The following is a 57,671-nucleotide window of genomic DNA, read 5'->3' on the forward strand; positions in this document are numbered from 1 at the left end:
GCGGCGGCTGGCGCTGGCCGGGCACCCGCACGGACTGACGCTGGACACGTTCTACGGCTTCCGCTTCCTCTGCCTGTTCGCGGGCCTGCTCGTCGGCACGATGCTGTCGATGATCGGCTTCAGCTCCATCTTCGTCCTGCTGCTGTTCGCGCTCGGCCTCGCCTGGCCCTCGATCTGGCTGCGGTCGGCCGCTTCGGCGCGGCAGGAGCAGATCGGCGTCGACCTGCCGGACTTCATGGACGCGATGAGCGTGACGCTGCAGGCGGGCGTGCCGCTCGATCCGGCGATGAAGCAGATCGTGCGCACGATGGAAGGACCGCTGCGCGAGGAGCTGAGCCGCTTCCAGCAGGAGCTCGACATCGGCGTGCCGAGGGAGCAGGCCTATCTGCGGCTGATGAACCGCAACCAGTCCAAGCCGCTCGAGATGCTCATCCTGTCGCTCATCCAGGGCAGCCGGCTCGGCGTGCCGATCTCCAGCACGTTCAAGACGCTCGCCGAGGACATGCGCGACGTGCGCATCTCGGCTGTCAAGGAGCGGGCCGCCAAGGCCGGGCCGAAGGTGACGCTGATTACGACATTCGTCATCCTGCCGGGCGTCATCCTGTTCATCGTCGGCATGCTGGTGCTCAACTTCATCTACAACCCGGAAGGCGTCGGCATCAGCTGGGACGGGCTCGACGGCTTCTGAATTCCGCTCGAGGAAGCGTCAGCTTGAGTGAACCGAACTGCGCCGGCATTCCATTCGATCTGCGAAAGGAGGTGACCCCTATGATGCGAAGCATTGGAATCCAGGTCTATGCCAACGTCCAGCGTGCCCGCTCTTTCCTGAGCAACCAGAAAGGCGCGCAGGCCATCGAGTACATCGGCATCGCGGCCGTGGCCGTCGTATTGATCATCGCGTTAATTTCCATGTTTGGAGATGGTGGGATTGCTACGAAGCTCAAGGAGAAGATTGAAGACTTCATCGACAAGATCAAGATCTAAGGGCGGCTCGGGCGGACGAAAAGCGTTCCGCCCGCTTTTCCGTCCGCTGCGGGACGAGCGCGGCGCGCAAGCCATCGAGTTCGTCGGCATCATCCCTCTATTCCTGCTCATGGTGCTCGTCGTCGTGCAGTTCGCGCTCGTCGGCATCACGGCCGTCGTGGCCAAGCAAGCCGCGATGGAAGGCGCGCGCGCCGCGATGGTCGCGGACGGCGCCGGTCCGTACTATGAAGAGGCGGTCCGCAATACGGCGGGCAGCTACAGCATCCGCGAAATCTCCCGCTCCGAGAGCGGTGAATACGTGACCGTGCGTGTCGTGCTGGAGTCGCCGATGGTGACCGGCTCGCTGTTCGGCTCCGGCTGGGCGGTGCCCATAAGTACGCAGGTCACCGTCATGAAGGAAAAAGCGAACGAATAGGTTCATGGAGGTGAGACGCATTCGAATCCGCAGCTGGACGCGCGCGTTGATCCTGCTGACGCTGCTGCTCGGCGGCGCGGCGCATGCCGCAGCGCCTGTCATGGCGGAAGCGGACAGCGGCATCGGCACCGGCCTGGACTCGTATGAAATTCCGGACAAAGGCGGGGAGAAGCCGCCATCCTCGATCGAGGTCGCCGTGCCGGACGGCTCGACCGGATCGCCGGACTACAGCTCCGGCGACACCGCTAGTCCAGGACCGCCCGATCCGGGACGTACCGGGGATGGCGATGTCGATCCGGGAGATACGAACCCCGGCGGGACGAATCCAGGAGGAGCGAATCCCGGGGACACGAATCCCGGAGGAGCGAATCCCGGAGGAGCGAATCCCGGAGGAGCGAATCCAGGAGGAGCGAATCCCGGAGGAGCGAATCCAGGTGGAGCGAATCCCGGGGGTACGAATCCAGATGGAACGAACCCAGATGGAACGAACCCAGATGGCACGAATCCGGATGGAACGAACCCGGACGGAACGGATCCGGGCGGCAGCAACCCCGGCGGCACGAACCCGGGCGGCACCGACCCGCCCGGATCGACAGGTCCGGGCGGGCCGCAGGATCCCGGCTCCGTCGACCCGGACGGTACGGATGACGGCGACACGAATCCCGGCGACACCGATCCTGGAGGGACCGATCCTGGAGGGACCGATCCCGGCAAGACCGATCCCGGGAGCACCGATCCCGGCGGCACGGACGCAGGCGGCGGCAAGCCGTGGTACCAGAGTTTATGGGACAATACCGTGCAGTTCGCCAAAGGCGCAGGCGGCGGCCTGCTCGGCGCGGCGATCGTCGTCGGCGTCGTCGTCGGCGTGGCGGCGATCATCGGCATCACGTTCGCGGCGCCGGTCATCATCGCCGCGCTCGTCGTCGGGGCGATCGCGGGCGGCATCTACGCGCTCGTGGCCGGAGACAGCTTCAGCTTCATCAAGTCGATCGGCATCGGCGGGATGGCGGCAGGCTTCGTCCTGACGCTCGGCCATGCCGGCGTCTTCGGCGCGGTGCGCGGCGGCATCCAGCTCATCCGCTCGGCCGGCCTCAAGTCCGCGCTGCGGACGGCTGGCTCCAGGATCGCAAGCTTCTCCAGATCGGCTCTGAGCAATCTCAAGAGCGGCTTCCTGAATCTGGTGAAGCATCCCGTGGCGGCGGTGAAGAGCACGCTGACGTCCAAGACGTTCCAGTTCAGCGCGGCTGTCAACATGGTGATGAATATGGGCATTAAGATGACGTTCGAGGGGAAGCTGCCGACCGTAGGAGAGGTCGGCATCATGGCAGTCGAAAGCTTCGCGGGCGCGCTCATCTTCGACCGAGTAGGCGATGCCCTTGGCGCGGCGGCGCGTAGTCCGCTCGGAAAAAGGGTAGCAGCGACCGTTTCCCAGACGTTCGAGAACGTCATGGTCGCGCTGGCGAAGCCGAAGGAGAAGCTGGATCCTGAGACAGCGGCGGCATCCGGCTTTTTCAAAGGCTTCGTGCTGCAGAGCCTTTTCGGCGGCCGCCTCAACCGGCTGCGTACCGAGCAGAACATCGGCACCGCATTTTCCGATCTAGGCGGGCGCACCGTCGACACGGTCGTGCCGAATCGCAGCCGGACGATCACCAATGTCGAGCTGAACCGCATCTGGAACGATACGGCGAACACCAACAACATCAATCGCTGGGATCATAGCGGCAATCAGGTGACCCAGCGTCAGCTCGACCAGCTGCAGGGCAATCAGGACGCGCTCGACCGGCTCCAGAGCCGCGAGTCCTCGTTGCAGGAGGCGGTCGAAGTCGGCAGCGACGAGGCCATCAAGCAAGGCAGTTCGCAACTGAACAAAAATTGAACTGGAAAGGAATCTTTCCATGATCGATAGAATGAAGCGCATGGACGAGAAGAAGTTGACCAAGGCGATGCTAGCAGCCAATATTTTTTTCATCGCGGGCTGCTTTCTAATCGCTTATCTAGGCGGCAACCATGATTACATTGATTTTGGGACGGGAGTCTGGCTGTTTCTACTGTTCTTCCTGCCGGCGTTTGCCGTCATGATCCTCATGTACATCCGCGGCGACGCGCAGACGCGCCGGGCATACCTTATCCGGATCGTGCTGGCCGTCGTCGTGTTCGGGGGCCTCAACCTGTACCGCTACTATATGAACTGATATCGACCACCCGGCTGCTTGAAGCCGGAAGAAAGGCTGTGAAACGATGAAGCCATCTCTCCCCGGAAAGGCCGCGGCCCTGCTGCTGCTTACCGGCCTGGCCGCCGCAGCCTGCTCCGACCAGGGCGGCGATCCGCCATCTCCAGCGCCGTCCGCGACCGCGTCTCCGGCGGCCACGGACGGTCCGGCCGGCACGCCGGAGCCGTCGGCTTCCATAGCCCCGGCATCCGTCGCCGTCACGGACATCGGCGGCCACAAGTTCCGCGAGCAGATCGTCAAGCTGCTCGAGACCGGGCTCGCGACGCCCTCCTCAGGAGGCTTGTTCGAGCCGTCCGCACCTGTCACGAAGGGCGATTTCCTGCGCTGGATGACCGCTTATGACGACAAGGGCATCGCCGATGCGGATCCGTCCACGCCGACGTTCCCGGATGTCGGTCCTGACAGCCCGGATTACGGATGGGTCGAAGGCCTCGCAGCCGCAGGTCGGCTCGGCGCCGAGCCGGGCAAGCCTTTGAACCTGGAGGGGCCGCTGCAGCGCGGCGAGCTGGCGCGGCTCTGGGCCTGGTACCAGGATCGGACGGCCGTCAAGTCGGCCGAACGCGACCGGCTTTACGCCGAGGTGCTGATCGGCAGCCGCGACGACCGCAAGGAGATTCCGGAGCCCTACATCCGCGCCGTCGCGCACTATGCCTCCCTGGATGACGGAAAGCCTTACCTTCGGACGTTCGGCGATACGTCCCGACTGGCTGCGGAAGCGCTCGTCAGCCGCTCGCAGGCGGCCTACTGGATCGTCGAGAACGCGGGCGAGGAGTCGGACGGAGACGACTTCGCGCCCCCTCCACGGAAGGTGCAGGTCGAGGTGCAAGGGGGGGACGAGAACGAGCCGGCTGCGGGCGCTCCTTCCGATATCGCCGGCCACAAGCGCGAAGCCGCCGTCGCCAAGCTGGCGGGCCAGGTCGCCGGCGTCCTGGACGAGTCGGGAGCTTTCCGCCCGGACGAGGCGATCCTGCGCGCCGAGTTCATCCGCTGGATGGCGGCTTATGACGACAAAGGCGTCATCCCGTTCCGCGCGCCGGAGCCGACCTACTCCGACGTCAAGCCGGAGGACGAAGGCTACGAGCTGGTGGAGGGCCTGACGCAGGCCGGCATCATCTCGGGCTTCCCCGACGGCACGATGCGGCTGTCGGAGCCGCTCACGCGCGAGCAGCTGACCGTGCTGTGGGGCTGGTACCAGCGATACGGCCTTGTCGTCAAGCCGCTGGCGACCGAGGTGTCCGAGGTCAATCTGCGGAAGTTCGAGGATCGGGACAAGGTCGGAAAGATCTTCCTCGGCGGAGTGCAAGCCTACGTGAGCTCGAACTGGGACGTCCCGCCTTACCTGGATACGTTCGGAGCGGACAAGAAGCTGGAGCCGCAGAAGCCGGTCACCCGTGCCGAGGCCGCCTACTGGATCACGCAGAATGCCGAAGTCGAGGCAGAGGACTGAAGTGGCCGCGCTCGATGGATGGCGGCGCGGTCGGCTAGGACGGCTGCTGCGCGACGAGAGGGGCGGCATGTCGCTGCTCGGCATCGGCATGATGGCGATGTTCATCCTGCTCGCGATTTACCTGTTCTATTTCTACACCGTCTTCATCGAAAAACGGCAGGCGCAGAACGTCGCGGACGCGGCGGCGTTGGCGGCCGTGGAGACGATCCGTCAGCTGTACGAGGAGGCGCTGAAGGAGGAAGCGGGCGATCAGGCGCGCAAGCTGCATGAAGGCGAGATCGAGGCGCGGAGAACGCCCGAGCCGACGCCGACTCCCGAGCCGACGCCGAGCGCGCCGGCGGGAGGACTGCCGGGCTCGACCGCCACGCCGACGCCGACTCCAACGCCGAGCGCTCCGCCTTCCGAACGGAGCGAATTCGCCGACGGGCGGCTCTATGACGAAATCGTCGAGGACGAGCGGTTCCGCGATGACGGATGGCTGTCGGACAACTGGATGCGCATCGTCCGGGAGCGTTACTTCGCCGCCTCCTTCACCGCCTCGCGCAACGGCGACCTGCTCTACGACACCGTCAAGCGGCAGTCGGGCCGCATCAGCGCGGCCGCTCGCGAGACGGCGCGGCTCAACGAAGGCTTGCCGAACGGCGGACTCGAGTTCCCGTACGAACGCAAGCCGAAGTTCCGGCTGGATTCGGGGCGCACGCTCAGCCTGGAAACGATCGGCGTCCGCAGCGACCTGACCGCTCGCGCCGCAGCCGCGCTCGGCTCCAAGGAGATTCCGATCGACGTCAGCAGCAAGGTGCCGATGATGATTTACTGGTAGGCGGCGGTAGGCTAGGCCCGCTCTGCGGAGCGGCGCCGTCGATGCAGGCAAGCACCCTGGAAGCGCTCAGCCGCCTCCAGGGTGCTTTTTTCATCCGGGGAAGGCGTTGGAGATCCAAGGCCATGTGAAATAATGGGAATCGACCTGAAATCCGATGCCTAGGAACGCCTGTCCCATCCTGCTACGCTGAAGGGGAGAGGGGCTGATTGCGGCAGAAATTGAAAGCGTTTCCTAAAACGGCTCGATCTCCATCCTATTCCCGCAAGGAGGAACATGATGAACAAACGATTCGCCTGGCTGCTCCTGCTCAGCCTGCTCGCCACGGTCGCCGTCCCGGCCGGAGCGGCCACTGCCTATAGCGGCGAGGTCGCGCTCGGCGCGGGCTCGTACTCGACGGTGCTGCCGCCCGGAGCGGTCAACGTGCAAAGCCAGATCTACAAGACGGGCAACGTCACCGGAGCGATGCCGACCAACGACTGGTGGAGCAACCTCGCCTGGGACACGTACTCGGAAGCCCAGTACCCTCATCCGCTGGCCATGAAGAACGGCTCCGGCGGCATCCGCATCTATTATCCGGGCAACCGGATCACGGCCAATTCGAGCTGCGTCTGCGGCTGGATCAACGACATCCACGACTTCACGGTCGGACACTCGGCCGTCGCGAGCTTCCCGGACGCCAAGGTCGACGGCTTCAGCGACTGGTTCGTCAAAGCCCAGTACAAGAGCGGCGCGAACGAGATGAACGTCAGCTACGGCCACGGCTCGCCTTATGTGTATTTCACATACGCGGGCGGCAGCCCGAAGATCAGCTTCTACGATACGCCGACGATCTGGTCCGGCAACGCCTCGACGCCGGTGCTCGGCATCACGGTCGCGGGCGCGCATTATGGCCTGTTCGGCGCGAGCGGCACGACGTGGAGCGGCATCGGCGGCAAGACGCTGACGAACAGCGGGACGACCTACTTCTCCGTCGCGGCGCTGCCGGACAACTCGGCGGCGACCCTGTCGAAGTTCGCCCAGTATGCCTACTCGCATGTGACGGGCACGACGGCCAGCTACTCGTACAATGCCTCTGCCAGCGAGGTGACGACGACGTACGCGTTCACGACGCAGGCCAAGCAGGGCACGCAGACGGGCACGCTGTTCGCGCTGTACCCGCATCAGTGGAAAAACAGCAGCACGCCGCTCACCTCCTACACCTACAACTCCGTACGCGGGCAGATGAAGGTCGGGGAAGGGAGCTCGTTCCAGACGAAGATGAAGTATTACGGAGTATTACCGAGTCTTCCGGATAAGGGCTCCTACAACCGCCAGCAGCTGCAGCAGTACGTCGACCAGGCGGAGGCCGAGACGTATGCCGGCGACGGCGACACGTACTGGATCGGCAAGCGCCTCGGCAAGCTCGCCTCGCTCGCTCCGATCGCCGACCAGGTCGGCGACACGACGGCGGCGAACAAGTTCCGCAGCGAGATCAAGACGATCCTGCAGAGCTGGTTCAAGTCGAGCGACAGCGCCGGCAACCTGAAATCGTCCCAACTGTTCTACTACAACAACACCTGGGGCACGGTCATCGGCTACCCGGCCAGCTACGGCTCGAACAACGAGCTGAACGACCATCATTTCCACTACGGCTACTTCATCAAGGCGGCCGCCGAGATCGCCCGCGTGGACAAGGCTTGGGCGGCGCAGTGGGGCCCGATGGTCAACCTGCTCATCCGCGACATCGCGAGCAGCAGCCGCACCGACTCGATGTTCCCTTACTTGCGCAACTTCGATCCGTACGCGGGCCACTCGTGGGCGGCCGGCCATGCTCGATTCGGCGACGGCAACAACAACGAATCCTCCTCCGAGGGCATGAACGCCTGGGCGGGCATGATCCTGTGGGGCCAGGCGACCGGCGATACGGCCGCGCGCGACACGGGCATCTACCTGTACACGACCGAGATGAACGCGATCAACGAATACTGGTTCGACGTCAACAACCAGAACCGTCCGGCAGGATTCACGCGCTCCACGGCGAGCATGGTGTGGGGCGGCAAGACCGTCGGCGACGGCACCTGGTGGACCGGCAATCCGGAAGAGGTGCACGGCATCAACTGGCTGCCCTTCACCGGCGCCTCGCTTTACCTGACGCAGTATCCGGACTACACGACGCGCAACTACAACGCGCTGGTGTCGGAGAACGGCGGTACGAGCTTCGACGCGTGGGAGGACCTGATCTACATGTACCGCGCGATCTCGAATCCCGGCGAAGCCAAAAGCTTCTGGACCTCGCGCGGCGGCGCGCTATCGGCCGAAGCGGGCAACTCCAAGGCGTTCGCGTACCACTGGATCTACAATCTGGACGCGATCGGCAACCAGGACCGCACGGTCACGGCCAATACGCCGGCCTATGCCGTATTCAACAAGAACGGCGTGAAGACGTACACCGCCTACAACCTGACGAACTCGGCGATCACGGTGACGTTCTCCGACGGCAAGACGCTGAGCGTGCCGGCGAACGGCTCGGCGACGGAAGGCGCGGGCGGCAGCATTCCTACGCCTACTCCAACGCCGACGCCAACCCCGACGGCCACGCCAACACCGACTCCGACCCCTCCGGCAGGTCAGACGTACACGCATGCGGACTTCACGGCTACCGTAACGAAGAGCGGCTCCTCGGAGTCGATCTCGTTCACGCCCAAAACCGCAGCGGCTTACGTGGATGTCCACTATCTCGTGAACGGCGCGAACCAGCAGAACGTGCGCATGGTCAAGAACGGCTCGGCCTGGACGCACACGATCCAGGGGCTGACCTCCGGGCAGGCCATCGAGCTGTGGTTCACGTACGAGAAAGGCGGCCCGCAGTACGATTCGCCGCATTATACGTACACGCATTGAGCGGGAGGCTCCCGCCGCTCCCTGATTGGAGGCGGGAGGGAAGATAAAAAAAAGGACAACTCGGCTTGGTGCCGGGTTGTCCTTTTTTTTGTTTTCTGGGGTAGACGGAAACTGAGGGTGGAGTAGGAGTTGAATTTATGCCTCTCGATAGGGAGCGACCGATGTTTAAATCCACAACATCCATGTGGGAGCGACCACGTTGCAAATTCCGAGTCATTGACCGCCTGCCAAGTTTCAATCCACGCTCTCCATGCGGAGAGCGACAAAGTGACGGTGAGCTAAGATGGCCTTCCTCAGCGCGTTTCAATCCACGCTCCCGGAGAGCGACGCAGCCGGCACCCGCGCCGACCGCGAAGAAGTATTGTTTCAATCCACGCTCTCCATGCGGAGAGCGACCATAGGTTTTCTTGTTCTGCATTTTCGCATCCCAGTTTCAATCCACGCTCTCCATGCGGAGAGCGACCGCCACCGGGCCGCTTTTTGTACACGCCCAGCGGTTTCAATCCACGCTCTCCATGCGGAGAGCGACAATAGCGTCGTGATGTCGTCCAGCCGATACGGCAGTTTCAATCCACGCTCTCCATGCGGAGAGCGACGGTGCCAGTCATCGCCCAATTGGCGGGAACGGGTGGTTTCAATCCACGCTCTCGATGCGGAGAGCGACGGCGAAAAGAAGGCTTTCATACTTTTCTCGTATGAAAAACACTCTATTTCCAACTAAATAGATATATAATAATACTTGATATAAATTTGAGACTATGATTTTGAATCAATTTCGACAAATTTCGAGGTGCGAATCCCCCGGGGTTTTCATGGGAGCTTGGCATTCGCACCAGCTACATTCTTTACGTATAATCATAATTCATCTTCAATTTTCTGCCAATGAAATTCGGAAAAAACGGACGATACTCATCAAAATTTTCCAGTCTTAGTGAAAATCCAGCAAAAATATTTGTTCGCATAGGGAATTTTCGATGTAGGTCTACCGGCATCTTTCGGTATGCTGCTATAGACCTGCTCACCTATTTAGCAACGACTGAAGGTAAAGGCAGGAGGAAGGTGCATGTTCGATCATATCCAAACATTTACGATGCGGGCCATATACGAAGCGCAAGGGGAAGGACGGCTTCCTCCATATCTGGGATCGACTGAGAAGCAAACGGATAAGAAACCGATTAAAAACGACTCGACTTGCGAGTCGTTTTTATTTATTCACTTTTCGAATTCAAAAACGCCTCGTAACGCAGGGACTCTTGTTCGAGTATGGAAGATGCAAATGCTGAAAACCCCTCCACGTCCTGGTCTTCTAAGAACCGAATGTACTCGTACTTGCTTTCCTTTGGTATGACGAATGGTAGGATGTTGTTCTTCAATAAAAGAAACATCATGATCAAACGCCCTGTTCGACCGTTTCCGTCCGCATAGGGATGGATACGCTCGAACTGGATGTGAGCATAGCAAACGGCTTTTACAATCTCACTCGTCGTTTGGGCCTGTTCGATTTGGTAGGTGAGGTTTTGAACCCATTGATGAATAAGCAACGGCGTTTCTTTGGCAGACGCGGTTTGAAACGTTGCTCCTACAATGGCATTTTCATGAGTTTTAAACCGTCCGCGCTCATGATGGATCCGATCCATCAGAAGGGAATGAACATCGTGAATCAATGAGATAGACAATTCACGGTCCGTATTTTCGACAATAAAGTTAAAAGCCATCCGATGGTTCTCAACTTCATAAAACTCACGTACAGACACTTTGTTCGGTATCGTATGATGAAGAAGAATGGAGATGGTTTCACTTAACGTAATGGTGTTGTTTTCAATGGCAGATGAGTGATAGGTCATCCGTACCAAAAGGTCGTCTAAATAATCTTTGGGAAACTTCATTATCTACAACCTCCAGCTTCATAAGCTGCGCTTTTCTCTTAGGTTTTATACACCTTATTTCCTCGGAGAACGTCAATTATCGTCTTATTTATATTAACTTGTTTAAGGTTTTCAATCCACACGCTTCCTATTGGGGATACAGAGCTTCGCAATTAGGGAGCTCTGTATGGTTCAGTTCGCGCACCTCAAGCGGGGAGCAACCGCCGGCAGATCCGCATGAACACCACCTCGGCGATGTTTCAATTCACGCTCCCCATGCGGGGAGCGACTACGATCACGCCGCCGAGCCTGGATCAAATCAGCGTGTTTCAATCCACGCTCCCCATGCGGGGAGCGACGGAAGCCGTGCGGGAAACGAACTGGGACACGAGCATGGTTTCAATCCACGCTCCCCATGCGGGGAGCGACATCGGTCAATGTGCCGGTGCTTGTGCGCTCCTATGTTTCAATCCACGCTCCCCATGCGGGGAGCGAACTCATCAATAACCTTGTGGGAGCATTTAACGGACAGGTTTCAATCCACGCTCCCCATGCGGGGAGCGACCAGATCACGGATGCCTTGTCCCGGCTGTCGGAGCGCGTTTCAATCCACGCTCCCCATGCGGGGAGCGACGTTCAAGATCATTGGCACCTGCAGGCGGATGATATGTTTCAATCCACGCTCCCCATGCGGGGAGCGACTAAAGAGCGGGTGAACGCCGGGCAAGAATTGGAGGTTTCAATCCACGCTCCCCATGCGGGGAGCGACCTCTCGTTTCCGACTTGATCGACGGCCGTCAGTCGGTTTCAATCCACGCTCCCCATGCGGGGAGCGACGAAAATTCGTTCGTTCCAATCTTAAAAAAAAAATGGTTTCAATCCACGCTCCCCATGCGGGGAGCGACAATCCCCCTTGTCCATCTCAGCGGCCCATTTTGCGGTTTCAATCCACGCTCCCCATGCGGGGAGCGACAACTCTCTTACGTTTCGCTTTCCTTTGGCCGTCAGTTTCAATCCACGCTCCCCATGCGGGGAGCGACTCGCCACGCCGAGCAGCACAAACGGCGCGAGCGTTGAGTTTCAATCCACGCTCCCCATGCGGGGAGCGACTCTCGTTTCCGACTTGATCGACGGCCGTCAGTCGGTTTCAATCCACGCTCCCCATGCGGGGAGCGACATTTTTGGGCGGGCTTTTTTTTATGCAATTCGCTGGGTTTCAATCCACGCTCCCCATGCGGGGAGCGACAGCGAAAAAATACGCTTTCATACCCGGTAGGTATGAAAACATCTATTTCCTCCATCCAAGCTAATTCAAAAGGTATAATTTATTTCTTGACAAGTACTGACGCACGTGATTTCCGAGCGTTTTCGACAAGTTTCGAGGTGCGAATCTCCCAGGGTTTTCATGGGAGCTTGGCATTCGCACCAAGTCGCTGCTCTCGTTTCAACTATACTTCATCTTCATTTTTCTGCCAACAAGCAGGGGCCGCCCCTCGCGCCAATAAATGACGTCTGGGACAGCCCCTGTTCTCACCAATTTCTTTCAGCTAGAAGATAGAAGATAGAAGAGAAATCTACTCCATCTTCTCCTGGTTGTTGATGTCGATCTGGCCTTCGAACACGTAGGCGTTGTTCAGCATCATGACGTCGCGGAAGAAATGCAGCGGCACGTACGTCTTGCCGTCGACGAGCGTCGGAGCGGCGCCGAGCTCGATCGGAGCCATCTTGTTGTAAACGTAATAGTCCTTGCCGACCTGCAGCGTCGTCGCGAGTCCGATGCGGCTCGTCTTGGTGGACGCTTCCCACGTCAGCTTCTGGCCGAGCGCCTCGACGACCGCGCGCAGCGGCACCATGACCGTACCGTCCTTGCTCGTGTACGGCGACGGGCCGGCCAGCTTCTTGCCCTCGACGACGATCGGGAAGCCCGATACGTCAGGCGTGTAGGCGCTCGGCTCTTCCGGCGTTTCCGGCTGCTCGGACAGCACGACGATCTGCTCCGGCGACGTCTGCGGCGGCAGGCTGCGCGTCGTCACGCCGTACTTGACCGCCAGCGCGCGGCCTTTCAGATCGCCGGTGAACGCGGTGCCGTCCTCGAGCACGATCGGCGTCTCCTTGGAAACGTTCAGCACGAGCTGGCCGTCCTTGCTGAGCAGCTGGCCGGCATCGCCCTCGCCTTTGAACCGGTCGACCTTCCAGGAGGTGTTCTCTTCGACCGGCACGAGCACGTCGGCCGTATACTGAGGCGGGTAGATCATAATCATCGGCTTGTTGGCGTCATAGTAGACGGTCCAGTTCGTGCCGGCCTGCAGCTTGTCCGGAGACGCGACGTAGGTGTCGCCGGAGACGGTCACGTTGGCGATGATCTCGCCTTTGTCATCCTGAAGGGAGACGGTCTTGGCGCCTTCCGTCGTCTTGCTGTCGGAAATTTCCTTCACCTTTCCGGTGACGCTCATATAGGCAGGCGCGGGCTGCTGCTGCTCGTTCTGCACGTTCGAGTCCGGCAGCGGGGCGGAGATCGGAACGATCGCTTCCGCGGGGTTCGCGGCTAGGACGGAAGATACGGCAAGGGACAGGGCGGCGACGGACAGCAGGGCTGGAATCGTCTTGGTCGGTTTTTTCATCGCTTAAGTCACTCCTGTTCGGTTTCGGGAATTGTTCTTGCAAGTCATGAGCGGTCTTCCTTTTCCCAAACGGCGTCATGCGCCGGAAGGTTGCAGGCGGATAAGCCAAAAAACCTGTCTCCGCGTAACTTTTCGAAGCCGCGACTCATTTTTCGTTCTACATCCTTCCAGAAGGTACAGGAGCTAGAAGAGCTTCCTCTTTGAACAAGCGATTTCGCTTCGCCCGTCGACAGCCGAAAGTAATTCGATTAAAATCTAATTAGATATCGGTTTAAGGAGGAGTGGAGATGGAAGTGTCGAACGGGAAGGCGGAGATGATCCCGGCCGGTTGGACGACGACGCGCCTGGTCGTTCGCGATGTCTCGCCCGAAGAAGAGCCGCAGGCCAGGCGGCTGTACCTCGAGGCGGGCCCGCTCCCGCAGTGGACGGGACGGGCGGCGGAGGAGGGCTACGTCCGGCGGTGGCTGGCGGGCGATCCGGACGTTCCCCCGGGGGGCAGCCCGGACCGGGTCCGGCTGCAAGCGGCCTGGCTGGCGGACGTGGGAGGGAGCGAGCGGCCGGCAGCGATCCTGGAGCTTTTTCATGGCTATCCCGGGCCGGATGACCTCTATATCGGCTACTTCGGCGTCGACGCGGCGCTTCGCGGCACGGGCATCGGTCGCGAGCTCGTCGAAGGCATCGCTGCGCAAGCACAAGCGCTCGGGTATCGCAAGGCTAGGGCGGCGGTCGATCTGAAAAATTGGGCCGGCCTCCGATTCTGGATCGCGGTCGGCTTCGTCGAAGCGGTGAAGGTCGGAGGCGATGCCGTCTACGGACCGGACGCCTTCGCCAGAATCGAGCTGGCCAGATCGCTCTAGCTGCGCCGGCGGAAGGGCGAGCGGACGAGGAGGCCGGCGGCGGCCGGGGGGCGACAGGCGGAAGCGAAGCGCAGTAGCGCACGGAAGCGCGAAAAGGCCTACGGCCCTCCACGACGGGAAGGACCGAAGGCCTCTGTCAGGCGCAGGCGCCCAAGCCTCGGCTCAGCAGAAACGGCTCAGCCGAGCTTGGCCAGCTCGCGGCGTACGATCGGCGCGACCTTCGTGCCGAGCAGCTCGATCGAGCGCAGCACGTCGCGATGAGGGACGGCGCTCACGTCGACATGATGGAAGAAGCGCGTCACGCCGAGGTTCTTGTGCAGCAGCAGGATCTTCTCCGCGACGTACTCCGGATCGCCGACATACAGCGCGCCGCGCGGATCGCAGGCAGCGTCGAACGCCCGGCGGTCGAAGCTCGCCTGCCAGCCGCGCTCGGCGCCGATCTTGTTCATCTGCGCGCGGTACGGCTCGTACAGCAGGTCGGCCGCGGCCTGCTTGGTGTCGGCGAGGAAGCCGTGCGAGTGCGTCGCGATCTGCAGCTGGGACACGTCGTGTCCGGCTTGGGCGGCGGCGCGCTTGTACAGGTCGACGAGCGGCGCGAAGCTCTCCGGCATGCCGCCGATGATCGCATAGGCGACCGGCAGGCCGAGCAGGCCGGCACGGATCGACGACTGCGAGTTGCCGCCGGTGGCGATCCAGACCGGCAGCGGGTCCTGCACCGCGCGCGGGTAGACGCCGCGATCCTCGATCGCCGGCCGCAGGCCGCCGCGCCAGCTCACCTTCTCCGACTTGGCGATGTCGAGCAGCAGCTCGAGCTTCTCGTCGAACAGCTCGTTGTAGTCGTCCAGGCTATAGCCGAACAGAGGGAACGATTCGATGAACGAGCCCCGTCCGGCCATGATTTCGGCGCGGCCGTTCGAGAGGCCGTCGAGCGTCGCGAACTGCTGGTAGACCCGCACGGGATCGTCCGATGACAGCACCGTCACGGCGCTCGTCAGCCGGATGTGCTTCGTCTGGGCCGCTGCGGCAGCCAGGATGACCGCCGGCGCGGAGCCGGCATAGTCCGGCCGGTGATGCTCGCCGATGCCGTAGACGTCGAGCCCGGCCTGGTCGGCGAGCACGATCTCCTCGACCGCCTCGCGCAGCCGCTCGGCGTGATTTTTAGGCTGGCCCGTGCCCGGATGCGGCGCGGCCTCCAGGAACGTGCTGATGCCGATTTCCATCGATGCCATGTCGTCCATCTCCCATCGTTCATGTTTTCGTGTCTTCATTATACTATAAAATATAATGTTTCTCAACTATAGTAAGTTAAAAGGAGGATCTGAAATGCGGAAGACCGATGTCAGGCCGTGGACGCCGCAGTGGCGGGAGCGGGCGGAGACGGAGATGGCCTGGCTGGAGGCGCTGCTCGGCGGCGAGCTGCTGGAGCTGCATCACATCGGCAGCACGTCGGTAGAGGCGATCGGCTGGGCCAAGCCGGTCGTCGACCTGCTCGCGGTCGTGCGCCGCGTACAGACGCTGGACGGGCTGGACGAGGCCTTTGCGCAGCTCGGGTACGAGGCGAAGGGAGAAAACGGAATTGCCGGACGTCGCTTTTATGTCCAGGGTGGCGACCGGCGAACCGTGCATCTGCATGCGTTCGAGGCGGGAGCCCCGCAGATCGGCGCTCACCTGCAGTTCCGCGACTATCTGGAGGCGCATCCGGAGCGCGCGCGAGCGTACGGCGAGCATAAGCGCGAGCTGGCGGTGCGGTTCGCGGACGACGATACGCATCTGTACCAGGAGGCCAAGCAGCCGTTCGTGCAGCGGCTGGTGCAAGAGGCGGAGGCGTGGTCAGCGGAAATGGAGGCTGGGGGAGGGCTTGCGTCCGGGATTCCGGGCGATCGGGACCATGCGGTCGGACAAAGCCAGACGTCCGGGACCGAGGACGACTCGGACCGCACCGCTAGACGAGCCCAGGCATCCAGTACCGTAGACGGACCAAGTCCCGCATCCGAAAAGGCCGCCGCTCGCCTCTCCGCTGACGGCTCCTTCGTCCGCCCGCCGCGCCGCTCCGAGGAGGAGATGATGGCGCTTATCCTCGGCACGGCCCGGGCGGACGAGCGCGTCCGCGCCGTCTGCCTGAACGGCTCGCGCGTCAACCCGCTTGCGCCTATGGACAAGTTCCAGGATTACGACGTCATCTATCTCGTGACGGAGCTGGACTCGTACCTGGCGGACGACAGCTGGATCGACGTCTTCGGCGAGCGCGTCATCCTCCAGATGCCGGAGCGCATGGGGCTGATCCCGCCCGAAGGTAGAGGGAGCTTCGCCTATCTGATGCAGCTGGCGGACGGCAACCGGATCGACCTGCGGCTCATCCCGCTGGAGCAGGCGGAGGCGTACTTGGCCGAGGACCGGCTGACCCGCGTCCTGCTCGACAAGGACAGCGCGCTGCCGGAGCTGCCGGAGCCGAGCGACGCCGACTTCCATGTCCAGCCGCCGCGCGGAAGCGAGTTCGCGGACTGCGCGAACGAGTTCTGGTGGGTATCCACGTACGTGGCCAAAGGCTTGTGGCGCAGCGAGCCGCTCTACGCGCTCGATCATCTGAACGGCCCGGTGCGGGCGATGCTGCTGCAGATGCTGGACTGGCAGGCAGGAGCGCGCCACGGCTTCGCCGTCAGCACAGGCAAGAGCGGCAAGTACCTCGACCGCTGGCTGCCGGCGGAATCATGGCAGGCGCTGCTCGCGACCTATCCGTCCGCGGACAGCGAGTCGGTATGGACCGCGCTGCTGCGCATGGCCGAGCTGTTCGGCTCCGCTGCCCGCGATGTCGCTGCGCGGCTCGACTTGGCGTACGACGAGGAGGAGGAGCGGCGCGTGCTCCGCTATCTGCTTGAGGTGAAGGAGGATGCGGGACAGCGCTAGCAGCCGGCCGACCGGCTTCCCGAACCGACGCGGCGGCATCGAGCCTGGCGGCCGCGCGCAGGTTCGCGCCAGACCGATAGGAGTCTGACGCGCGTCAGACGCATGGCCTGCCCCCTTGCGCTTGCGGACAGTGGAACCTTTTCCCCATGCGGGGCGTCCGTAGGGGGAAAAGAGGAGGGAAGCGATGAAACGAAGGCGAAAACCGAGGGCGCTGGCGCTGCTGCTGCTCGCGGTCCTGCTGGCAGGCGGCTGCTCGTCCGGGTCGGCCCTGTCGTCCGGCAGCGGAGCTCCGACCCCGTCCGTGAGCGAAGCTCCGGCTTCATCCGGAGATCCGGCAGCGGCGGAACCTCAGTGGGAAGCCCTTGCGCTGCCGGAGCAAGGACGGGCGGCCTTCGTCAGCCGCTCGCTCCGCTTCGGCGGCGTCAATCCGGCTCCGCTGGCGCTGTTCGAGGAGGGCGGACAGGTCCGCGCATTCGAGGAGGCGATCCGCTCCAGCGAGCGGATCGAGGGCATTCTGGACGTGGCGGAGCCCGATTTCGATCTCGTGCTGCAGAGCGAAGGCGGCGCGAGGAAGGCGTATCATCTGTGGCTTCCGCTCGGCGGCGCCAAGACGGAGGGCATGAAGGGCATGGCGATGGAGGCGGCGAATACCCATACCGGGTACACGATCTCCGCCACGGCAGCGAAGCAGCTGGCCGAGCTCGTCTTGAGCCAGGGCTACACGTCCGAGCAGGCGGCTCGGAACGGCGACGTCGTCTTCGGGCCCGGAAGGCAGTTCAACGAGGACGTCTGGCAAGCGTTCGTCGAGAAGGTCGGACGGGGCGAGCAGGCGTCCGTCCAGGTCACGTCGTTTACGATCGAAGGCGATCCGATCTTCGAGAACCTGTCGCATGTCGAAGGCACGATCCGCTACCAGAAGGATACTCGTTTCGACGGCTTCGGCAGCAGGGAGCATCCGCGGGTCGACTTCTGCAAGCGGCTGGAAGAAGGAGAGGCCGGCGAGGACAAGGTGTACTCGCTTGCGGAATGCGGCGAGGAGGTATCGCCGTTCCTGCTGCGGCTGGCCGGCGCGGGCGGAGGCAATTAAAAATCCGCCGGAAAGGAGCCGGCGGACGCTGCGGGGAATTTAGGGTTCGATTTCATCCCATTCGTATTGATTGGACTTTATTTTTTTCGCGTAGCTGCTCATCGCCAGATCGGCCGATTTCAGCATGGCATTTGCTTTTTCGACTTCCTTCAGGGCAGGCTGGATGGACTTTTTCTTATAAATGGCTTCTTTCATTTTAACGGTTGCTTTGTACTGGGCGAGATGGACTTCGTGATACTTGGCATGGATGGCTTTCAAATCGGCATTCGGCGCTTGCACGCTCTTGCTGAAGTATACGGCACGATTCAGATTGGGAATGACGACATCCGCAAGCGTAGTATAAACCAATTTTCGATTAGCAGAGCTGTAAACCTCTAGCTGATTGTAGGCATCGATCGCCTTGTTGTAGGACTCGGTCTGCTTCTCGATCATGAGAAGGTAAGCTTTCAGGTCCTTGAGCGCTTGGGGAACAGGCGCCTTGGCCTTGCCCTTGACCTCGACGGTGAACGTGACGGGAGGGAAAGCTTCGGCGGCGCTGTATAAAGTCAGCTCCGCTGTTCCGGGCTTCTGCCCGTAAAGGTAGAGATAGGCGGTTTCATCCGTCTCGTCCATCGCCCCCCATTGGGCGAGCAGTACGGATTCGTCGGAGCTGGAGGCGGTCAGATCCTCGTAGATGTCCGCTTCGGGGCTCGTTTTGTGAAAAGCGATTGCCGTCTCCTCGCCGATGTCGACCGAGGATGGCGGCGTATCGGCCAAGATGCCGGAGCCGAGAGCCGTCTGGTTCGCGCCAAAAGCGGTAGCGGCAGGTAGGCTGAGCGCGGCAGCCAGCAGCAGGGTGGTCCAAAAACGGATGAGGCGGGGGTTAATCCAGGCATTCATGAGATTTCGACTCCTTTGGATCGAACGAATCGATCAAATTGAACCTAACGGATGAATCATCCTTTTTCTTTATCGGATTTTGAAGATGCATCCATTAGAGAAGGATTATGGAAGACGAGAAAGGCAGAAGGAGGAGAAGCCCATGATGGAGCATCTCGTATCGTTCCGATTCAACCGGCCGCTGCAGGCGGCCGAGCAGGAGGAGCTGCTCTCGCTGCTGCGCGGGCTGCGGGGGCAGGTGCCGGGCATCATCGAGCTGACCTGCGGCATCAACGAGACGGAGGAGACGGACAACATCCACGGCTTCACGCTCGGCCTGCGCGTCACGTTCACGGATCGGGAGGCGCTGCGCGACTACGGTCCGCATCCGGCGCATCAGGCGTTCGTCGCGCGGCTGGACGGCCTCGTGGAGCAGGTCGTCGTCGTCGACTACCCGATCGGATGAGCCCGGCTATGGACAAGACGATCTATCTGATCCGCCACGCCCGCGCGTCCGGCCAGGAGCCGCAGGCCGAGCTCACGGCGGAGGGGAGGGAGCAGGCGGAGCGCCTGGCGGCTTTCCTCGCCGGCTTCGGCATCGAGCGCGTCATCTCCAGCCCGTACGTGCGGGCGCTGGAGACGATCGCGCCGTTCGCGGCAGCGGCCGGGCTGTCGGTCGAGGCGGACGCCCGGCTGGCCGAGCGCGTGCTGTCCGCCGCGCCGCTGCCGGACTGGGAGGAGCGGCTGCGCGACTCCTTCCTCGATCCGGAGCTGAGGCTGGAGGGCGGCGAGAGCGGGAGTGAAGCGCTGGAGCGGGGACGGGCCGCGATCGCGGAACTGGAGCGGAGTGTGCACAAGGCCGGGGCGGCCGTGTCGCACGGCAACCTGCTGGCGCTGCTCGTCGGGGCGTTCGACCCGTCGTTCGGCTTCGACGGGTGGCGCGCGATGCGCAATCCCGACGTGTTCGAGCTGGCGATCGGCAAGGGCGGAGCCTGGATCAGGCCGATCTGGGACGGCAAGTGACGATGGACCGGCAGCGGGGCTGCCGGTTTTTTCGCCTTCGGCGGGATCGGTCTGTGACATCCCTCACGGTATCATCCGCCCGGATCGGGTAAGGATGGAGAGGACAGCACCGACTGGAGGGAACGCGCATGAGCACGAGCAAGGCATGGTGGAAGGAAAGCGTCGTCTATCAGATCTATCCGAGGAGCTTCCAGGACAGCGACGGGGACGGCATCGGCGACATCCCGGGCATCCTGTCGCGCCTCGACTACTTGGAGGAGCTCGGCGTGGACGTCGTCTGGCTCTGCCCCGTGTACGAGTCTCCGAACGACGACAACGGCTACGACATCAGCCATTACCGGCGGATCATGAAGGAATTCGGCACGATGCGCGATTGGGAAAAGCTGCTCGAAGGGCTGCACGCCCGCGGCATGAAGCTCATCATGGACCTCGTCGTCAACCATACGTCGGACGAGCATGCCTGGTTCGCGGAAGCGCGGCTGTCCAAGGACAGCCCGTACCGCGACTACTACATCTGGCGCGACGGCCGGGACGGCCGCGAGCCGAACGATTGGTCGAGCTTCTTCAGCGGCTCGGCATGGAAGTACGACGAGGCCGCGGGGCAGTATTACCTGCACCTGTTCTCCCAGCGGCAGCCGGATCTCAACTGGGACAATCCCAAGGTGCGCCGCGAGGTGTACGACATGATGACGTGGTGGCTCGACAAGGGCATCGACGGCTTCCGCATGGACGTCATCAACCTCATCTCCAAGGCGCCCGGCCTCCCCGACGCGGGCGGGGACGGACGCTACAGCTTCGGCGGCGAGCACTTCATGAACGGTCCGCGCGTGCACGAGCATCTGCAGGAGATGAACCGCGAGGTGCTCTCGCGCTACGACGTCATGACCGTCGGGGAGACGCCCGGCGTCACGCCCGAGGAGGCGGCGAATTACGTCGGGGAGGAGCGCGGCGAGCTGAACATGGTGTTCCAGTTCGAGCATATGGACCTCGACTCCGGCCACGACAAGTGGGACGTCCGTCCCTGGAAGCTGCGCGACTTCAAGGCCGTCATGGGCAAGTGGCAGCGGGGGCTGGCGGGCAAGGGCTGGAACAGCCTCTACCTGAACAACCACGACCAGCCGCGCATGGTGTCGCGCTTCGGCGACGACGGACGATACCGCAAGGAATCGGCCAAGCTGCTCGGGACGCTGCTCCATACGCTCCAAGGCACGCCGTACATCTACCAGGGCGAAGAGCTCGGCATGACCAACGTGCGCTTCGGCGGCATCGAGCACTACCGGGACATCGAGACGCTGAACATGCACCGCGAGCATCTCGAGGGCGGGCGCGACGAGCGGGACATCCTCCAGGGCATCTACGCCAAAGGGCGCGACAACGCGCGGACGCCGATGCAGTGGGACGCCTCGGCGCAGGCGGGCTTCACGTCCGGCGAGCCGTGGATCGCGGTCAATCCGAATTACACGGACATCAACGCCGAGGAGTCGCGCCGCGACCCGGACTCGATCTTCCATTACTACCGGCGCCTGATCGAGCTGCGCCGCGCGCATGTCGACGCGATCGTCTACGGCCGGTTCGAGGAGCTGCTGGAGGAGCACGAGGCGGCATATGTGTACACGCGGACGGCGGAGGCGGGCGGAGCGGGTGCGGCAGGTGCAGAACATGCGGGCGAAGCAGCAGCGGCGGGCGCGCCAGGTGCAGAACATGCGGACGAGGACGAGACGGCGGCGAGGGGCAGAGGACCCGAGTCCGCGAGCGGAAACGCAGCGGCCGATGCAGCCGGCGATGCCGGCGCGGCAGGGGAAAAGCTGCTCGTCGCGCTGAACTTCAGCGCCGAGCCGGCCGAGGTGGAGCTGCCGGAGAATGCGGCCGAGACGTTCGGCGGCGGCGAGCTGCTGCTCGGCAACCTCGCTCCCGAGGCGGGCCGCGACTGGCGCAGGTTCACGCTGCGGCCGTACGAGGCCGTCGTCGTGAAGGCATGACATCGGCAGAGCGTGGCGGAACCGGCTAGCATCGCTCGAATCGCTCGAATCGCTCGAACGGCCGAGTCGGCCGCGCCGGACAAGCTCCGACAGGCGGAGCAGGCATGAACTCATTGGCACAGCGTGCCGGTGCCTGACTCGGCCAAGCTGCTAAAGCTGCCGCGCGGCGGTCGAGGCGCTGCCTCCCCAAGCGTCGGCAAGCCGGCAAGCTGCCGCGCGGCGGGGGCGCTGCCTCCCCAAGCGTCGGCAAGCCGGCAAGCTGACCGCTCTTCATCCGACGCATGCGGAGCTTTCCGCCGATGTAGTGCCGACCCTGCGGACAAGGCTGCGGGCTCTAGCGATGAATCAGCTCGTTAGAGCCCCTTTTTCATGCCTCCGCAGAATCTAACGATTCGTCAGACGCTTAGAGCGCGACTTTCCGCGAAAAGGTGGAAGAAAAAAGCGGAGGTTGAGCGGCTAAGCGTCTCACGCGTCGTCAGCTTCGCCAGACGTCGGTTTTCCCTCGTCTAAGGAGCTCATGCGTCGTTAGCCTCAAAGCCAGCTGCGGCGGAGCGAGCCGCGCGTCAGCGGGGAGATGCTTATCCCTCCCGAGCCATGCCATGCCGCAACCAAGCGGTCCGAGGCGCGTCTAACCGATGCCAGATTCACCGTGGAAAAGGAGGAGCGCCTGTGACGATATCGACCTGGTTCTGGAGCCTGCCCGTGCTGGTCGCGCTGGCGCTGGCCTTCATTTATGTGCGCCGCAAGGAGCAGGAGCGCCATCTGCTCTGGAAGCTGCTCGGCTACCTGCTGCTCGGCGCCTTCATGCTGCGCCTGAACGGATTTCCGCTGCCGCTCGGCTACGTGCTGTTCCTGCTGCTGCTCCAGGCGAAGCCCAAGCTGAATCGCGCCGCCAAGCACAGCGCGGCGTTCGCGGGACTGCTCGTGTTCTTCCTGGCGCTCGCCTTGCCCGCGGCCGAAAGAAGCTGGATCGAACGCGAGCGCAGCTATCCGGCAGAGGCGGCCCAAGTCTCGCAGCTGTCGTTGCTGGACGACTGGAAGCAGTTCAGAGGAGAAGCTGCCGAGAATGCCGAGGAGCGGCTGGACCGCTTTGAGCTTGTGTATGATCGGGTTGGAAACGTGGTCCAGTTGAGCTATGCGATCAGCATCTGGAGCGACGGCGATTCGGGGAGCTATCACGTCGACTACACGCCCGGGAAGGGCCGCGCGGTCGTGAAGCGTCTCGTCCGCGACGGCGGAGGCACGCCCGCCGACGGCGTGGACGCCGAGCTGGTGCTGGAGCGGCTGCGTCCGGAAGTGCTGGCTCGGCTGGCTCCGGCGGCGGAGAGGGCGGATGTCGACCGGCTGCGGCTGGAGGTGCCGACGATGTGGTTCGTGAACGGTCCGGCGTCTTTGAATGCGAAGGGCTTCCAGCCCGTCTTCCGGATCGGCGGCGACGGAGAGGTCGAGCCGCTGCCGAACCAAGCGGAGCCGTACGAGACAGCCGCTGCGGTCGTCGTGTACGACTGCAGCGATCCGGAGCGGTTCGAGGGCTGCGCGGCGCCTGCGTACTACTTGTGGTAAAGCTGCTGGACGGGCGCCAGCCCGTCCTTTTTGCCTGCGGCGACATGGGAGCGCTTGCGCGGCCATAAGCTCTAGGAAGGCGACTCAGGCAACTCCACCCGAGGAGGCGAAGCTCATGCTCGGTTCGGTGCTCATGCTGTTCTGGCTGCTGGTGGCGATCGTCATTCTGGCTTCCTTGTACGCGCAGCGGGAGCGCGAGGAGGAATGGCTCTTCCTCAAGCTGATCGGCTACTACCTGCTCGGAGGCTTCGTGCTGTTCCTCTCCGTGCTGCCGGTGCCGCTTGGATTCATCCTTTACTGGCTGCTGCTCCACGGCAAGGCGAGGTCCAACCGGGCCGTCAAGGAAAGCGCGGCGTTCTGGGGCCTCGGCGTGCTGCTCATCCGGCTGGTGATCGGACTGATATTCTGATGCCGGATGGACGCGGATTCGTTCTTCCCCTCCTTCGTTTTTTTCTTTATGATGGAAAAAGTAGAAAGGGGTGGGAGCGTTGTTTCCGGTCTGGGTATATTGGATTCCCTCGCTGCTGACCGTGGCAGGGCTCGTCTGGCTGTATCGGAAAAGCAGTCCCGACGAGCCGAACCGAGGATGGAAGCTGTTCGGCTACGTCGTGCTTGGAGCTTTTTCATTCCGCTTTGACACGTTCTCGATTCCGCTCGGCTTCCTGCTCTGCATTCCGCTGATCGTCGGGACCAGGCGTAATTTCAAAGCAAAAAGAGCCGCGGCGATCATCGGTCTGGCGGTGTTCGCTGCCGGAGTCGCCATCCCGGCGCTGGAGGAGAGCTTGTTCGAACGGCAGCGCAGCTTCGCGGTCCAGAGCGGTCCGCAGGAGCGGATCGATCTGGCCGGCGACTGGCGGCGCATGGCAGAGGGCAGTGATTCGAGCGGGAGGCTGGAGCGTTTCGAGCTCGTTCAGGAGCCGGACGGCCGCATCCGCAGCCTGCAGTACCATGTCGCGGCCCGGGACGGCCGAGGCGCGTACGAGATCGAGGTGCGTTATGCGCCGGAAAAGGGACAGGCCGTCCTGGAGCGGACGAGAATCTTCTCGCCGCATGCCCAAGCCGCGCTCGCCTTGCCAGGCGTCTCGTCCACGATAGGGCAAGCCGACCCGGAGAGCTTCCTGAAGCTTCTGTCGCCGGACAACCTGAAGCAGATCGCCGAAGAGGCCCAAAGCGGCTCGGCGCCGCTGCAGGAGCTGGAGCTTACCTTTTTCAACGGTCAGGCGGCTCCGGTCGAGCCCTCCCCGATCCGTCGCCTGCTCGGGGCGGACGGCGTCAAGCCGGCCGGCGAGGAGCCGATTCACGGCTATATCCTGCAGGCGCGCGGCAAGACAGATTCCCCGGACGGCATGGAGGACAAGTTCATCTGGCATGTCATTCCGACGTATGAAGTCCAGAAGGGCTGACGGACTCTCTCCCGCGCCAGCCTTGCAGCTCCTCTCCCGCCTCATCTTCCAATCGGAAAGGAACATTCGGCATGAACGAGGATCAGAAGCATGCCGCCGCCTGGCGGGGGCTCGGGCTGTACGTCGTCAGCCTGCTGATTTCCATCATGCCGCAAGGATCGCCTTGCTCGTCAGGATGGGCCGGTCCGCAAGAAAAGCTCCACGGCGCCACGAGGGCGCCTTTTTCATGGTCAAGTCCGAAAATATTCTCCACAAATAAATAAAAAAGTGGAGAAAAATACTTCCCAATGCTGGAAAGCGCTGTTATACTAGCGGTGACTTAACGAAATCTCCATATCCGCATCCTGGCAACGCGACAACTTGGGATTTGCCGCATCATCGATTCGCTCCATGGCTTCTGCAGAACTTGTCCAACAAGTCTCAAGAACTCAAGAGAGGGTGGCTCATGACATGGTAAACCGCAGCTCCGCAAGCTCCAGCTTGACCCCTGCTTCCTCTGAAGCGACGCCCCCCGACGCAGCAATCCGCATGACAGCAGCCCGCAACGCTTCATCCGTACAGCCGTCTGGCTCCCGACCCTTCCGCAGCAGCCGTCCCGTCCGTCTCGCCTCAACCGGCGCGCTCGCCGCGCTGATGCTGCTGGCCTCCGCCTGCGGCAACGGCGGCTCGAACGATCCCGGCAGCGCGCCGACGGTCAGCCCGGGCGCCAGTCCCGGCGCCAGTCCGGCTCCTTCCGTACAGGAAGCGAAGCTGGAGTTCTGGACGATCTCGCTGCAGCCGACGTTCAACGACTACATCAACGGACTCATCGACGAGTATCAGAAAGCCCATCCCGGCGTGACGGTCGATTGGAAGGACTATCCATACGACGCGATCACGACCAAGCTGCTCGCCACGGCCGGCGGCAAGAACGCGCCGGATGTCGTCAACCTCAACACCGAGTTCGCGAGCCAGCTCGCGACCAAGGGCGCTCTGGCCGACCTCGGCCCCCTCCTCTCGGACGAGGCCAAGGGCAGCTTCTTCCCCGGCATCTTCGATTCCACCGTGTTCGACGGCAAGCCGTACGCGCTGCCCTGGTACACCGGCACCCAGGTGCTCTACATGAACAAGGAGCTCGTCGAGAAGGCCGGGCTCGATCCGGCGAACCCTCCGAAGACGAAGGAGGAGCTGTACGAGTGGTCGCGCCAGGTGAAGGAAAAGACCGGCGCCGCCGGCTACGCGACGCAGTTCGGCGCGAACCTGCTGCCGAGCGAGGGCGTGCCGATCCTCGATGACTCGCGCACGAGCGCGGCGTTCAACACCGACGCCGGCATCGCCGTCGTCGAGCAGCTCAAGAAGCTCGTCGAGGAAGGCGTCATCGTCAAGGACGACGCCAAGTTCGACAAGCAGGTCGAATACTACGCGAGCGAGCAGGTCGCCTTCGAGCTGTCGGGACCGACGTTCATCAACAAGCTCAAGACCGCCGCTCCCGACATCTACGCCAAGACGGTCGCCGTGCCGCTGCCGACAGGCAAGGCTGACCTCCGTTATTCCAACTCGATGAACCTCGTCGTGCCCAAAAACTCCGACAATCCGCAAGCCGCCGCCGACTTCGCCGTCTTCGTCACCAACGCGGCCAACCAGACGGCGTTCGCCAAGATCGCCAACACGCTGCCGTCCACCAAGGCGTCGATCGAGGATCCGTTCTTCACGGAGTCCGACGACACGCTGGAGTCGCAGGCGAAGATCGCTTCGGCGCAGAGCCTCGACAAGGCGCAGGAATACTACCTCGGCATCCCGGCCGCCGGCGACATCAACACGGCGATCGCCCGCCAGCTGCAGGAGATCATCCTGAACGGCGCCGACGTCAAGAAGGGCGTCGCGGACGCGGCGGCCAAGGTCAACGAGGCGATCGCTCCGAAATAACGGCAAGGACGGTGAGAATCCGATGCGCAGAAGAACGCTTGCTTCCGACGCGCTGCCGGCCTGGAGCTTCATGGCTCCGGGCCTTCTCGTCATCGGCGTGTTCGTGCTTTTCCCGATCGTGTACAGCATCCCGCTCGCCCTGACCGACTACTCGGTGCTGGGGGAGACGAAGTTTGTCGGGCTGGACAACTTCCGCCGGGCGTTCGCGGACGAGAGCTTCCTCGTCTCGCTCTGGAACTCCATGCTCTACATCCTCGTCGTGCCGGCGCTGCAGATCCTGTCCATCCTGATGGCGATCCTCGTCAACAGCCGCATCCCGGGCATCCAGGCGTTCCGGGCGGCCTACTACATCCCGGTCGTGACGTCGATGGTCGCCGTCGCGCTCATGTGGAACTGGCTGCTCAGCCAGAACGGCCTCGTCAATTACTTTCTCATCAGCCTCGGCATCCTGGACCAGAAGATCGGCTGGCTGTCGACCAGCTCGACGGCGCTGTACGTGCTCATGTTCATCACCCTGTGGAAAGGGCTCGGCTACTACATGATGCTGTATCTCGCCGGCCTGCAGTCGATCCCGGCCGACCTCTACGAGGCGGCGATCGTCGACGGGGCTTCGCGCGCGCAGCGCATCCGCCTCATCACGATTCCGCTGCTGCGGCCGTACATCTTCTTCTGCAGCCTCATCTCGCTCATGGGCGCGATCCGGGTGTTCGACGAGATGTTCGTGCTGACGCAGGGCGGTCCGGGCACGTCGACGCTGACGAGCAGCCTGTACATCTACGAGCAGGGCATCAAGGAGCTGAACTACGGCTATGCCTCCGCCCTCGGCCTCATCGTCAGCGTCATCGTCGGCGTCCTGAGCGTGCTTGTGTTTCGGTTCAACCGGCAGGGAGGGGTGAATCCGTACGGATGATGGATGCGAACTTTTCCGCAGGCGGAGCAGCGAAAGGCAAGGCGGGAACGCCGTCCTCCGGCGACGGATGGCGTGCCCGGCAGGCGGCGACGGACGGCGCTGCGCTCGCGGCGAGCGCGGCGGACGGACCGCCAGGAGCAGGGCCGCCAGGAAGCGGCCTGCCGGCGCGCCGCAGCGGCGCGCATCCGGCGGGCAGCGGACCGGAGCCTGCACGCGCAGGCCGAGGCCGGGGCTGGCGGCGCGCCCGGCGCATCCCGGCGCTGCTGCTCGGCTACGTGCTGCTGGTGCTGCTCGCGCTGTTCATGATGGGGCCGTTCCTGTGGCTCCTCAGCGTTTCGCTCATGCCGGGCACCAACGTGTTCAAGTTTCCGCCGCCGATCTTCCCGACGTTCATCAAGTTCGACAACTACGCGCAGGTATGGAGCTTCATCGACTTTCCGAAGTACATCGGCAACACGCTCGTCATCACCGGCCTCGGGCTCGTGCTGAACATCCTGCTCTCGCTGTCGACCGCGTACCCGCTCGCCAAGATGCGCTTCAAGGGCCGCTCGCTCGTCTTCGGCGTGCTCGTCGCGACGATGATTATCCCGTCCGCGACGGCGCTCGTCGTGCATTATCTGACGATCAGCTGGTTCGGGCTGCTCGGCTCGTTCTTCGGCGTCGTGCTTCCTTCGGCGGTGTCGGTGTTCAACATCTTCCTGATGCGGCAGACGTTCCTCGGCGTGCCCGACGACATCCGCGACTCCGGCAAGGTCGACGGCGCATCGGAGCTGCGCATCTGGTGGCGGCTGATGGTCCCGATGGTCAAGCCGGGCATCGCGGTGATCGCGCTGCTGGAGTTCATGTCGTACTGGAACAGCTTCCTCTGGCCGATCGTCGTGCTCGACGACCCGGCCAAGTACCCGCTCGCGTCGGCGCTGACGTACTTGAACGGCCAGTTCGCGTACAACTTCGGCTGGATCGCCGCGGGCACGATCCTGTCGGTGCTGCCGATCATCGTGGTGTTCCTGTTCACGCAGCGCTACTACATGGAGGGCATTTCCGGCGCGGTGAAAGGCTAGCTGTCGTGGCGGCGTGCGGCTGCCCGGCGAACGGGGCCGAGTTCAGCCGTAGCCGCTGCGCGAGGAATGTGACGTAGGTCGAGCCGGAGCCTCTTGGGGCGACGAATGTGCCTAGGTCCGCCGAAGCCGCATGGGGCGACGAGTGTGCCTAGGTCCGCCGAAGCCGCATGGGGCGACGAGTGTGCCGAGATTCGCCCGAAGCCGCTACGCGACGAACTTGCCTAGGTCCGCCGAAGCCGCTGCGCGCTCTCCATCATCCTTCCGATTCGCTCTTGTCGTCGGATTCCCTGATTTCCCTACCTCTGACGAGGAGGGAATCCGCCGACAAATGCGACCGCTGCCGCTTCTACAGGACCATGGAGGCGCTCCGCTCTAGCTGGGACACGGCGACACGGCAAGCGGTATAGCCTCTCGCAGTCGTCTATTAAAGCTCGGACTGCGTTGAACTTGACGGAAAGGCCGTTAAGCATCCGCTTCGCTGAACGTTAACGCCGCATGCATTTATCTGGCCGAAAGACTTACGGCCATAACGGTACAGCTCAAAAGAAGACCGGAGTTACGCGGGAAAACCGAGTAACTCGGGGGTGATGAGGTCCAGTCGGCCGGAGTTGCGCGGAAAAACCGAGTAACTCGGGTGCGAGGAGGTCCAGCCGGTCGGAGTTGCGCGGAAAAAACGAGTAACTCGGGTGCGAGGAGGTCCAGCCGGCCGGAGTTGCGCGGAAAAACCGAGTAACTCGGGTGCAGAGGGTCCAAACAGTCGGAGTTGCGCGGAAAAAACGAGTAACTCGGGTGCGAGGAGGTCCAGCCGGCCGGAGTTGCGCGGAAAAAACGAGTAACTCGGGTGCGAGGAGGTCCAGCCGGCCGGAGTTGCGCGGAAAAACCGAGTAACTCGGGGGTGATGAGGTCCAGCCGGCCGGAGTTGCGCGAAAAAATCGAGTTACTGGGGTTCGAGGAGGGCGTCCAGCAGGCAATAGCTCGAAAAAATCGAGTTACTGGGGTTCGAGGAGGGCGTCCGGCAAGCAATAGCTCGAAAAAATCGAGTTACTGGGGTTCGAGGAGGGCGTCCGTCAGGCAATAGCTCGAAAAAATCGGGTTACTGGGGTTCGAGGAGGGCGTCCAGCAGGCAATAGCTCGAAAAAATCGAGTTACTGGGGTTCGAGGAGGGCGTCCAGCAGGCAATAGCTCGAAAAAATCGAGTTACTGGGGTTCGAGGAGGGCGTCCGGCAGGCAATAGCTCGAAAAAATCGAGTTACTGGGGTTCGAGGAGGGCGTCCGTCAGGCAATAGCTCGAAAAAATCGAGTTACTTGGGTTCGAGGAGGGCGTTCAGGAGGCGATATGGCCAACAGAAGCGGAGGGGACGGAAACCTCTTGGAGAAGCGGGAGCGGTTCCCTTGAAGGCCGGATTCCTTCCGTTTGGAAGGGAAATCAGAGGAATCTGGGCTTCAGCGGAATCGGAAAGAGGTTCCGTCCCCGGAGCGGCGCCAAGGGCATCCGAAATCGGAAAGAGGTTCCGTCCCCGGAGCGGCGCCAAGGGGCATTCGGAATCGGAAAGAGGTTCCGTCCCCGGAGCGGCGCCAAGGGGCAGCCGGAGCTATAGAGGTTCCGTCGCTGTTCGAGCGAAGAAAGGAGGCAAAGGAGCATGGGCAACCCGAAGCGGGGCAAGGTGGCGTATCTGCCGCTGGACGAGCGGCCCTGCAACTATGAATTTCCCTGGCTGCTCGCCGGGGATACCGATCTGGAGCTGGTACGGCCGCCGCTCGAGTGGATGGGGCGCAAAAAGCGTCCCGGCCGCATCGCGGAGCTCGGCGACTGGCTGGAGCGCGAGGCCGAGGATGCCGAGGCCGCGATCGTCTCGATCGACACGCTGCTGTACGGCGGCATCGTCCCTTCGCGGCTGCATCGGCTGGGCGAGCACGAGGCGGCGCGGCCGCTGGAGCGGCTGCGCCGCATCCGCGAGCGCAGGCCGGACATTCGGCTGTACGCGTTCCATCTCATCATGCGCTGTCCGCAGTATTCGAGCAGCGACGAGGAGCCGGACTACTACGCCGACTGGGGGCGGGAGCTGTTCCGGCTCGGCTATCTGGGCCACCGCGAGCAGCTCGGCCTCGCCATCGCCGAGGAGCAGCAGGAGCTGAGCCGCATCCGGCTGCGGCTGCCGGAGGACGTGCGCGACGATTACCTGGAAAGACGCGCCGTCAACGCCTCCGCCAACCGCGCCTCGCTCGAGCTGGCGGCGGACGGCACGCTGGACTTTCTCGCGCTGCCGCAGGACGACGCGGCGCCGTATGGCTGGACCGCGCTCGACCAGCAGGCGGTCCGCCAGCGCATCCGCGAGCTCGGCGCCGAGACGCGCACGCTCATGTACCCCGGCGCCGACGAGACCGGCTGCACGCTGCTCGCCCGGCTGGCGGTCGAGCGGACGAACCGATCCCGCCCGCTCGTCTACGCCCGCTACGCCAGCACGCTCGGCCCGCAAGTCGTGCCGCTGTACGAGGACCGCCCGCTCGGCGAGAGCGTCAAGGCGCAGCTGCTTGCGGCGGGAGCCTTGCTCGCGGAGAGCGCCGCCGACGCGCAGCTCGTGCTGCTCGTCAACTCGCCGGGCGGACCGATGGCCGAGTCGAACGACCAGCTGCGCCCGAATGCCGCCTACGACGTGCAGCGCAGCGTGCAGGAGCTGGCGGAGTACGCCGAGCATGCCGTCCGCGTGCTCGGCAAGCCCTCGGCCATCGCAGATGTCGCCTATGCGAACGGCGGCGACCTGCAGCTGCTGCGGCTGCTGAAGGCCAAGGGCCTGCTGCCCGAGCTGGCGGGCATCGCCGGCTGGAACACGAGCGGCAACACGCTCGGCACGGCGATCGCGCAGCTGCTGCTGCATGCCCGCTACGGCCGCACGCCGGCGCAGCTCGGCTTCCTCGGGCTGCGCGTCGCCGAGGACTACGGCTATTGCGCCGCCGTGCGCCGGCCGCTGGCGGACGGCGTCATCCGGGAGCGGGGCATGGATTATTTCAACGTCGACGGCGAGCGCGGAGCGGCGGCGGGGCTCGTGCGGGAGGCGCTGGAGCTTTTTTTGGAGCAGGAAGGATTCACGGACGGGCCGCTCCGCATCCGCATCGAGGACTGCTGCCTGCCGTGGAGCCGCATGTTCGAGGTCGGGCTGCGTGTGGAGGCGAATGACGGCGACGCGGGAGCGCCGACGATCAGCGAAGACAGGGAGTGAAGCCAGTGGCGACCCTATGGGAGCAAGTGAGAGGGGGACTGATCGTCTCCTGCCAGGCGTTGCCGGAGGAGCCGCTCCACGGAGCGGACATCATGGCGCGCATGGCGCTCGCGGCGAAGCAGGGCGGGGCGGCGGCGATCCGGGCCAACGGAGCGGAGGACGTACGCCGCATCAAGGAGGCGACCGGCCTGCCGGTCATCGGCATCGTCAAGCGGGACTACCCGGACAGCCCCGTCTATATCACGCCGACGCTGCGGGAAGTGGAAGAGCTGCTGGACGCCGGAGCGGACATGATCGCTTTCGACGCGACGCTGCGCGCAAGGCCGGGCGGCGGCACCGCCGCGCAGCTCGTCCGGCGCATGCACGAGCGGGGCGTGCCCGCGATGGCCGACGTGAGCACGCTGGAGGAGGCGATCGAGGCGCGGCGGATCGGAGCGGACTGCGTGTCCACGACGCTGTCGGGCTATACGCCGTACTCGGTCAGCCGTACGGGACCGGACTACGCGCTCGTCGAGCGCGCGTCGCAGCGGCTGGACGTGCCGGTGTTCGCCGAAGGGCGGGTCACCGAGCCGTCGCAGATTCCGGCGCTGCTGGCGAGAGGCGCGCATGCGGTCGTCGTCGGCTCGGCGATTACGCGGCCGCAGCTGATTACGGAGCGGTTCGCCGCGGCAGCGGCGGACGGAAGGGAGCGGCCCTATGGATCTGAAGTTAAAAGTTAGCTCGTACTACCCCTCGCTCACGAAGTCCGAGCAGAAGGTCGCCGACTACGTGCTCGGCGCCTCGGAGTCGATCATGTACCGCTCCGTCACGGAGCTGGCCGATCTGTCGGGCGTGGGCGAGACGACCGTGATGCGCTTCTGCCGGGCGATCGGGTTCAAAGGATACCAGGACTTCAAGCTGGCGCTCGCGCAGGACTACAGCCCGCATCGACAGGCGAGGGAAGGCTCGCCCGAGGCGGGCGAGGACGACGGCGGCTACCCGGCGCTCGTCCACCGCGAGCTCGCCTCGATCCTGGCCGACACGATGGACCTGCTCGATCGGACCCGGCTGGACGAGGCCGTCCGGCGCATCCATGAGGCGGGCTACGTGCAGCTGTTCGGCGTCGGCACGTCCGGGCTGACGGCGCTCGATGCCAAAAACCGCCTGCTCCGCATCGGCCTCCGGGCCGAAGCGGCGACCGACGCCCATATCCAGGCGATGATGGCGGTGACGATGGGGCCGGGCGACGTCGCCGTCGGCATCAGCCTGAGCGGCAGCACGCTCGACACGGTCGACCTGCTGGCCAAGGCGCGCCAGCAGGGCGCGTACATCATCGCGATTACGAATTATGCCAAGTCGCCGATCACGGCGGAGGCCGATCTCGTGCTGCTGACCGCCGGCAAGGAATCGCCGCTCGAGGGCGGGTCCATCGGCGCCAAGATGTCGCAGCTGCTCGTCATCGACCTCATCTGCGAGGGGCTGGCCCGCTACGATCTGCCCCGCACCCGCGAGATGCGGGAGCGGATGGCCAAGGCGGTCATCGAGCGGATCTATTGAGACGGAAGGGGGAGAGCGCATGAGCCGGGAAAAGGAAGCCGTCAGCTTGGACAAAGTCGCCGCAGCCGGTCAAGGCCCGTCGGACGGCCTCCGCAAAGTCGTCGCAGCCGGTCAAGGCCTGCCGGACGGCCTCCGCCAAATCGGCGTTGCCGGTCAAGGCCCGCCGGACGGCCTCCGTGGAATCGGCGTTGGCGGTCAAGGCCCGTCGGACGGCCTCCGCCGAATTGGCGTTGCCGGTCAAGGCCCGCCGGACGGCCTCCGCGATATCGCCGCCGCACGAGAAGGCCCGGCCGACGGCGGCAGCGCAGACGCTGTCGCTGCCGCCGCCAAGCCGGTCATCGGCATCGACATCGGCGGCACCGGCATCAAGGGAGTCGTGCTCTCGCCCGGCGGGCGGCTGCTCGCGCAGGCGTCCCTCCCGACCGAGGCGGCGCGCGGCCGGGAGCCGGTGCTGCGCACGGCGGAGGCGCTCGTGCTGGAGCTGCTGGAGCGCTGCCCGGACGCGGCCGCGCTCGGCATCGCCAGCGCCGGCCGCATCGATGCGGAGCGCGGCGAGGTCGTCTACGCGACCGACAACCTGCCGGGCTGGACCGGGCTGCGGCTCGCCGAGTGGGCGGAGCGGAGCTTCCGCTTGCCCGCATGCGCCGACAACGACGCCAACGCCGCGCTGCTCGGCGAGGCGCGGCTCGGCGCTGCGCGCGGCCTGGCCGACGCCGTCCTGCTGACGCTCGGCACCGGCGTCGGCGGCGCCAATCTCGCCGGCGGCCGGCTCGTCCGCGGCGCCGGCTGGAGCGGCGGCGAATGGGGCCACGCCGTGCTCGTGCCGGGCGGCCGGCCGTGCAACTGCGGCCGCCGCGGCTGCGCGGAGACGTACCTGTCCGGCTCCGCCCTGATGCAGGACGCGGCGCATCGGCTGGGCCGGCCCAGCCTGTCGCCCGCAGAGCTGGAGCGGCTGCTCTTCGAGCGCGACGGCGCGGCGCAGGACGCGATGCGGGAATACGCGGCGCGGCTGGTCCTGTTCCTCGCGAATCTGCAAGCCGGACTCGATCCGGCGGCGATCGTGCTCGGCGGCGGCGGCGCCGGCTCGCTGCCGGCCTGGCGGCCGCTGCTGGACGAGGCGCTGGCGGCGGAAGGGGCGGCGCGCCTGCGCGTCGTCCCGGCGCAGCTCGGCGCGCTGGCCGGCTGCATCGGCGCGGCGCTGATGGCGGCCGCACGACTGGACGGCGGCCGTGACGGCCAACGCGGCCAGGAAGCATCCATCCACGAAGCCGGCCATGAGCTCGGCACCACGAAGGAGGAATCGCCATGAACGACACGACAAGCGACAAGGGCGGCCGGCGGCCGGACGAGCGGCTGGAGGCGGACATCGTCATCATCGGAGGCGGCCTCGGCGGCACCGCGGCCGCGCTGGCCGCCGCGCGCGCCGGCAAAAGCGTCATCCTGACGGAGGAGACCGACTGGATCGGCGGCCAGCTCACCTCGCAAGCGGTGCCGCCCGACGAGCACCGCTGGATCGAGAGCGAGGGCTGCACGGCGACTTTCCGCGAGCTGCGCGACCGCATCCGGGCGTACTACCGCGACAACTACCCGCTCACGGAGACCGCTCGCGCCAATCCGATCTTGAACCCCGGCAGCGGCTGGGTGAGCCGCCTCGCGCATGAGCCGCGCGTCGCGCTCGCCGTGCTGCAGGCGATGCTCGCGCCGTACGTCCACAGCGGGCGGCTGCGCATCCTCTATGACGCCTCCCCCGCGTCGGCGCAGGTCGAGGGGGACGAGGTGCGCTCGGTGACGGTCGCCGTGCGCGGCGGGAAGCGCCGCATCGAGCTCGCCGGGGCCTACGTGCTCGATGCGACGGAGACCGGCGAGCTGCTGCCGCTGACCGGCACGGAATACCGGATCGGTGCGGAGTCGCGCGCCGAGACCGGGGAGCCGCATGCGCCGGAGGAGGCTTTGCCGGACGACGTGCAGGCGTTCACGCATGTCGGCGCGATGGAGTACGTGCCGGGAGCGGATTTCACGATGGAGAAGCCGCCGGAGATGTACGGGTACTGGAGCCGGCTGATCCCGCCCTTCAGCCCGTATCCGCTGCTCAGCTGGTTCGCCACCGACGCGAACGACACGACCAAGAAGAAGGAGTTCACGCTGCTGCCCAACGACAAAGGCGTCACGTCGCTGTGGGACTACCGCCGCATCATCGATCCCCGCCATCTGGCCGTCCCGCTCTACCCCGGCGAGCAGTCGCTGCTCAACTGGGCGCAGAACGACTACTATCTCGGCTCCATCATGGACGTGCCGGACGAAGTGCGCCGCGACCGGCTGTACGCCGCGCGCCAGCTGACGCTGTCCGTCGTGTACTGGCTGCAGAAGGACGCGCCCCGCCTGGACGGAGGCAAGGGCTGGCCCGGCCTGCGGCTGCGCGGAGACATCGTCGGCACGGAGGACGGCCTCGCCAAGTCGGTCTATATCCGCGAGTCGCGGCGCATCCGCGCGCTGCAGACGGTGACCGAGGCGGACGTGAGCAAGGAGCTGCGCGGCGCGGAAGGCATCAAGCGGTACGAGGACAGCGTCGGCGTCGGCAGCTACCATCTGGACCTGCATCATACGACCGTCACCTATCGCAGCTTCTACATCCCGAGCTATCCGTACGAGATTCCGCTCGGCGCGCTCATCCCGGTCCGCACGGCCAATCTGCTGCCCGCGTGCAAGAACATCGGCGTCACCCAAATCTCCAACGGCTGCTACCGCCTGCATCCGACCGAGTGGAACGTCGGCGAGGCGGCCGGGCTGCTCGCGGCGTATTGCCTCGACGTCTCGCGCCGTCCGCGCGAGGTGCACGGCGACGCGGCGCTGCGGACGGGCTACCAGGAGCGGCTGAGCGCGCATGGCGTGCAGCTGCATTGGTCGGACCAAGTCTCGCGGGAGGTCGTGGAAGCGCCCAAGTAGGCGAGCCGGAAGACGCGAAGGAGGTGGTTGCCGCGCTGTAGCCAAGCGGAAGGCCGGCAGGCCGGAGGCATGCCGGGTCGCCGAGTCGGGCAGGATGATCCTGGAGGAGGGATAGATTGAGAAGAAGATGGAACGGGAACAAGCTGCTGCCGGCCGTGCTGGCCGCAGCGCTGCTGGCAAGCGGATCGGCGATGGCCTCGCCGCAGGCGGGGCTCGGCTCGGCGGAGCCGGACGGCGGCAGCGCCGCGCTGCGAGCCGCAGACGGGACGCCGCTGCCGGAAGCGGAAGGCTCCGCGGCCGCGGGCCTCGGAGGCGGGAGCGCCTCCGGCTCGGCCTCGCTGCAGGCGGCGGCGATGGCCACGCCGAACCTCATCGTGCCGATCGAGACGCTGAAGCCGGCCGTCGCCTTGAGCAAGCCGGTGCTCTCGCCTTCCGGCGGACCGCTCATCCTGAGCGATTCGCCGGAGTCGCCGACGACTCCGGGAGGCTTTTACCGGGATGCGGTCAGCGGCTCGTTCCGGGTGTTCTACCACCACTACAACAAGACCGGCGCGGAGCTGCAGGTGGCGGTCGCCGTCACGAACACGAGCGGCTACAAGGTCAAGCTCTACGAGGAAGGCGCCGGCGCCGGCGTCGACTACTACCCGGACGTGGCCGGACAGATCGGCCTCGAAGCGTTCCTGGCGGACCGCGGCTCGCGCCGCCCCGTCGCCGTCCTGCTGCCGGGCCAGAGCTACTGGGTGTCGCATGCGGTGCCTGCGACGCACACGGCGAGCGGCTTCCTGCAGCTGCGCGCCGAAGCGCCCGGCGGAGGCAGCGCGCCGGTCACGGTAACGACGCTCGGCTACGTCGGCGCTCGCCCCGATCCGCTGGCGGAGCCGATCCTGCCGCGCGACAAGCATGTGCGGGGCACGTTCCCGCATTACGACCGCACAGGCACGCTCGTCTACGACACCTCCTTGGGCAACGCGCTCATCCGCGTCTCGTCCGCGCCGTCGGGCCAGTGGGCCGACTTCATGCCGGGCGAATACGAGTCCGGCGTCGACGCGACGACCGGCGAGAGCGTCGTCAACAGCGGCAACTACGGCGTCATCTACGACTTCAACGTGCAGATCGACAACACGAGCGAAGGCAAGCGCACGGTCGGCGTCTACCTCAATCCGTCGGGCGGCTCGGGCCACTACACGCTCGGCTGGGCCAACAAGCGGCTCAGCTCCGGCTACCTGAACTACACGAAGGCGTGGCAGTTCGCCGAGCTCAAGGTCGGCAAGAAGGGCAAGACGGTGCCGTCGCGGCTCAGCCTGACCGGCGGCTCTTCCGGACCGCAGACGCTGTACTTCACGAACCAGTAGGCCGAACGGGCTGCGCCGCCGAGCGCGCTCGCCAGGCCGCAGCGCGGAGGACACGGCGCGCAGCGAGGAGCTTGCGCGGGTGCCAGGCCGCAGCCATGCTCAAAAACCCGTGCAATGCGGAGGGCTCCGCATTGCACGGGTTTTTTTCTGCATTCACTTCCGCGTTCTCGCCCGCCTCCGGCTGCCTATTCCTCCTCCTCCGTAATCGTCACCTGCGCCCGGTTGGACACCGCGCGCGTCGTGATCGCGCGGCCCGACGGCGACCGCACGCCGAACGCGACGACCGCTTGGTTGGACAGCGTGCCGCTCGCCGCGTCGCCGGCGCCGTCCGTCCGCGGCACCGAGAGCACGCGCGTGGCGAACGCGACGACGATCCGCTGTCCCGGCGCGATCGTGCCGAGCGGAACGCCGCCGGACAGCGTCCGTCCCGGCTGCGGGACGCCTCCTACGACGAGGCTCCCGGGCACGAACGCCAGCGACGGCGGCAGGGCGTCCGTCAGCACGGCGCCGGTGGCGGTGAACGCGCTGTCGTTGGCGACGACGACGGAGAAGCGGAGCACGGCGCCGACGTAGCTTTCACGGGCATCCGCCGTCTTGGTGACGTCGAGCACGCGCAGCACCTGCACCGACGCCGAGGCGGTGGCCGCAATGCCGGGCGGCAGGCTTTCGGCCCGGACGGTGTTCGTGAGGATCGCGCCGTCCGCCGTCTCGACCGGAATCGTATACGGCTGCGAGAACAGCACGCGTCCTCGGTACAGCACCGTGCCGGGGCCGATGATGATGCCGAGCAGAGGGTCCGTCAAGACGCCGGTCAGACTCGTGTTGCCGATATTCTCGCCCAGGATGCGGAAGCGGATCGTCTCTCCGGCGATCGCCTGGGCCGTGCTGGCGCTCTTCTCCAGCCGGATCGCCGGATCGGCCAGCACGATGATGAGGATCGGCGCCGACTGCGTCGGCGTCTGGTCCGTCGTGAGGGTGGCGACGTTCGGAAGCTCCGTCCCGGCTCTCGTGCCGAGAGGGATCGGGACGAGGCGCTCCAGCGTGATGACGCCTCCGGGCTCCAGCATCGGAAAGACGCTGTTCGTGCCGGTAAGCTCGTTGATGACGACGAGATTCGTCAGCGTCGTCTGCGACCGGTTCGTCACGGTGATCGTCACGGGCACGACCTGGCCGGGCCGCGCGTAGGCCGGGAAGGGAGAGGCGACGAGCTCCACGGCCGGAGGCGGAAGGACGAGCACCTCGGCGCTGTCCTGCGCCGGCGGCAGCTGGTCGCTCTGCACGGTGGCGGTATTGGCGAACCGCGATCCCGGAGCGAGGCCGTTCGGCAGCCGGAACGCGAACAGCTGGCTCTGCGATTCGCCCGGCAGCAAGAACTGGATGACGACCGATGCCGGCACGACCGAGTCGGTCAGCACGATATTGGTCAGCGTGGTGTTGCCGGTATTGGTCACGGCGATCTCGTACGTCACGAAGCTGCCGGCGGGAGCGCTGTCGACGCTCGGCGTCTTGACGATCGAGACCGCCGGCGCCGCCGCGACCGTTACGGTCGCCTCGGCGCTGAACGTCAGCCCCTCCGGCACGGTCACGGTGGCGGCGTTGCTGATGACCGATCCGGCCGGCGCGTTCGCCGGCACGACATACAGCGCCTGGAACGTCGCTTGGCCGCCGGGAGGCAGGCTCGGGATCGTCTCGGACAAGCCGAGCAGATCGTCGGTGACGGTCGCGCCCTCAACGGCTGCCGTCGTCGGGTTGGAGACGACGATCGTATAGGCGATCGTCTCTCCGGGCGCTGCGACCGCCCGGTCGGCCGTCTTGGCGATGTCCAGCACCGGAGCGGGCGTGACGATGACCGAGGCGCCGCTCTGCGCCGGAGGCGTCAAGGAGGACGTCGCCGTCGACGTATTGGCTATGATCGTGCCTCCCGGCGTTCCTGCCGGAACCGTATAGGAGCCCGTCAGCGTCAGGCTCTCGCCGATGGCGAGCGGGGTCGGAGCGGAGGCGATGCCGAGCAGCGGATCGGACACCGCCACGTCCGGCAGCGGCACGTTGCCGGTGTTGGTCGCGACGATCGAATAGGTGACGGTGGCGCCCGGCGCGACGGCCGTTTCGGAGGCTGTTTTGCGCAGCGCCAGTCCCGGCGCCGCGGCGATGACGACGGCGGCGGAGGCTTCGGCCGAGACGAGCGCGTTGGCGATGACGGCCGTATTGGAGACGACGGTGCCGCCCGGCTCGTAAGGCGCGATGTAGGAGAGCGTGAAGAGCAGCGTCTGGCCGGCTTCGATCTGCGGAATCTCCACCGCGAAGCCGAGCGCCTCGTCGGTCAGCGCGAGCGCGCTGAGCGTGACGTTGCCGGTGTTCTCTACCTCGAGGGTATAGGTGATCGGCTCCCCGGGCCTCGCCTCGGCGCGATCGGCGGTCTTGCGCAGCGCGATCGCCTCGCGGATGACGAACAGATCGGCATCGTCCTCGTCGATCACGACCGCGGTGGAGCTGCTTCCTTCGGCGATCGCGACGTTGACGACCGTCTCCGGCGCGTTCTCCGGCACTCGATAAAGGAGCGTCTGCGTGCGGCTCTCGCCCGGAGCGAGATCGGGCAGGGCTTGCGTCAGCCGCCCTTGCGGGTCGGCTACCGACGCCGACGTCAGGACGGTATTGCCCGTATTCGTGACGACGAGCGTGTAGGCGACCGTCTCTCCCGGACGGGCGCTTTCCGGCGAGACGGATTTGACGAGCGTGATGTCCGGCACCTCCAGCACGGTCACGCTGGCCGCCTGCTCGATGAGCGGCGTCTGGTCGGTGACCGCGGAGGCGGTATTCGTGATTACGGTCCCAGCCAGCGCGTCCTCTGGGATCGTGTACGTATCGGTGAACGAGACGCGGGCTCCGGGCACGAGCGTATCGACGACCTGATCCAGGCCGAGGAACGGGTCGCGCACCTTGACGTTCGTCAGCACGGCGGTGCCGGCGTTGATGACCGTTATCGTATAGGTTACGGTCTGGCCTGGAGCCGCCTGCGTCGGGGAGGCGGTCTTGTTGAGGATGATGCGGGCGGTGGGAGCGACCTGGACCGAGTCGGAGGCGCTCGCCTGCGCGCCCTCCCGGCTCGTCGCCGTCGCCGTGTTGACGAACAGGCCCGGCGGCGTCCCTTCCGGCAGGACGAAGTCGGCCTCCCGCACGACGGTCGCTCCGATCTGGAGGCTGTCGATGACGAAGGAGGCGCCGATCGCCGGATCGGAGAGGACGAGTCCGGTCAGCGGCGTGTTGCCGGTGTTGACGAGCCGGAACGTATAGCGGATGCTCTCTCCCGCGACGGCGGTAGCGGGCTCGGCTTCCTTGGTCAGCTCAAGCGAAGGGACGGCGGCGACGAGGACGGCGAAGCTGCCTTCGGCGCTCGTGCCGTCCGACGCCGAAGCGGTCGCCGTGTTGAGCCACTCCGTGCCGGCTGCCGTCCCTGGCGGAACGATGGCCGCATATTGCAGCTGCAGGCTCTCGCCGGCGGGAAGCAGGCTGATCGTCTGGTCGAAGCCGGCCAGCGGATCCGCGACGCGGATGTCCGTCAAGTCCGTCGTGCCCGTGTTGGTGACGGTGACCGTATAGGTCACGGATTGTCCGGGGGCCGCCTCGGTCCGATCGCCGACCTTCTGGACGGACAGTCCGGGCTGCGCGGATTCGAGGATGACGGCGGCGTGCGCCTCGCTGAAGACGCCCGAGAGCGCAGACTCCGCAGTCAGCCGATTGTCCAGCGCGGAGGCCGGGGCGGGCGACGGGATGACGAAGGGAACCTCGCGGACGATCGAAGCGCCGGGCTCGAGGCTTGGGATCGTTTCGCTCAGCAGCGTCTCCCCGAGCGGCTCGATGACGTCGAGGATGGCGATCTGGCTGAGCAGCGTGTTGCCGGTATTGGTCACCCTCAGCTGGAAAAAGACCGTTTCTCCCGGCATGGCCGTGATCGATTCCGCATTGTTCACCGTCTTTTGGGCCCGAAGGGCCGGGTTCCGATTGAACTTCGGCACGACGACGATGCCGATGGACTGGTCGCCGACCGGCACGGACGCGACGATCCGGTTCGTCTGGCGGTCGATGACCGAGACGACGTTCGTGCGCGTGCTCACGTAGAGGAACCGGGCGCTGGAGTCGATGGCGATGTACTGGGGGAAGGCGTTCGTGGCGATCGACGAGATGATCTGGTTGGTGATCGGGTCGATGATCGACAGCGTGCCGGACACTTCGTTGGCCACGAATACCTCGCTGCCGTTCGCCGCCACGCCGATCGGCGCGATGCCGGTGGGAAGCGTGCCGACGACCGTCTGGCTCGTCACGGATATAATGTCCACGAGGCCGAGGGCGCGGGTCGTCACGTACACATAGGCTCCGCCCGGCGCGACGCGCACGCCGATCGGCGTCGCGTCCGTCGGGATCGTCGCGACGACCGTGTAGTCCGACGTTCGGATGACGGACACCGTATTCGAAATCTGGTTGGCGACGTAGACGAACTGATTGTTCGGGGTGACGTCCACGCCGACCGGGTTGATGCCGACGCCTACGGTCGCGATGACCGTATCGTTGGTGAGGTCCAGCACCGATACCGTGCCGTCCGTGGAGTTCGTGACATACCCGCGCGTGCCGGTGCGGTCGACGACGATGCCGTTCGGACCGCCTCCGACGGCGATCGTGCCGACGATCGCGTTGGCCGCCGTATCGATGACGGACACCGTCGCGTTGGCCAGATTGGCGACGTAGACGCGGGTACCGTCGGGTGTCGCGTCCAGCTGCTGGGGGGTGGAGAAGCCGGGAATCGTGGCGACGACGGTGTTCGTCGTCTGGTCGATGACGGATACCGTATCGGATCCGCTGTTGGCGACGTATACGCTCATCGTTCGGACAAGCCTCCTTGTAGGTCCATCGTTCGATGTAGCTACTTTATGGAGGAAGGGGCTGTCCCTATGTGAACGAAAAAAAGCCGCCCCGCTCGGGACGGCTGTCGATGCCGGAATTCGTCACCCTTTGATGCCCGACAGGCTGACGCCCTTGATGATCTGCTTCTCGAAGACGAGGAACAGCAGGAAGATCGGCAGCGACGAGATCGTATTGATGACCATCGGCTTGACGTAGTCGACCGTATACTGGCTCATCAGTGTCGGGATGCCCATCGGGAGGGTGAACAGGCTGTCGTCGGTGACGGACATGAACGGCCAGAGGAAGTTGTTCCACGAGCCGATGAACGTCAGGATCGCCATCGAGGCGACGGCCGGCCGGGTGAGCGGCAGCATGATGCTGAAGAAGATCCGCCAGTTGCCGCCGCCGTCGATCTGCACGCTCTCGAGCAGGTCGTTCGGCACGCCGTCGAAAAAGCTCTTGAGCACGATGATGGCGATCGGCGAGGCCAGGGAAGGCAGGATGAGGCCGAGATAGGTGTTGAGCAGGCCCATGTCCTTGGCGACCTGATAGAGCGGGATCAGGATCGCCTCGCCGGGGATGAGCAGGCCGGCCAGGACGGCGAAGAATACGGCCGCCTTCAGCCGGAACTTGATCTTGGACAGCGCGAACCCCGCCATCGCCGCGATCACGATCGTCAGCGCGGTGACGCAGACGGCGATGAAGAAGCTGTTCCATACCCACAGGGGCAGCTTCGTCGCTTGCAGCACCTCGCCGTAGACGGCGAGCGAGTAGGGCGGCTTCACCCAGTCGAGCACGGTGACGATCGGCATGCCTTCTTCCTTGACGGAGACGGACAGCATCCAGAGAATCGGCAGCAGGAACACGGCGGCGGCCAGCAGCGACACGATGCGGTAGATCCATTTCATGCGCTAGCCCGCCTCCTTCCGTCGATTGAATCCGTATTGCAGCGCCGAAAGCGCCAGCAGGATGAAGAACAGCACGTACGACATGGCCGAGGCGTACCCGAGGTCGTTCTGGCGGAATCCGGTCTGCCAGATGTACTGGATGACCGGCCTCGTCTTGTCGAGCGGGCCGCCGCCCGTCATGATGTAGATTTGCAGGAACACCTTGAACGAGGCGATGATCTGCAGCATCATGATCATGCGGGTGATCGGGGCGAGCAGCGGCAGCGTGATGCCGCGGAAAATCTGGCCGTTCGTCGCGCCGTCGAGCCGCGCCGCCTCGTACAGCTCCTCCGGCATCTCCTGCAGCGCCGAGAGGTACAGCACGAAGTTGAAGCCGACCGTCCACCAGAGCGTCAGCACCGTGATCGCGATCCACGAGAGCGACACCTCCGACAGCCAGAAGATTTCCTGCCCGTCCGGCAGCAGCCCGATCAGATGCAGGATCGAGTTGAGCAGCCCCGTATAAGGCTGGAAGATGAACAAGCCGAGGAAGGACGCGACGGCCACCGACATGACGCTCGGCATGAAAAAGGAAATGCGGTACAGCTTGCGCAGCCGCGAGTTGCGGTTCGCGATCAGCGCGAGCCCGAGCGACAGCGCCAGCATGAGCGGCGTCGTGAGCAGCACGAAGATCGTCGAATGCCAGACCGATGCCCAGAACTCCGCGTCCTCCATCAGCTTGCTGAAGTTGCCGAAGCCCACATACTCCATCTTGCGGATCAGCGTCCATTTGAAGAAGCTGATCTGCACGCCCTTGAGCATCGGCCATATCGTGAACGTCAGATACACGGCGAAAAACGGCGCGAGGAAAACGAGCGCCTGCGCGCCTGCCCAGCTTCTTTTGCGCTTGGCGCCGACGAGAGCCGGCTCCGTCTTCGCCTCTGGACCGATGGCCATTCTTCTATCCCTCCTATTGCTTCAGGACCTTGTCGATCTCAGCCTGGATCTTCACGGCCGCGTCGGCGGGACTCATCTTGTTCGCCCAGACCTCGTTCAGGAACTTGAACATCGCCAGATCGCGGATTTGCCAGTTTTTGTCCGACGGCTTGTTGAAGGCGACGGTGCTCGCGACGGAGACGTAGTCGCTCCGGTACGGCAGCGCCTTGAACTCCTCGCTGTCGAAGATGGCCGGCTTCGCCGGGATATGGCCCGCCTTCGCCCACAGGGCGCCTTTCTCGGCCAGATAGTCGGCGAAGATGGCGGCCGCCTTGCGCTTCTCGGGATCGTCCTTTTTCGTGACCGGCAGGATGACGGTGTGGGAGTCGCCCCAGGTCGCTTCCTTGTCGAAGATCTTCGGAATCGGCATCGCGCCGAATTCCAGTCCCTTGGTCGATTCCCAGACGCCGGTCGTCCAGACGCCCGTCATGATGATCGCGGCCGTGCCGCTCTGGAAGCTTTTGACGAAGTCCGGATCGTTGAGGCGGATGACCTTCTGCTTGTGGAACAGGTCCTGCACGTACTGCATCGCCTGGACCGCCTTGCCGCTGTCCAGCGCCGCCGACTTCAGGTCGTCGCTGATGACGTCGTTGCCGCCGAGCTGATGGTAAAGCGACCACCACAGGCGGAACACGTCGTCGTTGGCGCTCGGCATCGCCAGCGGCATGACGTTTTTCGGCAGCTTCTCCTTGAGCGCCGTCAGCAGCTGCACGAAGCCGTCGGCCGAATTGTCGAATACCGGCTTGCCGTCCTCGCCAAGCAGACCGGCATCCTTCAGCAGCTTCTTGTTGTAGTACATGACGAACGGATGCGTGTCGATCGGCACCGCATAGTGCTTGCCGTCCACGACCGTCGCGCTGAGGATGTTCGGGTTGAACGTCGACCAGTCGATGCCGGCCGCCTCGGCCGCATCGTCCATGTCGGAGACGACGCCCTGATGGATCAGATCGGGCAGCCGGGACGTGTGGGAGATGCCGATGTCGGGACCGTTGCCGTTGCCGACCGCCGTAATCAGCTTCGTGTAGTACTCGCCCCACTCGAGCACGGTGTTCTCGACCTTGATGTCGGGATGCTCCTTGTTGAACGCGTCGATCATCGCCTGCATGTTCTCGCCGTCGCCGCCGCTGAACAGCGTCCAGGACGACAGCGTCACCTTGCCGCCTTTTCCGGAGTCGCCGCCATCCTGGCCGCTTCCGTCGCCGTCCGCATTGCCTCCGCTGCATGCGGTTGCCGCCAGCGCGAGCGGGAGCAGCAGTCCGGTTGCCCATTTCCGTCTTTTGTTCATGTTGAGCCTCCCTTGTCATCGGTCTTCGTCAAAGGCACAGGGACAACAATTATGTTTTATTACACGAAACGTGTACCTTTAAGCCGAATATAAAGCTGAAGGAGGTTGTTGTCAACGCTTTCATACGGGAATTCGAAAATAAATAAAAATAAAGAGGTCTTTGCTACAGGGATCTTGTAGCAAAGACCTCTTTATTCCGGATCGGCTAGAACGTAATGCACTTTCATGACGATGTCCTGCGGGTGGTCGCCGAAATGGCGGCCGAACAGGTTGATGCCGCCCTTGTGCAGCGCGTCCGGCTTGATGCCGATCCGCAGCTTGAGATGATGGCGGCCCTCCAGCGCCAGATCGGCGAGCGAGACGTCGGACACCTTGTCCATGTCGATCGTCGTCCGTTCCTTGTCGACCCTCCACGTCTTGAGCAGGCCGTACTGCGTCGCCCAGTCGATCCACCAGTCGGGGTTCAGCTTGCCGCGCCGGTCGCCGAAGTCTCCGGGACTCGTCCACGTGCCGATCTCGACGTCGTTGATCCAGAGCGTGATGTCCGACGGCCAGTCGTTGTCGAAGTTCGGCGCTTCCGAGCACAGCTCCATGGAGAATTCGATCGCCTCGGGGCGGGCGTTCTTCGGGAGCTCGAGCGGCAGCAGATAGTCGAGGTATCCTTTGCGGAACCAGATGAGCTGCGCGCCGACGTGGTTCGGGTGATAGAAGCTGGCCGGCTCGTCCTCGCGGATGAGCATGCCCTCGGCGCTCGCCTGGCCGCAGGTCGGATGCACCTCGCAGGTGCTGTACTGGCCGATCGGCAGCTCCACCTCGTAGACGGATACGTCGTCCTTGGACCAGTGGACGGATGTGTTGAGCGTGATGAGGATGTCGTCGTAGCTGCGGCTGCATACCTTCATCGCCCCGCGCGTCGCCGGCAGCAGCTCGGTGTGGATGAGCTTGGCGGCTTCCAGCAGCTTGACGTGGTTGGCCACGGTCGATACCGGGAGCTCCAGCGCCTCGGCGATCTCGATGACGTTCAGGCTCTTCGCGTTCAGCAGCCGGAGGATGTCGACCCGCGCCCGGGTCGACAACGCATGCGCGATCTGCACGAGCCGATCGGGCTCATTGATGGTGATGTCCAGCATAGGGGCTTGGCTCCTCCACTTCCAGCTTCATTCGGCATGATTCCTTCAAGCCCATTCATTTTACTATTCCGACATGAATCAAATCAAGAATCTTGGAATAAAAGCTCGAAAGGCATGCATTCGCTCCGCGAGCAGGCGGATCGCGTCATCGTCATGGCCGAGCGAACAGCCATGGCCTCAATAAATGCCGTCCTCCGCCCATTCGTGGGGCAGAGGGATGTCCGGCAGGCTCGGCAGGCGGAGCGCCCGCACCGCCTCCTGCAGGTACGCCGGGCGGAAAGCCGGCGGGGACGCCGCCTCCCGGGCGGCGCTGCGGAACGCCTCGCCGGCATCGGCAGCGCTCGCGCCGGCCGGCCGAGCCGCCGGCTCGAGCCGGTCGAGCGTCGCGAGGTCGCGGCTCGACACGCTGGCATCCCAGCGGATGGAGCCGAGGACGGAGGCGACGACCTCGAGCGGAAAGCCGCTTTCTTCCCCGATCAGCATGGCGGCGGCTCCGGGATCGAGCCGCATGAGTGCATGCGCGCGCAGATGCGCCTTGAGATAGGCGACCGCAGCGGACTCATGGGCCTCGGCCCAGCCGGCATCCGCCATGATGCCGGTCAGATAGTCGCTGCCGCCGCTCTCCCCCTCCAAAGGTACGCCGGCTCCGATCCTGCGCACCCAAGTCAGATATGGCTCCCATAGCATCGCCGCCTCGTTCCGTCCCTCCAGCAGCCCGCCGAGGCAGTCGGCCATGCGTCCGTGATGCAGCACCGGCATGCCGTCGAGGCGGCCGCGCCGCAGCACCTCCTGCAGCCGACGAGAGGCGCTGGAGCGTCCGACCGTCGAGATGAACGAGGAGCCAAGCTGCTCCTCCCGGCGGATGCCGCTGCCGGCGCGGACGACGAGCGAGATGCCGGAGCCGCCCTCGCTCTTGCCGTCGAAGGCGAGCATCTGCGGCCGGAAGCGCGGCAGCAGCCGCCCGAGCTCGCGGCTCGCGGCGATCGGATAGTCGCCGACGGAGGCGATCTGCACCCGCCCGGCGATCAGCTCCTCCACCAGCTCCATGCCGCTGTCGGCATGCCGCCAGCGGACGCGCCACCGCGCATGCGGCTCCAGCAGCGCCAGCTCCTCCTCGAACCAGCCGCGGCGCTTGACGATGAGCGCGCTCCAGAGCAGGGCGGCGCCGCTCTGATAGCCGACCGTGATGGAGCGCTCTGTCCGCGCCGCCCCCTCATAGGCCGAGGAGAGCGTAGATGCGGCGGCTGCAGGAGGCAGCTTGGACCGGGCCGGACCGGAGGCCCGATCGGCGGCATGAAGGGGCTCCGATCCGGCAAGGCCGCTGCCGTCCGGCCGAGGCAGCCCGCCCCGGACGCGGACCCACTGCTCCAGCTGGGAGCGGTCGACCCATACTTCCTTGCCCAGCTTGACGACAGGCAGCTGCCGCTCCTTGCGCCAGCGGTCGATCGTCGCCCGGCTGACGCCGAGCAGCTGCATCGCCTCCTGGAGGCGGATCAAGTTGAACGCTTGCATGAGCAGGTCTCCTCCTTGGATAGCCGATCGTGCGAGTCTTTCCTCTTACCCGAGTTAACAGGTGGGAATTGTATAGGATTCACTTTAGCGGACGACGGCTCCAAGATCAACCCCCGCCGCGCCGCTGCATCCTCGATGCTCTCCGGTTCTCCTCATTCGTCCTCAACCCTCCTCCTTTTTCCTCCTTTTATTGACATCTTCTTATGGCGGTGATAATTTTCGATTATTCAAAGTTGATTAGTTGGAATTGACAGGGGATGGAGTGGATGAAGATGAGAGAACGATTCTGGAGCAAAGCGGCCGGCCTGCTGCTCGGCGGGGCGCTCCTGCTGGCCGCTGCGGCTTGCGGCAGCTCGGGCAACGAGCCGGAGGCTGGAAGCGGTTCGGCCTCGACTCAAAACGGGGGAGTCATCCATATCGGCTACCAGAAGTACGGCAGCGTCAATTTGCTCAAAGGAAAAGGCGGACTCGACGAGAAGCTGGCGGAGATCGGCTACAAGGCGGAATGGACGCTGTTCCCCGGAGGCCCGCAGCTGCTGGAGGCGATGAACGTCGGCAGCGTGGACATCGGCCACACCGGCGAAGCGCCGCCGATCTTCGCGCAGGCGGCCGGCACGCCGCTCGTCTACCTGGCCCGCTCGCCCGCGAGCCCCAAGGCAGAGGCGATCCTCGTGCCGGAGAACTCCGCGATCCAGTCCGTCGCGGACCTGAAAGGCAAGAAGGTCGCGCTCAACAAAGGCTCGAACGTGCATTACCTGCTCGTGAAGGCGCTGGAGCAGGCTGGCGTGCCGTACGGCGACATCGAGACGGTGTTCCTGCCGCCGGCGGACGCGAGAGCCGCGTTCGAGAGCGGCAGCGTCGACGCCTGGGTCATCTGGGAGCCGTTCTACTCGGCGGCGCAGCTCGCGACCAAGGCGAGGGTGCTCGCCGACGGAGAGGGCCTCGTCCAGAACTATGAATTCGTCCTATCCTCGCGCTCGTTCGCGGATCGGCATGCCGAGGCGGTAGAGGTCGTGCTGGACGCCTTGAAGGAAGCCGACGTATGGGCCGAGGAGGATCCGAAGCGCGCGGCGGAGCTGCTGTCGCCGGAGCTCGGCATCGACGTGCCGGCCTTGGAGCAGGCGATGGGCCATCGCGCCTTCGGCATCGAGGAGATCGACGACGATACGCTGGCCCAGCAGCAGCGCGTCGCCGACGCCTTCCACGAGCTGAAGCTCATCCCGGAGAAGCTCGACGTGAAGGAAGCGGCCTGGAAGAAGCCCTGACCCGCGCCCGACCCGCACATCCATCGTCCAAGGAGGAATGAAAAAATGGATCTGTTCTGGTTCATCCCGCTGCATGGAGACGGCCGCTATCTCGGCACGAGCGACGGCGCCCGCGCCGTCGACTACGATTACATGAAGCAGATCGCCGTGGCGGCCGACCGGCTCGGCTACGGGGGCGTGCTGCTGCCGACGGGCCGCTCCTGCGAGGATGCCTGGGTGGCCGCCTCGGCGCTCATCCCGGCGACGCAGCGGCTCAAGTATCTGGTGGCGATCCGCCCCGGCATGATGGCTCCGGCGACGGCGGCGCGCATGGCGTCCACGTTCGACCGGCTGTCCGGCGGACGGCTGCTCGTGAACGTCGTGACCGGCGGCGACCCCGAGGAGCTGGCGGGAGACGGCCTGTTCCTGCCGCATGGCGAGCGCTACGAGCTGACCGACGAGTTCCTGAGCATCTACCGGCAGCTGCTGTCGGGCGATAAGGTGCATGTCCACGGCAAGCATCTGCGCAATGAAGGCGGACAGCTGCTCTATCCGCCGCTGCAGCAGCCGTATCCGCCGCTCTACTTCGGCGGCTCCTCGCCGGCGGGGCAGCAGATCGCGGCTGACCATGCCGACGTCTACCTGACCTGGGGCGAGCCTCCGGCCGACGTCGCCGCCAAGCTCGACCAGGTGCGCGAGGCGGCGGCCGCCCGCGGGCGCAAGCTGCGCTTCGGCATCCGGCTGCATGTCATCGTGCGCGAGACGAGCGAGCAGGCGTGGCAGGCGGCGGGCGAGCTCATCCGCCACGTGGACGACCGCACGATCGCCGAGGCGCAAAAGGTGTTCGCCCGCTACGACTCGGTCGGCCAGCAGCGGATGGCCCGGCTGCACGGCGGCGACCGCACCAAGCTCGAAATCTCGCCGAACCTGTGGGCCGGCGTCGGCCTCGTGCGCGGCGGCGCCGGCACGGCGCTCGTCGGCGATCCGCAGACGGTCGCGGAGCGCATCCGCGAGTACGAGTCGCTCGGCATCGACACGTTCATCCTGTCCGGCTATCCGCATCTGGAGGAAGCCTATCGCACGGCCGAGCTGCTGTTCCCGCTGCTCGACCTCAAGCCGCAGGCCGAGCCGATCCGCACGCGGCTGAGGGCGTCCGGCGAGATCGTCGCGAACGACCTGCTGCCGGATACGATCGCTTCCGGCGGACGCTAGGCCCGCCATGCGGGCCGGAAGGAGGAGGTACCCATCGAAAGGTCCGCATCCAAACGTTCCTGGACGGACAGCCGCCTGACCCCGTTTCTGGTGCCGGCGGCGATTCTGATCGCCTGGCAGCTGCTCGGGCACTACGGCGCCGTGTCCTCGCGCACGCTTCCTACGCCGCTGCAGGTGGCGGAAGCGGGCATCCGGCTCGCCCGCACCGGCGAGCTGGTCCAGTACATCTGGAGCAGCGCGCAGCGGGCGCTGCTCGGCTTTGTCATCGGGGGCGGCATCGGCTTCGCGCTGGGGCTGCTGAACGGCGTGTCCCGCAGCGCCGACCGGCTGCTCGACAGCACGATCCAGATGGTCCGCAACGTGCCCCATCTGGCGCTGATTCCGCTCGTCATCCTCTGGTTCGGCATCGGCGAGACGGCCAAGGTGTTCCTCGTCGTGCTGGGCGTCTTCTTCCCGATCTACCTCAACACGCTGCACGGCATCCGCTCGATCGATCCCGGCCTGCTCGAGATGGCGCGCGTGTACAAGATCCGCGGCGCGGCGCTGTACCGGCATGTCATCCTGCCGGGGGCGCTCGCCTCAATCCTCGTCGGCGTGCGCTACGCGCTCGGCCTCATGTGGCTGACGCTCATCGTCTCGGAGACGATCAGCGCCAACAGCGGCATCGGCTACATGGCGATGAACGCCCGCGAGTTCATGCGGCTCGACGTCGTCGTGCTGGCGATCCTGCTCTATGCGGCGCTCGGCAAGCTGTCCGACCTCGCGGCGAAGGCGCTGGAGGAGCGGCTGCTGCAGTGGAATCCCCATTATGCGGTCGACAGGAAAGGAGGCGGGCGGCGTGGGCGCAGAGCAGAGGCGGGCAGCCGGAGCGAGGCTGCAGATCCGGCAGGCGGCGAAGCGGTTCGGGGATAAGCAGGTGCTCCATGACGTGGAGCTCGACGTGCCGGCAGGCCAGTTCGTCGCCATCGTCGGACGCAGCGGCTGCGGCAAGAGCACGCTGCTGCGGCTGATCGCGGGTCTGGACGCCCCGAGCTCGGGCAGCGTCAGCCTGGACGGCGAGCCGGTAGCGGGCATCGGCGACCGGACGCGGATGCTGTTCCAGGACGCGCGGCTGCTGCCGTGGAAAAGCGCCCTCGACAACGTGCGCGTCGCCAGCGGCGGGAGCGATCGTGCCCAGGCGCTGCGCGCGCTGGAGCAGGTCGGGCTCGGCGACCGGGCGGGCGAGTGGCCGGGCGTGCTGTCCGGCGGACAGCGGCAGCGGGTCGCGCTGGCCCGCGCGCTCGGCGGGCAGCCGGGCCTGCTGCTGCTCGACGAGCCGCTCGGCGCGCTGGATGCGCTGACGCGCATCGAGATGCAGCAGCTGATCGAGCGGCTGTGGCGCGAGCAGGGCTTCACCGCCGTGCTCGTCACGCATGACGTGAGCGAGGCGGTGGCGCTGGCCGACCGGGTCATCCTGATCGAGGAGGGCCGCATCGGGCTCGACCTCGACATCCGGCTCGACCGTCCGCGCGGGCATGACAGCTCGTTCGCCCATTACGAGCGGCTCATCCTGGACCGCATCCTGGAGCGGGATGCGGAGGCGGAGCGGCGGCGCGAGCAGGTCTATACGATTTGAACCGAAAAGCGGCGGCTTCGGACTTGTCTCCGCAGCGGATCGCACGGAAGCAGGAGCGAATCGACGGTTGACAGATCCGGCGGCAGCGGGTACATTAAACGCAAGTAATCAGGTAGGAATATATGCGTTCAAGGCAACCATTCCTGTGGAGCCCTCCTTTCAGCCGAAAGGAGGGCTTTTGCGCGCTCGGCGGCGGAATCGGGCTGGACCATACCAAGGAGGAGTAGGACATGGCGATCGATCTCAGGAACAGCGAGCTGGAGCTGGCGGCGGACGTGCTGGTGCTCGGAGGGGGACCGGCCGGGACGTGGGCCGCTCTGACGGCGGCGGCGAAGGGCGCCAAGGTGGTGCTCGCCGACAAGGGCTACTGCGGCACGAGCGGAGCGACCGCTCCATCCGGCACGGGCGTCTGGTACGTGCAGCCGGAGCGGGAGCTGCGCGAGCAGGCCAAGTCGAGCCGCTACGAGCTGGGCGGGCGGCTGGCGGAGCATCGGTGGATGGACCGGGTGCTTGACCGCACGTATGCGAGCATGGACCGGCTCGGGGAGGCCGGCTATCCGTATCCGCGCGACGAGCGGGGAGAGCCGCTGCGGCGCAGCCTGCAAGGACCGGAGTACATGCGCCTCATGCGCAGGCTCGTGCGCAAGGCCGGAGTGACGATTCTCGATCATAGTCCGGCGATGGAGCTGCTGGCGGACGAGCACGGCGTCGGCGGGGCGAGGGGGACGCGGCTGCAGGCCGGCGGCAGCTGGACCGTGCGGGCCGGAGCGGTCGTCGTCGCGACCGGCGGCTGCGCCTTCCTGAGCAAGGCGCTCGGCTGCAACGTGCTCACCGGCGACGGCTACCTGCTCGCCGTCGAAGCCGGCGCGCAGCTGTCCGGCATGGAGTTCTCCAACGCTTATGCGATCAGCCCGACCTTTTCCTCCGTAACGAAAACCGCCTACTACAGCTACGCGAGCTTCTATGACGAAGACGGCGCGGAGCTCGAGGGCGCGGGCTCGAAAAAGGGCCGCTCGGTCATCGCCCGCAGCCTGCTCCAAGGCCGGCAGGTATTCGCGAGGCTCGACCGCGCGCCGGAGGAGCTGCGGCCGCTGCTGCGGGTCGGCCAGACGAACTTCTTCCTGCCGTTCGACCGCCGCGGCATCGATCCGTTCCGGGAAAAGTTCCCGGTCACGCTGCGGCTTGAAGGCACGGTGCGCGGCACGGGCGGCATCCGCATCGCCGACGAGAGCTGCGGCACGGCGGTGCCGGGCCTGTACGCGGCCGGGGACGCGGCGACGCGCGAGCTGATCTGCGGCGGCTTCACCGGCGGCGGCAGCCACAACGCGGCCTGGGCGATGAGCTCCGGCTCCTTCGCCGGCGAGGGAGCGGCGCGCTTCGCGCTGCGGCTTGGAGCGGCCGCAGCGAAGCGCGCGCTTCGCGGCCGGTCCAGCACTCCGCTCGCCTCGGACGGGGGGCCGGACGAGGCGGCGTCGGCCCGCCGCACGGAGGAGCGCATCCGCGCCGTGCAGGCGGAGGTCGCGCCGTATGACCGCAACCTGTTCCGCACGGAGCGCGGCTTGACGGAATCGCTCGGGCGGCTGGACGGACTTTGGCGCGAGCAGAGGGAGGCGGCCTCCGGCTTCGCGGAGAGCGGCGTCCGCGCCCGGGAAGCGGCGGCGATGACGGCGACGGCGCGCTGGATGTACGCCTCCGCGCTCGCGCGTCCCGAGACGCGCGGCATGCACAAGCGCGAGGATCATCCGGGCACCGATCCGGCCCAGCGTCATCGGATCGTCGCGAGCGGGCTGGACGACATCCGCATCGCGCGCGAGCAAGTGGCGGACGCGCCGGGAGCCGAGGGCGGAGAGAGGCGTCCCGTCCCGGCTGCGTCCGGGGCTGCCGGCGCCGCCGCTCCGGGAGCGGCGGGCGACGGCTTCGGCCGCAGCGCCGCGCCGCAGAAGGAGGCGCCGCTGCCATGATCGAGATCGTCAGCCAGACGCGCTGCGTAGGCTGCAGCCGCTGCATCCACGTATGCCCGACCAATGTGTTCGCGCCGACGGACAGCGGCGTGCCGGCCATCGCCCGGCAGTCCGACTGCCAGACCTGCTTCATGTGCGAGCTCTATTGCCCGGTGGACGCGCTGTACGTCGCGCCGGACGCGGAAGAGATCGTCGGCGTGACGGAGCAGGAGCTGGAGGCGCGGGGAGCGCTTGGCGGCTATCGCGAGCAGGTCGGCTGGGGACGGGGGCGCAAGCCGGTGTCGAGCCATGAGCTGCTGGTCCAGCTGGCCGCCCGAACCCCCTTTTAGAGCGTACGGCCTTGCGCGGCGCGTATCATCCCTTCTCAAAGACGAGACCGGAGAACCGGTGTCGTCTTTTTTCTGCCTTGCGATCTGCTGCCCCCTCTTTTTTTTTAGGCGCAGGAAGCCGTTGACAGACCCGCTACTCGGTGTTACGATGTAGCAGTAGTAAGTGATACTGGATACCAGTCGTACAGAATAGCAAGGAGTGGTCATGCTGGATAACTTGACGGAAATGCTCAAAGGCGTGCTCGAGGGCTGTGTCCTGGAAATCATTCGCCGCGAAGAGACGTACGGCTATGAAATTACGCGGCGGCTGAACGCGCTCGGCTTCCAGGACGTCGTGGAGGGGACCGTGTATACGATTTTGATTCGGCTTGAAAAAAACAAGCTGGTGGAGGTGGTCCGCAAGCCTTCCGACATCGGTCCGCCGCGGAAGTTCTTTTCGATCAACGATGCCGGGCGCGAGGAGCTGCGCAGGTTCTGGGAGAAATGGAGCTTCGTCTCATCCAAATTGAACGAACTGAAGGAGGAGAGTCCATGAAGTTTTGGGAGAAGATCACCGGCAGCGACATGAGCCGGGAATTCAAGGCGTTTGAGGTCCGGGCCGGAAGGCTGCCGGCGGACTACCAGGCGAAATGGAACGAAATCAACGGCCACCTCTGGTCGTACTCGGATTTTTCGGGCCGCAACCTGATGCCGATCCTGGACGGCGTGCTCGGCCTGCTGGAAGAGGCGGCGGCGGACGGGCAGAGCGTGCAGGAGGTGCTGGGCGACGACGTGGAGGGATTCTGCTCCGCGCTGGCCGGCGAGGAGGGAGCGAAGTCCACTCGCGATAAATGGCGCGAGCAGCTCAACCGGTCGATCGCCCGAAAATTAGGAAAGTAGGAGGAGAAGAGGATGAACATCCGCGATATCATCGAGGGCAAAAAACAGTGGCGGGCACATGCCGCGCGCGTCAAAGCGCTCCCGCCGGACTATCGGATCGTCTACAAGGAAATGCAAGCCTACTACTTCAAGGTAGGTCCGGTCGGGCTCGCCGAGGAGAACGGCCTGCTGTCCGGAATCGTCGACCTTTTCGAACAAGGCGCGGCATCGGGAAAAGGCGTGCTGGAGGTGACGGGCAGCGACGTCGCGGCTTTTTGCGACGGTCTGATCCAGGATGCCAAGACGTATGCGGACCTCTACCAGGAGTCCGTCGCGCAAAAAAAGAACGCGAACGGCAAGAAGGGTACGGATAAGATCCGATGAAGGAGGCGGCTGCGATGCAACCTGCCATTGAGTTGAGAGGGCTCCGAAAATCGTTCCAAGGAACGGAAGTGCTCCGAGGCGTCGACCTGGAGGTGAAGCGGGGCGAGATTTTCGCCTTGCTCGGCTCCAACGGCGCGGGCAAGACGACGATCGTCCGCATTTTGTCCACGCTGCTCGGGCAGGACGGCGGCTTCGCTGCCGTCTGCGGCTTCGACGTGGCGGCCGAGCCGAAGCGGGTGCGGCAGGCGATCAGCCTGACCGGGCAATTCGCCGCTGTCGACGAGCTGTTGAGCGGAAGGGAAAATTTGATCCTGATCGCGAAGCTGAGGCATCTGGAGCATCCTCGCCAGGTTGCGGACGACTTGCTGCGGCGGTTCGGATTGACGGAAGCGGGCGGACGCAAGCCTTCCACCTATTCCGGCGGCATGAGGCGCAGGCTGGACATCGCCCTGAGCCTCGTCGGCCATCCGCAGGTTCTTTTCCTCGACGAGCCGACGACCGGACTCGATCCGGAAGCGCGCCTCGAGGTATGGAGCATCGTCAAAGAGCTGGCCGACGGCGGCACGACGGTCTTTCTGACGACGCAGGTTCTGGAGGAAGCCGAGCAGCTCGCCGACCGGATCGCGATCCTGCACCAGGGCCGGATCATCGCGAACGGAACGCTCGCCGACCTGAGGGGGCTGTTCCCCGAGGCCAAGGTCGAGTATGTGACCAAAGAGCCGACGCTGGAAGAAATTTTCCTTGCCATCATCGGCAAAAAGGAGGTCGTCTGAATGAATGCGTCCAAAGGGTATTTTTTCCGCGACATGAGCACGATGCTCGGGCGGTCGTTGCGCCATATTTTCCGAAGCCCGGATACGATCCTGACGGTCTGCATCACGCCGATCGCCATGATGCTGCTGTTCGTCTACGTCTTCGGCGGGGCGATCCGGACCGGCACGGACAACTACGTCAACTACCTGCTGCCCGGCATATGGCTCATGGCGATCGCCAGCGGCGTGGCTTACGTCGCGTACCGCCTGTTCATGGATAAGCAGCGCGGAATCATGCAGCGATTCCATTCCATGCCGATCGCGCGCTCGACGGTGCTGTGGGCGCATGTGCTGACTTCGGTCGTCTCCAACCTCATTTCGATCCTCGTCATCGTGCTTGTCGCGCTCTTGATGGGCTTCCGCTCCTCGGCGGGGATCATGCCCTGGCTGGCCGTCGCCGGCATCCTCGTGCTGTTTACGCTGGCGTTGACCTGGATCGCGGCCATTGCCGGACTGGCGGGAAAAACGATGGAAGGTGCGAGCGCCTTTTCCTACCCGCTGATCTTCCTGCCGTTCATCAGCTCCGCCTTCGTGCCGACCGAATCCATGCCCAAAGTCGTTCGGGCGTTCGCCGAAAACCAGCCCGTCACCTCGATCGTCGATTCCATTCGCGCCTTGTTGTCCAACCAGCCGGCAGGTCGAGAAATCTGGATCGCTCTGGCCTGGTGCCTCGGCATCATGCTCGTCG

Annotated in this window: 47 protein-coding genes and 2 CRISPR repeat arrays (2 of these 49 cut by a window edge); of the genes, 37 read left to right on the forward strand and 10 right to left on the reverse strand. The window is 64.8% G+C overall.

The annotated features are described in order from the left end of the window. From HGI30_RS03805 to HGI30_RS03840, 8 genes are all read left to right on the forward strand, one after another. On the forward strand, nucleotides 1–688 hold the 3' portion of the coding sequence (locus HGI30_RS03805; protein ID WP_168906430.1) for a type II secretion system F family protein. The gene continues 248 nt to the left of window position 1, outside the view; the window shows 688 of its 936 coding nt (coding positions 249–936); its start codon lies beyond the left edge, outside the window; it ends in the stop codon at nucleotides 686–688. A 23-nt stretch (nucleotides 689–711) separates the two neighbouring features. Beyond that, nucleotides 712–984 carry a Flp family type IVb pilin gene (locus HGI30_RS03810; protein ID WP_168906431.1) on the forward strand — a complete coding sequence of 91 codons (273 nt, stop codon included), beginning with the start codon at nucleotides 712–714 and terminating at the stop codon, nucleotides 982–984. After that, nucleotides 953–1,399 (forward strand): TadE/TadG family type IV pilus assembly protein, encoded by a 447-nt coding sequence (locus tag HGI30_RS03815; protein ID WP_168906432.1) that lies wholly within the window; start codon nucleotides 953–955, stop codon nucleotides 1,397–1,399. Before HGI30_RS03810 ends, HGI30_RS03815 begins: the two co-directional genes overlap by 32 nt. A gap of 10 nt (nucleotides 1,400–1,409) precedes the next feature. Next, nucleotides 1,410–3,275 (forward strand): SurA N-terminal domain-containing protein, encoded by a 1,866-nt coding sequence (locus HGI30_RS03820; RefSeq protein WP_168906433.1) that lies wholly within the window; start codon nucleotides 1,410–1,412, stop codon nucleotides 3,273–3,275. Nucleotides 3,276–3,294: 19 nt separating this feature from the next. After that, complete coding sequence (locus tag HGI30_RS03825; RefSeq protein ID WP_168906434.1) at nucleotides 3,295–3,591, forward strand: hypothetical protein; 297 nt, start codon at nucleotides 3,295–3,297, stop codon at nucleotides 3,589–3,591. 46 nt (nucleotides 3,592–3,637) lie between these two features. Beyond that, nucleotides 3,638–5,077, forward strand: a complete 1,440-nt coding sequence (locus HGI30_RS03830; protein ID WP_168906435.1) for an S-layer homology domain-containing protein — start codon at nucleotides 3,638–3,640, stop codon at nucleotides 5,075–5,077. A gap of 1 nt (nucleotide 5,078) precedes the next feature. Continuing rightward, nucleotides 5,079–5,897: a pilus assembly protein TadG-related protein gene (locus HGI30_RS03835; RefSeq protein ID WP_168906436.1), complete on the forward strand. Its 819-nt coding sequence runs from the start codon at nucleotides 5,079–5,081 to the stop codon at nucleotides 5,895–5,897. 276 nt (nucleotides 5,898–6,173) lie between these two features. Next, the gene (locus tag HGI30_RS03840) at nucleotides 6,174–8,777 is read left to right on the forward strand and encodes a glycosyl hydrolase (RefSeq protein ID WP_168909709.1); all 2,604 of its coding nucleotides are present in this window, start codon (nucleotides 6,174–6,176) and stop codon (nucleotides 8,775–8,777) included. A 363-nt stretch (nucleotides 8,778–9,140) separates the two neighbouring features. Then, nucleotides 9,141–9,441: direct repeats of the CRISPR family, unit length 33 nt; unit sequence GTTTCAATCCACGCTCTCCATGCGGAGAGCGAC. Nucleotides 9,442–9,985: 544 nt separating this feature from the next. Here the strand turns inward: HGI30_RS03840 and HGI30_RS03845 are convergent. Then, nucleotides 9,986–10,663: a Fic family protein gene (locus tag HGI30_RS03845; protein ID WP_168906437.1), complete on the reverse strand. Its 678-nt coding sequence runs from the start codon at nucleotides 10,661–10,663 to the stop codon at nucleotides 9,986–9,988. A 236-nt stretch (nucleotides 10,664–10,899) separates the two neighbouring features. Then, a CRISPR array of direct repeats spans nucleotides 10,900–11,888; the repeat unit is 33 nt; unit sequence GTTTCAATCCACGCTCCCCATGCGGGGAGCGAC. 328 nt (nucleotides 11,889–12,216) lie between these two features. Further along, the gene (locus tag HGI30_RS03850; RefSeq protein ID WP_168906438.1) at nucleotides 12,217–13,263 is read right to left on the reverse strand and encodes a copper amine oxidase N-terminal domain-containing protein; all 1,047 of its coding nucleotides are present in this window, start codon (nucleotides 13,261–13,263) and stop codon (nucleotides 12,217–12,219) included. Nucleotides 13,264–13,550: 287 nt separating this feature from the next. On the opposite strand from HGI30_RS03850, the gene HGI30_RS03855 reads away from it, so the two are divergent. Beyond that, nucleotides 13,551–14,120: a GNAT family N-acetyltransferase gene (locus HGI30_RS03855; protein WP_168906439.1), complete on the forward strand. Its 570-nt coding sequence runs from the start codon at nucleotides 13,551–13,553 to the stop codon at nucleotides 14,118–14,120. Between the two features lie 176 nt (nucleotides 14,121–14,296). Here HGI30_RS03855 and HGI30_RS03860 read toward each other — a convergent pair whose 3' ends face one another. After that, nucleotides 14,297–15,349, reverse strand: a complete 1,053-nt coding sequence (locus HGI30_RS03860) for an LLM class flavin-dependent oxidoreductase (RefSeq protein WP_407945008.1) — start codon at nucleotides 15,347–15,349, stop codon at nucleotides 14,297–14,299. Nucleotides 15,350–15,443: 94 nt separating this feature from the next. Here HGI30_RS03860 and HGI30_RS23545 point away from each other — a divergent pair, with 94 nt between their 5' ends. Continuing rightward, entirely contained in the window at nucleotides 15,444–17,024 is a 1,581-nt protein-coding gene (locus HGI30_RS23545) for an aminoglycoside 6-adenylyltransferase (protein ID WP_168906441.1), read from the forward strand. 184 nt (nucleotides 17,025–17,208) lie between these two features. Further along, the gene (locus tag HGI30_RS03870) at nucleotides 17,209–18,111 is read left to right on the forward strand and encodes a DUF4362 domain-containing protein (RefSeq protein ID WP_168906442.1); all 903 of its coding nucleotides are present in this window, start codon (nucleotides 17,209–17,211) and stop codon (nucleotides 18,109–18,111) included. A gap of 39 nt (nucleotides 18,112–18,150) precedes the next feature. On the opposite strand, the gene HGI30_RS03875 is transcribed toward HGI30_RS03870, so the two are convergent. Beyond that, nucleotides 18,151–18,990, reverse strand: a complete 840-nt coding sequence (locus HGI30_RS03875; RefSeq protein WP_168906443.1) for a hypothetical protein — start codon at nucleotides 18,988–18,990, stop codon at nucleotides 18,151–18,153. Nucleotides 18,991–19,132: 142 nt separating this feature from the next. Between HGI30_RS03875 and HGI30_RS03880 the strand changes: the two genes are divergently transcribed. From HGI30_RS03880 to HGI30_RS03950, 15 genes are all read left to right on the forward strand, one after another. Beyond that, complete coding sequence (locus tag HGI30_RS03880) at nucleotides 19,133–19,435, forward strand: Dabb family protein (protein ID WP_168906444.1); 303 nt, start codon at nucleotides 19,133–19,135, stop codon at nucleotides 19,433–19,435. Between the two features lie 8 nt (nucleotides 19,436–19,443). Beyond that, the gene (locus tag HGI30_RS03885; RefSeq protein ID WP_168906445.1) at nucleotides 19,444–19,992 is read left to right on the forward strand and encodes a histidine phosphatase family protein; all 549 of its coding nucleotides are present in this window, start codon (nucleotides 19,444–19,446) and stop codon (nucleotides 19,990–19,992) included. Nucleotides 19,993–20,120: 128 nt separating this feature from the next. Then, nucleotides 20,121–21,971 carry a glycoside hydrolase family 13 protein gene (locus HGI30_RS03890; protein ID WP_168906446.1) on the forward strand — a complete coding sequence of 617 codons (1,851 nt, stop codon included), beginning with the start codon at nucleotides 20,121–20,123 and terminating at the stop codon, nucleotides 21,969–21,971. 669 nt (nucleotides 21,972–22,640) lie between these two features. Continuing rightward, the gene (locus tag HGI30_RS03895) at nucleotides 22,641–23,534 is read left to right on the forward strand and encodes a hypothetical protein (RefSeq protein WP_168906447.1); all 894 of its coding nucleotides are present in this window, start codon (nucleotides 22,641–22,643) and stop codon (nucleotides 23,532–23,534) included. A gap of 115 nt (nucleotides 23,535–23,649) precedes the next feature. After that, nucleotides 23,650–23,943 (forward strand): hypothetical protein, encoded by a 294-nt coding sequence (locus HGI30_RS03900; RefSeq protein WP_168906448.1) that lies wholly within the window; start codon nucleotides 23,650–23,652, stop codon nucleotides 23,941–23,943. Nucleotides 23,944–24,022: 79 nt separating this feature from the next. After that, nucleotides 24,023–24,937 carry a hypothetical protein gene (locus HGI30_RS03905; RefSeq protein ID WP_168906449.1) on the forward strand — a complete coding sequence of 305 codons (915 nt, stop codon included), beginning with the start codon at nucleotides 24,023–24,025 and terminating at the stop codon, nucleotides 24,935–24,937. Between the two features lie 528 nt (nucleotides 24,938–25,465). Then, nucleotides 25,466–26,842: an ABC transporter substrate-binding protein gene (locus tag HGI30_RS03910; protein ID WP_168906450.1), complete on the forward strand. Its 1,377-nt coding sequence runs from the start codon at nucleotides 25,466–25,468 to the stop codon at nucleotides 26,840–26,842. Between the two features lie 22 nt (nucleotides 26,843–26,864). Further along, nucleotides 26,865–27,752, forward strand: a complete 888-nt coding sequence (locus HGI30_RS03915; RefSeq protein ID WP_168906451.1) for a carbohydrate ABC transporter permease — start codon at nucleotides 26,865–26,867, stop codon at nucleotides 27,750–27,752. After that, nucleotides 27,749–28,813 (forward strand): carbohydrate ABC transporter permease, encoded by a 1,065-nt coding sequence (locus HGI30_RS03920; protein ID WP_328805241.1) that lies wholly within the window; start codon nucleotides 27,749–27,751, stop codon nucleotides 28,811–28,813. The genes HGI30_RS03915 and HGI30_RS03920 overlap by 4 nt, the downstream gene beginning before the upstream one ends. A 1,640-nt stretch (nucleotides 28,814–30,453) precedes the next feature. Beyond that, nucleotides 30,454–32,031: a DUF4127 family protein gene (locus HGI30_RS03925; RefSeq protein WP_168906452.1), complete on the forward strand. Its 1,578-nt coding sequence runs from the start codon at nucleotides 30,454–30,456 to the stop codon at nucleotides 32,029–32,031. A gap of 5 nt (nucleotides 32,032–32,036) precedes the next feature. After that, a complete protein-coding gene (locus HGI30_RS03930; RefSeq protein ID WP_235680310.1) occupies nucleotides 32,037–32,750 on the forward strand; it encodes an N-acetylmannosamine-6-phosphate 2-epimerase in 714 nt (237 codons plus the stop codon). After that, the gene (locus tag HGI30_RS03935; RefSeq protein ID WP_168906453.1) at nucleotides 32,728–33,567 is read left to right on the forward strand and encodes a MurR/RpiR family transcriptional regulator; all 840 of its coding nucleotides are present in this window, start codon (nucleotides 32,728–32,730) and stop codon (nucleotides 33,565–33,567) included. Before HGI30_RS03930 ends, HGI30_RS03935 begins: the two co-directional genes overlap by 23 nt. 19 nt (nucleotides 33,568–33,586) lie before the next feature. Beyond that, a complete protein-coding gene (locus tag HGI30_RS03940) occupies nucleotides 33,587–34,876 on the forward strand; it encodes an ROK family protein (RefSeq protein WP_168906454.1) in 1,290 nt (429 codons plus the stop codon). Further along, on the forward strand, nucleotides 34,873–36,510 hold the full coding sequence (locus HGI30_RS03945) for an FAD-dependent oxidoreductase (RefSeq protein ID WP_168906455.1): 1,638 nt from the start codon (nucleotides 34,873–34,875) through the stop codon (nucleotides 36,508–36,510). Before HGI30_RS03940 ends, HGI30_RS03945 begins: the two co-directional genes overlap by 4 nt. A gap of 116 nt (nucleotides 36,511–36,626) precedes the next feature. Beyond that, nucleotides 36,627–37,862 (forward strand): hypothetical protein, encoded by a 1,236-nt coding sequence (locus tag HGI30_RS03950; RefSeq protein WP_168906456.1) that lies wholly within the window; start codon nucleotides 36,627–36,629, stop codon nucleotides 37,860–37,862. Nucleotides 37,863–38,047: 185 nt separating this feature from the next. Here HGI30_RS03950 and HGI30_RS03955 read toward each other — a convergent pair whose 3' ends face one another. From HGI30_RS03955 to HGI30_RS03980, 6 genes are all read right to left on the reverse strand, one after another. After that, the gene (locus HGI30_RS03955) at nucleotides 38,048–42,736 is read right to left on the reverse strand and encodes a DUF7507 domain-containing protein (protein ID WP_168906457.1); all 4,689 of its coding nucleotides are present in this window, start codon (nucleotides 42,734–42,736) and stop codon (nucleotides 38,048–38,050) included. Between the two features lie 123 nt (nucleotides 42,737–42,859). Beyond that, complete coding sequence (locus HGI30_RS03960) at nucleotides 42,860–43,666, reverse strand: carbohydrate ABC transporter permease (RefSeq protein WP_168906458.1); 807 nt, start codon at nucleotides 43,664–43,666, stop codon at nucleotides 42,860–42,862. A gap of 3 nt (nucleotides 43,667–43,669) precedes the next feature. Next, nucleotides 43,670–44,602 (reverse strand): carbohydrate ABC transporter permease, encoded by a 933-nt coding sequence (locus tag HGI30_RS03965; RefSeq protein ID WP_168906459.1) that lies wholly within the window; start codon nucleotides 44,600–44,602, stop codon nucleotides 43,670–43,672. Between the two features lie 13 nt (nucleotides 44,603–44,615). Further along, nucleotides 44,616–45,926 (reverse strand): ABC transporter substrate-binding protein, encoded by a 1,311-nt coding sequence (locus tag HGI30_RS03970; RefSeq protein WP_168906460.1) that lies wholly within the window; start codon nucleotides 45,924–45,926, stop codon nucleotides 44,616–44,618. Between the two features lie 191 nt (nucleotides 45,927–46,117). Continuing rightward, nucleotides 46,118–47,056, reverse strand: a complete 939-nt coding sequence (locus HGI30_RS03975; RefSeq protein WP_168906461.1) for an ArsR/SmtB family transcription factor — start codon at nucleotides 47,054–47,056, stop codon at nucleotides 46,118–46,120. 177 nt (nucleotides 47,057–47,233) lie between these two features. Next, entirely contained in the window at nucleotides 47,234–48,568 is a 1,335-nt protein-coding gene (locus tag HGI30_RS03980) for a helix-turn-helix domain-containing protein (RefSeq protein ID WP_168906462.1), read from the reverse strand. A gap of 272 nt (nucleotides 48,569–48,840) precedes the next feature. Here HGI30_RS03980 and HGI30_RS03985 point away from each other — a divergent pair, with 272 nt between their 5' ends. The 11 genes from HGI30_RS03985 to HGI30_RS04035 all read left to right on the forward strand — a co-directional run. After that, entirely contained in the window at nucleotides 48,841–49,833 is a 993-nt protein-coding gene (locus HGI30_RS03985; protein WP_407945029.1) for a sulfonate ABC transporter substrate-binding protein, read from the forward strand. A gap of 45 nt (nucleotides 49,834–49,878) precedes the next feature. Next, complete coding sequence (ssuD, locus tag HGI30_RS03990; protein WP_168906464.1) at nucleotides 49,879–51,024, forward strand: FMNH2-dependent alkanesulfonate monooxygenase; 1,146 nt, start codon at nucleotides 49,879–49,881, stop codon at nucleotides 51,022–51,024. 33 nt (nucleotides 51,025–51,057) lie between these two features. Beyond that, nucleotides 51,058–51,936 carry an aliphatic sulfonate ABC transporter permease SsuC gene (gene ssuC / locus HGI30_RS03995; RefSeq protein WP_168909712.1) on the forward strand — a complete coding sequence of 293 codons (879 nt, stop codon included), beginning with the start codon at nucleotides 51,058–51,060 and terminating at the stop codon, nucleotides 51,934–51,936. Further along, the gene (locus HGI30_RS04000) at nucleotides 51,863–52,639 is read left to right on the forward strand and encodes an ATP-binding cassette domain-containing protein (protein ID WP_235680312.1); all 777 of its coding nucleotides are present in this window, start codon (nucleotides 51,863–51,865) and stop codon (nucleotides 52,637–52,639) included. The genes ssuC and HGI30_RS04000 overlap by 74 nt, the downstream gene beginning before the upstream one ends. A 230-nt stretch (nucleotides 52,640–52,869) precedes the next feature. Beyond that, nucleotides 52,870–54,600, forward strand: a complete 1,731-nt coding sequence (locus tag HGI30_RS04005; RefSeq protein ID WP_168906466.1) for an FAD-dependent oxidoreductase — start codon at nucleotides 52,870–52,872, stop codon at nucleotides 54,598–54,600. Beyond that, entirely contained in the window at nucleotides 54,597–54,929 is a 333-nt protein-coding gene (locus HGI30_RS04010) for a 4Fe-4S dicluster domain-containing protein (protein ID WP_168906467.1), read from the forward strand. The genes HGI30_RS04005 and HGI30_RS04010 overlap by 4 nt, the downstream gene beginning before the upstream one ends. A 205-nt stretch (nucleotides 54,930–55,134) precedes the next feature. Next, a complete protein-coding gene (locus HGI30_RS04015; RefSeq protein WP_168906468.1) occupies nucleotides 55,135–55,464 on the forward strand; it encodes a PadR family transcriptional regulator in 330 nt (109 codons plus the stop codon). After that, nucleotides 55,461–55,808 (forward strand): DUF1048 domain-containing protein, encoded by a 348-nt coding sequence (locus HGI30_RS04020; RefSeq protein ID WP_168906469.1) that lies wholly within the window; start codon nucleotides 55,461–55,463, stop codon nucleotides 55,806–55,808. The genes HGI30_RS04015 and HGI30_RS04020 overlap by 4 nt, the downstream gene beginning before the upstream one ends. A 12-nt stretch (nucleotides 55,809–55,820) precedes the next feature. Continuing rightward, nucleotides 55,821–56,171, forward strand: a complete 351-nt coding sequence (locus HGI30_RS04025; RefSeq protein WP_168906470.1) for a DUF1048 domain-containing protein — start codon at nucleotides 55,821–55,823, stop codon at nucleotides 56,169–56,171. Nucleotides 56,172–56,185: 14 nt separating this feature from the next. Further along, nucleotides 56,186–56,944, forward strand: coding sequence for an ABC transporter ATP-binding protein (locus HGI30_RS04030; protein ID WP_168906471.1), 759 nt, complete (start codon nucleotides 56,186–56,188; stop codon nucleotides 56,942–56,944). After that, nucleotides 56,945–57,671 carry the 5' portion of an ABC transporter permease gene (locus HGI30_RS04035; RefSeq protein WP_168906472.1) on the forward strand. The gene runs 50 nt beyond the window's last position, so only the first 727 of its 777 coding nucleotides appear in the window; its start codon is at nucleotides 56,945–56,947; the stop codon falls past the right edge of the window.

This window comes from Paenibacillus albicereus (assembly GCF_012676905.1).
Classification (GTDB): Bacteria; Bacillota; Bacilli; order Paenibacillales; family Paenibacillaceae; genus Paenibacillus_O; species Paenibacillus_O albicereus.

Bases quoted from the DNA above. Each gene is read 5' to 3' on its own strand.
- HGI30_RS03900 (WP_168906448.1), top strand. From the start codon at position 23,650: ATGCTCGGTTCGGTGCTCATGCTGTTCTGGCTGCTGGTGGCGATCGTC.
- HGI30_RS03890 (WP_168906446.1), top strand. From the start codon at position 20,121: ATGAGCACGAGCAAGGCATGGTGGAAGGAAAGCGTCGTCTATCAGATC.
- HGI30_RS04015 (WP_168906468.1), top strand. From the start codon at position 55,135: ATGCTGGATAACTTGACGGAAATGCTCAAAGGCGTGCTCGAGGGCTGT.
- HGI30_RS04025 (WP_168906470.1), top strand. From the start codon at position 55,821: ATGAACATCCGCGATATCATCGAGGGCAAAAAACAGTGGCGGGCACAT.
- HGI30_RS03955 (WP_168906457.1), bottom strand. From the start codon at position 42,736: ATGAGCGTATACGTCGCCAACAGCGGATCCGATACGGTATCCGTCATC.
- HGI30_RS03970 (WP_168906460.1), bottom strand. From the start codon at position 45,926: ATGAACAAAAGACGGAAATGGGCAACCGGACTGCTGCTCCCGCTCGCG.
- ssuD (WP_168906464.1), top strand. From the start codon at position 49,879: ATGGATCTGTTCTGGTTCATCCCGCTGCATGGAGACGGCCGCTATCTC.
- HGI30_RS04020 (WP_168906469.1), top strand. From the start codon at position 55,461: ATGAAGTTTTGGGAGAAGATCACCGGCAGCGACATGAGCCGGGAATTC.
- HGI30_RS03960 (WP_168906458.1), bottom strand. From the start codon at position 43,666: ATGAAATGGATCTACCGCATCGTGTCGCTGCTGGCCGCCGCCGTGTTC.
- HGI30_RS03875 (WP_168906443.1), bottom strand. From the start codon at position 18,990: ATGAATGCCTGGATTAACCCCCGCCTCATCCGTTTTTGGACCACCCTG.
- HGI30_RS03980 (WP_168906462.1), bottom strand. From the start codon at position 48,568: ATGCAAGCGTTCAACTTGATCCGCCTCCAGGAGGCGATGCAGCTGCTC.
- HGI30_RS03885 (WP_168906445.1), top strand. From the start codon at position 19,444: ATGGACAAGACGATCTATCTGATCCGCCACGCCCGCGCGTCCGGCCAG.
- HGI30_RS03910 (WP_168906450.1), top strand. From the start codon at position 25,466: ATGACAGCAGCCCGCAACGCTTCATCCGTACAGCCGTCTGGCTCCCGA.
- HGI30_RS03915 (WP_168906451.1), top strand. From the start codon at position 26,865: ATGCGCAGAAGAACGCTTGCTTCCGACGCGCTGCCGGCCTGGAGCTTC.
- HGI30_RS03935 (WP_168906453.1), top strand. From the start codon at position 32,728: ATGGATCTGAAGTTAAAAGTTAGCTCGTACTACCCCTCGCTCACGAAG.
- HGI30_RS03920 (WP_328805241.1), top strand. From the start codon at position 27,749: ATGATGGATGCGAACTTTTCCGCAGGCGGAGCAGCGAAAGGCAAGGCG.
- HGI30_RS03925 (WP_168906452.1), top strand. From the start codon at position 30,454: ATGGGCAACCCGAAGCGGGGCAAGGTGGCGTATCTGCCGCTGGACGAG.
- HGI30_RS03880 (WP_168906444.1), top strand. From the start codon at position 19,133: ATGATGGAGCATCTCGTATCGTTCCGATTCAACCGGCCGCTGCAGGCG.
- HGI30_RS03945 (WP_168906455.1), top strand. From the start codon at position 34,873: ATGAACGACACGACAAGCGACAAGGGCGGCCGGCGGCCGGACGAGCGG.
- HGI30_RS03975 (WP_168906461.1), bottom strand. From the start codon at position 47,056: ATGCTGGACATCACCATCAATGAGCCCGATCGGCTCGTGCAGATCGCG.
- HGI30_RS03850 (WP_168906438.1), bottom strand. From the start codon at position 13,263: ATGAAAAAACCGACCAAGACGATTCCAGCCCTGCTGTCCGTCGCCGCC.
- HGI30_RS03845 (WP_168906437.1), bottom strand. From the start codon at position 10,663: ATGAAGTTTCCCAAAGATTATTTAGACGACCTTTTGGTACGGATGACC.
- HGI30_RS03825 (WP_168906434.1), top strand. From the start codon at position 3,295: ATGATCGATAGAATGAAGCGCATGGACGAGAAGAAGTTGACCAAGGCG.
- HGI30_RS23545 (WP_168906441.1), top strand. From the start codon at position 15,444: ATGCGGAAGACCGATGTCAGGCCGTGGACGCCGCAGTGGCGGGAGCGG.
- HGI30_RS03840 (WP_168909709.1), top strand. From the start codon at position 6,174: ATGAACAAACGATTCGCCTGGCTGCTCCTGCTCAGCCTGCTCGCCACG.
- HGI30_RS03940 (WP_168906454.1), top strand. From the start codon at position 33,587: ATGAGCCGGGAAAAGGAAGCCGTCAGCTTGGACAAAGTCGCCGCAGCC.
- HGI30_RS04030 (WP_168906471.1), top strand. From the start codon at position 56,186: ATGCAACCTGCCATTGAGTTGAGAGGGCTCCGAAAATCGTTCCAAGGA.
- HGI30_RS04010 (WP_168906467.1), top strand. From the start codon at position 54,597: ATGATCGAGATCGTCAGCCAGACGCGCTGCGTAGGCTGCAGCCGCTGC.
- HGI30_RS03855 (WP_168906439.1), top strand. From the start codon at position 13,551: ATGGAAGTGTCGAACGGGAAGGCGGAGATGATCCCGGCCGGTTGGACG.
- HGI30_RS04005 (WP_168906466.1), top strand. From the start codon at position 52,870: ATGGCGATCGATCTCAGGAACAGCGAGCTGGAGCTGGCGGCGGACGTG.
- HGI30_RS03860 (WP_407945008.1), bottom strand. From the start codon at position 15,349: ATGGCATCGATGGAAATCGGCATCAGCACGTTCCTGGAGGCCGCGCCG.
- HGI30_RS03965 (WP_168906459.1), bottom strand. From the start codon at position 44,602: ATGGCCATCGGTCCAGAGGCGAAGACGGAGCCGGCTCTCGTCGGCGCC.
- HGI30_RS03985 (WP_407945029.1), top strand. From the start codon at position 48,841: ATGAGAGAACGATTCTGGAGCAAAGCGGCCGGCCTGCTGCTCGGCGGG.
- HGI30_RS03870 (WP_168906442.1), top strand. From the start codon at position 17,209: ATGAAACGAAGGCGAAAACCGAGGGCGCTGGCGCTGCTGCTGCTCGCG.
- HGI30_RS03830 (WP_168906435.1), top strand. From the start codon at position 3,638: ATGAAGCCATCTCTCCCCGGAAAGGCCGCGGCCCTGCTGCTGCTTACC.